This is a genomic window from Halobacillus rhizosphaerae, assembly GCF_046719735.1.
In the GTDB taxonomy this organism is placed as follows: Bacteria; Bacillota; Bacilli; order Bacillales; family Halobacillaceae; genus Halobacillus_B; species Halobacillus_B rhizosphaerae.
Genome location: NZ_JAUTWQ010000031.1, coordinates 1 through 53,400, shown reverse-complemented (window position 1 = coordinate 53,400; position 53,400 = coordinate 1). Strand labels below are relative to the sequence as shown.

At 42.4% G+C, this 53,400-nt stretch carries 68 protein-coding genes, 1 pseudogene and 2 other annotated features; of the genes and pseudogenes, 2 read left to right on the top strand and 67 right to left on the bottom strand.

The genetic code is table 11. From position 1 onward, the window contains the following. Positions 1–313 precede the first annotated feature (313 nt). On the bottom strand, positions 314–535 hold the full coding sequence (locus tag Q7A53_RS20475) for a hypothetical protein (protein WP_411791071.1): 222 nt from the start codon (positions 533–535) through the stop codon (positions 314–316). Between the two features lie 121 nt (positions 536–656). Between Q7A53_RS20475 and Q7A53_RS20470 the strand changes: the two genes are divergently transcribed. Beyond that, a complete protein-coding gene (locus tag Q7A53_RS20470; RefSeq protein ID WP_411791070.1) occupies positions 657–1,415 on the top strand; it encodes a polysaccharide deacetylase family protein in 759 nt (252 codons plus the stop codon). Between the two features lie 175 nt (positions 1,416–1,590). Here Q7A53_RS20470 and Q7A53_RS20465 read toward each other — a convergent pair whose 3' ends face one another. Next, positions 1,591–2,193 carry a KinB-signaling pathway activation protein gene (locus tag Q7A53_RS20465; protein ID WP_411791069.1) on the bottom strand — a complete coding sequence of 201 codons (603 nt, stop codon included), beginning with the start codon at positions 2,191–2,193 and terminating at the stop codon, positions 1,591–1,593. Between the two features lie 139 nt (positions 2,194–2,332). Here Q7A53_RS20465 and gerD point away from each other — a divergent pair, with 139 nt between their 5' ends. After that, a complete protein-coding gene (gene gerD / locus Q7A53_RS20460; protein WP_411791068.1) occupies positions 2,333–2,998 on the top strand; it encodes a spore germination lipoprotein GerD in 666 nt (221 codons plus the stop codon). A gap of 43 nt (positions 2,999–3,041) precedes the next feature. Here gerD and Q7A53_RS20455 read toward each other — a convergent pair whose 3' ends face one another. The 65 genes and pseudogenes from Q7A53_RS20455 to radA all read right to left on the bottom strand — a co-directional run bounded on the left by Q7A53_RS20455 (position 3,042) and on the right by radA (position 53,219). After that, complete coding sequence (locus tag Q7A53_RS20455; RefSeq protein WP_411791067.1) at positions 3,042–4,094, bottom strand: Mrp/NBP35 family ATP-binding protein; 1,053 nt, start codon at positions 4,092–4,094, stop codon at positions 3,042–3,044. Between the two features lie 94 nt (positions 4,095–4,188). After that, positions 4,189–4,908, bottom strand: a complete 720-nt coding sequence (gene cwlD / locus Q7A53_RS20450; protein WP_411791066.1) for an N-acetylmuramoyl-L-alanine amidase CwlD — start codon at positions 4,906–4,908, stop codon at positions 4,189–4,191. 160 nt (positions 4,909–5,068) lie between these two features. After that, on the bottom strand, positions 5,069–5,461 hold the full coding sequence (gene rpsI / locus Q7A53_RS20445; protein WP_411791065.1) for a 30S ribosomal protein S9: 393 nt from the start codon (positions 5,459–5,461) through the stop codon (positions 5,069–5,071). A 19-nt stretch (positions 5,462–5,480) separates the two neighbouring features. Then, on the bottom strand, positions 5,481–5,918 hold the full coding sequence (gene rplM, locus Q7A53_RS20440; RefSeq protein ID WP_411791064.1) for a 50S ribosomal protein L13: 438 nt from the start codon (positions 5,916–5,918) through the stop codon (positions 5,481–5,483). A 207-nt stretch (positions 5,919–6,125) separates the two neighbouring features. Further along, the gene (gene truA / locus Q7A53_RS20435) at positions 6,126–6,866 is read right to left on the bottom strand and encodes a tRNA pseudouridine(38-40) synthase TruA (protein ID WP_411791063.1); all 741 of its coding nucleotides are present in this window, start codon (positions 6,864–6,866) and stop codon (positions 6,126–6,128) included. 16 nt (positions 6,867–6,882) lie between these two features. Next, positions 6,883–7,680, bottom strand: a complete 798-nt coding sequence (locus tag Q7A53_RS20430; RefSeq protein ID WP_411791062.1) for an energy-coupling factor transporter transmembrane component T family protein — start codon at positions 7,678–7,680, stop codon at positions 6,883–6,885. Continuing rightward, entirely contained in the window at positions 7,673–8,545 is an 873-nt protein-coding gene (locus tag Q7A53_RS20425) for an energy-coupling factor ABC transporter ATP-binding protein (protein ID WP_411791061.1), read from the bottom strand. Before Q7A53_RS20425 ends, Q7A53_RS20430 begins: the two co-directional genes overlap by 8 nt. Next, the gene (locus Q7A53_RS20420; protein ID WP_411791060.1) at positions 8,521–9,354 is read right to left on the bottom strand and encodes an energy-coupling factor ABC transporter ATP-binding protein; all 834 of its coding nucleotides are present in this window, start codon (positions 9,352–9,354) and stop codon (positions 8,521–8,523) included. The genes Q7A53_RS20425 and Q7A53_RS20420 overlap by 25 nt, the downstream gene beginning before the upstream one ends. A 419-nt stretch (positions 9,355–9,773) precedes the next feature. Further along, positions 9,774–10,133: a 50S ribosomal protein L17 gene (gene rplQ, locus Q7A53_RS20415; protein ID WP_411791059.1), complete on the bottom strand. Its 360-nt coding sequence runs from the start codon at positions 10,131–10,133 to the stop codon at positions 9,774–9,776. A gap of 41 nt (positions 10,134–10,174) precedes the next feature. After that, positions 10,175–11,119, bottom strand: a complete 945-nt coding sequence (locus tag Q7A53_RS20410; RefSeq protein WP_411791058.1) for a DNA-directed RNA polymerase subunit alpha — start codon at positions 11,117–11,119, stop codon at positions 10,175–10,177. Positions 11,120–11,292: 173 nt separating this feature from the next. Next, a complete protein-coding gene (gene rpsK / locus Q7A53_RS20405) occupies positions 11,293–11,688 on the bottom strand; it encodes a 30S ribosomal protein S11 (RefSeq protein ID WP_411791057.1) in 396 nt (131 codons plus the stop codon). Between the two features lie 29 nt (positions 11,689–11,717). Beyond that, positions 11,718–12,083 (bottom strand): 30S ribosomal protein S13, encoded by a 366-nt coding sequence (gene rpsM / locus Q7A53_RS20400; RefSeq protein WP_411791056.1) that lies wholly within the window; start codon positions 12,081–12,083, stop codon positions 11,718–11,720. Positions 12,084–12,107: 24 nt separating this feature from the next. Then, on the bottom strand, positions 12,108–12,221 hold the full coding sequence (gene rpmJ, locus Q7A53_RS20395; protein WP_244710684.1) for a 50S ribosomal protein L36: 114 nt from the start codon (positions 12,219–12,221) through the stop codon (positions 12,108–12,110). A gap of 30 nt (positions 12,222–12,251) precedes the next feature. After that, positions 12,252–12,470: a translation initiation factor IF-1 gene (infA, locus tag Q7A53_RS20390; protein ID WP_411791055.1), complete on the bottom strand. Its 219-nt coding sequence runs from the start codon at positions 12,468–12,470 to the stop codon at positions 12,252–12,254. Continuing rightward, positions 12,448–12,783, bottom strand: a complete 336-nt coding sequence (locus Q7A53_RS20385; RefSeq protein ID WP_411791054.1) for a KOW motif-containing protein — start codon at positions 12,781–12,783, stop codon at positions 12,448–12,450. The genes infA and Q7A53_RS20385 overlap by 23 nt, the downstream gene beginning before the upstream one ends. Before the next feature lie 16 nt (positions 12,784–12,799). Beyond that, positions 12,800–13,546 (bottom strand): type I methionyl aminopeptidase, encoded by a 747-nt coding sequence (map, locus tag Q7A53_RS20380; RefSeq protein ID WP_411791053.1) that lies wholly within the window; start codon positions 13,544–13,546, stop codon positions 12,800–12,802. Continuing rightward, the gene (locus Q7A53_RS20375) at positions 13,543–14,196 is read right to left on the bottom strand and encodes an adenylate kinase (protein ID WP_411791052.1); all 654 of its coding nucleotides are present in this window, start codon (positions 14,194–14,196) and stop codon (positions 13,543–13,545) included. Before Q7A53_RS20375 ends, map begins: the two co-directional genes overlap by 4 nt. A gap of 41 nt (positions 14,197–14,237) precedes the next feature. After that, on the bottom strand, positions 14,238–15,530 hold the full coding sequence (gene secY / locus Q7A53_RS20370; RefSeq protein WP_411791051.1) for a preprotein translocase subunit SecY: 1,293 nt from the start codon (positions 15,528–15,530) through the stop codon (positions 14,238–14,240). After that, positions 15,530–15,970, bottom strand: coding sequence for a 50S ribosomal protein L15 (rplO, locus tag Q7A53_RS20365; RefSeq protein WP_411791050.1), 441 nt, complete (start codon positions 15,968–15,970; stop codon positions 15,530–15,532). The genes secY and rplO overlap by 1 nt, the downstream gene beginning before the upstream one ends. A 28-nt stretch (positions 15,971–15,998) precedes the next feature. After that, entirely contained in the window at positions 15,999–16,181 is a 183-nt protein-coding gene (rpmD, locus tag Q7A53_RS20360) for a 50S ribosomal protein L30 (protein WP_411791049.1), read from the bottom strand. Positions 16,182–16,199: 18 nt separating this feature from the next. Then, positions 16,200–16,697: a 30S ribosomal protein S5 gene (rpsE, locus tag Q7A53_RS20355; RefSeq protein WP_411791048.1), complete on the bottom strand. Its 498-nt coding sequence runs from the start codon at positions 16,695–16,697 to the stop codon at positions 16,200–16,202. A gap of 25 nt (positions 16,698–16,722) precedes the next feature. Beyond that, positions 16,723–17,085, bottom strand: coding sequence for a 50S ribosomal protein L18 (gene rplR, locus Q7A53_RS20350; protein WP_411791047.1), 363 nt, complete (start codon positions 17,083–17,085; stop codon positions 16,723–16,725). Positions 17,086–17,119: 34 nt separating this feature from the next. Beyond that, positions 17,120–17,656: a 50S ribosomal protein L6 gene (rplF, locus tag Q7A53_RS20345; RefSeq protein ID WP_411791046.1), complete on the bottom strand. Its 537-nt coding sequence runs from the start codon at positions 17,654–17,656 to the stop codon at positions 17,120–17,122. Between the two features lie 30 nt (positions 17,657–17,686). Then, positions 17,687–18,085, bottom strand: coding sequence for a 30S ribosomal protein S8 (rpsH, locus tag Q7A53_RS20340; RefSeq protein WP_411791045.1), 399 nt, complete (start codon positions 18,083–18,085; stop codon positions 17,687–17,689). A gap of 31 nt (positions 18,086–18,116) precedes the next feature. Further along, positions 18,117–18,302, bottom strand: coding sequence for a type Z 30S ribosomal protein S14 (locus Q7A53_RS20335; RefSeq protein ID WP_411791044.1), 186 nt, complete (start codon positions 18,300–18,302; stop codon positions 18,117–18,119). Positions 18,303–18,328: 26 nt separating this feature from the next. Further along, complete coding sequence (gene rplE, locus Q7A53_RS20330) at positions 18,329–18,868, bottom strand: 50S ribosomal protein L5 (RefSeq protein ID WP_411791043.1); 540 nt, start codon at positions 18,866–18,868, stop codon at positions 18,329–18,331. Between the two features lie 26 nt (positions 18,869–18,894). After that, positions 18,895–19,206: a 50S ribosomal protein L24 gene (gene rplX, locus Q7A53_RS20325; RefSeq protein ID WP_411791042.1), complete on the bottom strand. Its 312-nt coding sequence runs from the start codon at positions 19,204–19,206 to the stop codon at positions 18,895–18,897. A 43-nt stretch (positions 19,207–19,249) separates the two neighbouring features. Continuing rightward, positions 19,250–19,618 (bottom strand): 50S ribosomal protein L14, encoded by a 369-nt coding sequence (gene rplN / locus Q7A53_RS20320; RefSeq protein WP_411791041.1) that lies wholly within the window; start codon positions 19,616–19,618, stop codon positions 19,250–19,252. Positions 19,619–19,660: 42 nt separating this feature from the next. After that, a complete protein-coding gene (rpsQ, locus tag Q7A53_RS20315) occupies positions 19,661–19,924 on the bottom strand; it encodes a 30S ribosomal protein S17 (RefSeq protein WP_411791040.1) in 264 nt (87 codons plus the stop codon). 24 nt (positions 19,925–19,948) lie between these two features. Next, positions 19,949–20,149 carry a 50S ribosomal protein L29 gene (gene rpmC, locus Q7A53_RS20310; RefSeq protein WP_008636054.1) on the bottom strand — a complete coding sequence of 67 codons (201 nt, stop codon included), beginning with the start codon at positions 20,147–20,149 and terminating at the stop codon, positions 19,949–19,951. Continuing rightward, complete coding sequence (gene rplP, locus Q7A53_RS20305; RefSeq protein ID WP_411791039.1) at positions 20,139–20,573, bottom strand: 50S ribosomal protein L16; 435 nt, start codon at positions 20,571–20,573, stop codon at positions 20,139–20,141. Before rplP ends, rpmC begins: the two co-directional genes overlap by 11 nt. Then, positions 20,567–21,233 (bottom strand): annotated as a pseudogene (gene rpsC, locus Q7A53_RS20300) (30S ribosomal protein S3). Before rpsC ends, rplP begins: the two are co-directional and overlap by 7 nt. Positions 21,234–21,236: 3 nt before the next feature. Then, positions 21,237–21,578, bottom strand: a complete 342-nt coding sequence (gene rplV, locus Q7A53_RS20295) for a 50S ribosomal protein L22 (RefSeq protein ID WP_411791038.1) — start codon at positions 21,576–21,578, stop codon at positions 21,237–21,239. Between the two features lie 19 nt (positions 21,579–21,597). Then, complete coding sequence (rpsS, locus tag Q7A53_RS20290) at positions 21,598–21,876, bottom strand: 30S ribosomal protein S19 (RefSeq protein WP_411791037.1); 279 nt, start codon at positions 21,874–21,876, stop codon at positions 21,598–21,600. A gap of 58 nt (positions 21,877–21,934) precedes the next feature. Then, on the bottom strand, positions 21,935–22,768 hold the full coding sequence (gene rplB / locus Q7A53_RS20285) for a 50S ribosomal protein L2 (protein WP_411791036.1): 834 nt from the start codon (positions 22,766–22,768) through the stop codon (positions 21,935–21,937). Between the two features lie 34 nt (positions 22,769–22,802). Further along, the gene (gene rplW / locus Q7A53_RS20280) at positions 22,803–23,090 is read right to left on the bottom strand and encodes a 50S ribosomal protein L23 (protein WP_411791035.1); all 288 of its coding nucleotides are present in this window, start codon (positions 23,088–23,090) and stop codon (positions 22,803–22,805) included. Continuing rightward, entirely contained in the window at positions 23,090–23,713 is a 624-nt protein-coding gene (gene rplD / locus Q7A53_RS20275; RefSeq protein WP_411791034.1) for a 50S ribosomal protein L4, read from the bottom strand. The genes rplW and rplD overlap by 1 nt, the downstream gene beginning before the upstream one ends. A gap of 22 nt (positions 23,714–23,735) precedes the next feature. Continuing rightward, entirely contained in the window at positions 23,736–24,368 is a 633-nt protein-coding gene (gene rplC, locus Q7A53_RS20270; RefSeq protein ID WP_411791033.1) for a 50S ribosomal protein L3, read from the bottom strand. A 32-nt stretch (positions 24,369–24,400) separates the two neighbouring features. After that, complete coding sequence (gene rpsJ / locus Q7A53_RS20265; protein ID WP_079525128.1) at positions 24,401–24,709, bottom strand: 30S ribosomal protein S10; 309 nt, start codon at positions 24,707–24,709, stop codon at positions 24,401–24,403. Between the two features lie 448 nt (positions 24,710–25,157). Continuing rightward, positions 25,158–26,348, bottom strand: coding sequence for an elongation factor Tu (gene tuf, locus Q7A53_RS20260; protein WP_411791032.1), 1,191 nt, complete (start codon positions 26,346–26,348; stop codon positions 25,158–25,160). A 128-nt stretch (positions 26,349–26,476) separates the two neighbouring features. Next, positions 26,477–28,555, bottom strand: a complete 2,079-nt coding sequence (gene fusA / locus Q7A53_RS20255; protein ID WP_411791031.1) for an elongation factor G — start codon at positions 28,553–28,555, stop codon at positions 26,477–26,479. A 44-nt stretch (positions 28,556–28,599) separates the two neighbouring features. Next, on the bottom strand, positions 28,600–29,070 hold the full coding sequence (gene rpsG / locus Q7A53_RS20250) for a 30S ribosomal protein S7 (protein ID WP_411791030.1): 471 nt from the start codon (positions 29,068–29,070) through the stop codon (positions 28,600–28,602). 53 nt (positions 29,071–29,123) lie between these two features. Continuing rightward, positions 29,124–29,537, bottom strand: a complete 414-nt coding sequence (gene rpsL, locus Q7A53_RS20245; RefSeq protein ID WP_411791029.1) for a 30S ribosomal protein S12 — start codon at positions 29,535–29,537, stop codon at positions 29,124–29,126. Positions 29,538–29,636: 99 nt separating this feature from the next. Next, on the bottom strand, positions 29,637–29,888 hold the full coding sequence (locus Q7A53_RS20240) for a 50S ribosomal protein L7ae-like protein (RefSeq protein ID WP_411791028.1): 252 nt from the start codon (positions 29,886–29,888) through the stop codon (positions 29,637–29,639). Between the two features lie 141 nt (positions 29,889–30,029). Further along, on the bottom strand, positions 30,030–33,638 hold the full coding sequence (rpoC, locus tag Q7A53_RS20235; protein ID WP_411791027.1) for a DNA-directed RNA polymerase subunit beta': 3,609 nt from the start codon (positions 33,636–33,638) through the stop codon (positions 30,030–30,032). A 67-nt stretch (positions 33,639–33,705) separates the two neighbouring features. Next, entirely contained in the window at positions 33,706–37,236 is a 3,531-nt protein-coding gene (rpoB, locus tag Q7A53_RS20230) for a DNA-directed RNA polymerase subunit beta (RefSeq protein ID WP_411791026.1), read from the bottom strand. Between the two features lie 316 nt (positions 37,237–37,552). Then, entirely contained in the window at positions 37,553–38,158 is a 606-nt protein-coding gene (locus Q7A53_RS20225; RefSeq protein ID WP_411791025.1) for a class I SAM-dependent methyltransferase, read from the bottom strand. Between the two features lie 93 nt (positions 38,159–38,251). After that, entirely contained in the window at positions 38,252–38,614 is a 363-nt protein-coding gene (gene rplL, locus Q7A53_RS20220) for a 50S ribosomal protein L7/L12 (protein WP_411791024.1), read from the bottom strand. A 51-nt stretch (positions 38,615–38,665) separates the two neighbouring features. Next, positions 38,666–39,166: a 50S ribosomal protein L10 gene (gene rplJ / locus Q7A53_RS20215; protein WP_411791023.1), complete on the bottom strand. Its 501-nt coding sequence runs from the start codon at positions 39,164–39,166 to the stop codon at positions 38,666–38,668. Between the two features lie 61 nt (positions 39,167–39,227). Continuing rightward, positions 39,228–39,376 (bottom strand) — a sequence feature (ribosomal protein L10 leader region). A gap of 53 nt (positions 39,377–39,429) precedes the next feature. Then, positions 39,430–40,125, bottom strand: a complete 696-nt coding sequence (gene rplA / locus Q7A53_RS20210) for a 50S ribosomal protein L1 (RefSeq protein ID WP_411791022.1) — start codon at positions 40,123–40,125, stop codon at positions 39,430–39,432. A 115-nt stretch (positions 40,126–40,240) separates the two neighbouring features. After that, positions 40,241–40,666, bottom strand: a complete 426-nt coding sequence (rplK, locus tag Q7A53_RS20205; protein ID WP_411791021.1) for a 50S ribosomal protein L11 — start codon at positions 40,664–40,666, stop codon at positions 40,241–40,243. Between the two features lie 153 nt (positions 40,667–40,819). Beyond that, positions 40,820–41,356 carry a transcription termination/antitermination protein NusG gene (gene nusG / locus Q7A53_RS20200; protein WP_411791020.1) on the bottom strand — a complete coding sequence of 179 codons (537 nt, stop codon included), beginning with the start codon at positions 41,354–41,356 and terminating at the stop codon, positions 40,820–40,822. Between the two features lie 136 nt (positions 41,357–41,492). Beyond that, positions 41,493–41,666, bottom strand: coding sequence for a preprotein translocase subunit SecE (gene secE, locus Q7A53_RS20195; protein WP_411791019.1), 174 nt, complete (start codon positions 41,664–41,666; stop codon positions 41,493–41,495). Positions 41,667–41,706: 40 nt separating this feature from the next. Beyond that, on the bottom strand, positions 41,707–41,856 hold the full coding sequence (gene rpmG, locus Q7A53_RS20190) for a 50S ribosomal protein L33 (RefSeq protein WP_411791018.1): 150 nt from the start codon (positions 41,854–41,856) through the stop codon (positions 41,707–41,709). A 79-nt stretch (positions 41,857–41,935) separates the two neighbouring features. After that, positions 41,936–42,592, bottom strand: coding sequence for an RNA polymerase sporulation sigma factor SigH (sigH, locus tag Q7A53_RS20185; RefSeq protein ID WP_411791017.1), 657 nt, complete (start codon positions 42,590–42,592; stop codon positions 41,936–41,938). An 80-nt stretch (positions 42,593–42,672) separates the two neighbouring features. Further along, the gene (locus Q7A53_RS20180; protein ID WP_411791016.1) at positions 42,673–43,182 is read right to left on the bottom strand and encodes an NYN domain-containing protein; all 510 of its coding nucleotides are present in this window, start codon (positions 43,180–43,182) and stop codon (positions 42,673–42,675) included. Positions 43,183–43,185: 3 nt separating this feature from the next. Then, complete coding sequence (rlmB, locus tag Q7A53_RS20175) at positions 43,186–43,929, bottom strand: 23S rRNA (guanosine(2251)-2'-O)-methyltransferase RlmB (protein ID WP_411791015.1); 744 nt, start codon at positions 43,927–43,929, stop codon at positions 43,186–43,188. Beyond that, a complete protein-coding gene (locus tag Q7A53_RS20170) occupies positions 43,926–44,333 on the bottom strand; it encodes a Mini-ribonuclease 3 (RefSeq protein ID WP_411791014.1) in 408 nt (135 codons plus the stop codon). Before Q7A53_RS20170 ends, rlmB begins: the two co-directional genes overlap by 4 nt. A gap of 4 nt (positions 44,334–44,337) precedes the next feature. After that, the gene (gene cysS / locus Q7A53_RS20165; protein ID WP_411791013.1) at positions 44,338–45,738 is read right to left on the bottom strand and encodes a cysteine--tRNA ligase; all 1,401 of its coding nucleotides are present in this window, start codon (positions 45,736–45,738) and stop codon (positions 44,338–44,340) included. Beyond that, positions 45,728–46,390, bottom strand: a complete 663-nt coding sequence (gene cysE, locus Q7A53_RS20160) for a serine O-acetyltransferase (RefSeq protein WP_411791012.1) — start codon at positions 46,388–46,390, stop codon at positions 45,728–45,730. Before cysE ends, cysS begins: the two co-directional genes overlap by 11 nt. Before the next feature lie 43 nt (positions 46,391–46,433). Beyond that, positions 46,434–46,652: a binding site (T-box leader), on the bottom strand. Positions 46,653–46,696: 44 nt separating this feature from the next. After that, positions 46,697–48,166 (bottom strand): glutamate--tRNA ligase, encoded by a 1,470-nt coding sequence (gltX, locus tag Q7A53_RS20155; RefSeq protein ID WP_411791011.1) that lies wholly within the window; start codon positions 48,164–48,166, stop codon positions 46,697–46,699. Positions 48,167–48,224: 58 nt separating this feature from the next. Then, entirely contained in the window at positions 48,225–49,418 is a 1,194-nt protein-coding gene (locus tag Q7A53_RS20150; RefSeq protein WP_411791010.1) for a bifunctional 2-C-methyl-D-erythritol 4-phosphate cytidylyltransferase/2-C-methyl-D-erythritol 2,4-cyclodiphosphate synthase, read from the bottom strand. 86 nt (positions 49,419–49,504) lie between these two features. Then, on the bottom strand, positions 49,505–50,611 hold the full coding sequence (locus Q7A53_RS20145; RefSeq protein WP_411791009.1) for a PIN/TRAM domain-containing protein: 1,107 nt from the start codon (positions 50,609–50,611) through the stop codon (positions 49,505–49,507). A gap of 157 nt (positions 50,612–50,768) precedes the next feature. Further along, positions 50,769–51,842 (bottom strand): DNA integrity scanning diadenylate cyclase DisA, encoded by a 1,074-nt coding sequence (disA, locus tag Q7A53_RS20140; protein WP_411791008.1) that lies wholly within the window; start codon positions 51,840–51,842, stop codon positions 50,769–50,771. Continuing rightward, positions 51,843–53,219 carry a DNA repair protein RadA gene (gene radA, locus Q7A53_RS20135; protein ID WP_411791007.1) on the bottom strand — a complete coding sequence of 459 codons (1,377 nt, stop codon included), beginning with the start codon at positions 53,217–53,219 and terminating at the stop codon, positions 51,843–51,845. Between the last annotated feature and the right edge of the window lie 181 nt (positions 53,220–53,400).

The following is a 53,400-nucleotide window of genomic DNA, read 5'->3' as shown; positions in this document are numbered from 1 at the left end:
ACGTACTGGTTGGTTCGTTCAGTTTTCAAAGATCAAATGTTTGTCTGCCGTTTTGGCGACAAGATCTAATTTATCATGGTTTCGGTGATTAGTCAATAACTTTTCTGTAAAAAATTATTTCCCTTTAAGCGGCTTTCAAAATCACGGCTGCTTTTCCCGACAACGATTAATAATATAGCATAGAATAAAAACACTTTGCAATAACTTCTGGAAAATTTCTTTAAAAAAATCATTAATTCCTTCTTCAGAATGGAAATGCACATAAAAAGACCTAAGAATGAACTCAGGTCTTCCTCATTACATTAGTCAGAATTTAATTATGTTTTTTCTTTTTGGGCATGTATTGCAAACACTCTTCACGTGCAGCAAACCTTCTAAAAATCTGAAAAAGAACGTCATACCTTTCTTCCATTGCCTGTTTAATACCTGGATCAATTCTATGATCCCCTAGATCAAATGTGATCTCTCCCATTTCTCTCTTTAGTAAGTATTCAATTTCACGACGCTCTTGTTCATTTACCATTAACCCATGCATAACTGCGACCTCCCTAGAAAAACAGCTCTTTGTTATTTTTACCCGTTTTCGCGTATTTATAGCATAGGCTGTCCTTTTTTTCATATGTATAGAACATAATGGTGGAAGGAGATGCGTGGTCGTGACTTTCTATACTTGGAAGGCAGAGAAAATAAAAAAATATGGACTAGTCATTATTTTAGCCTTATTCTGCGCAATTTTATTATGGGTAGGTCAACGAAGCCAGCTGCCTGTATTTTCTAACAAAGGAGAACCGAGGGCACTCAGTCAAGGAAGTGAGGATACTCCTTATGTAGCGCTGACATTTGATATCAGCTGGGGGAGTGAAAAAGTTTATGATATCTTAAAAAAACTCAAGGCATATGATGCCCACGCGACTTTTTTTGTTAGTGGCGAGTGGGCAGAAAGGCATCCAGAAATCCTCGAAGCTATTCAAAAAGGGAACCATGAAGTTGGGATGCTAGGCTATAGATATGAGAGTTATTTAGAGCAAAAACCTGCAGAAGTAGACGCGGATTTACGACACGCTAAAGAGGCATTCGATAAATTAGGGTATGAAAATATAAAGTGGATCCGGCCACCGCACGGCCATTTTGATAAAACTGTCTTAAATCAAATAGAAAAAGAAGGATTACAAACAGTCCAATGGAGCATTAACCCACGAGACTGGGAAAACCCCGGAACCAACAAAATTATCAACCAAGTATTAGAGAAAAGTTCAAAAGGAGATATTATATTACTTCATGCTTCTGATTCTGTTAAACAAACTTCCAATGCATTAGATGTCATCATTCCAGGACTGAAACAAAAAGGCTTAAAATTTGTAAGTATTACGGAATTGGCAAATGGCGGCAAAGCAAAAACTACTCAAGTAAATTAACTGACATCACCCTAAAATGTTTACATAAAAGGCACTTGCTGAATTTCAGCAAGTGCCTTTTATGTTGGTTCTGGCAAAGAATAAGAGCTTATATGACTGTAGTGAGCTCTCCGGCTCAAGGATCGTGGCGTTTTCTCTATGTAAGCATAAAGACTTTCCCAGAGCCATGGTTTTTTTAAGCAGATTTTCGTTTGGCATTTGCCGTTAACCGGTGGAGAAGAAGAACCTGATAAATATTACAAGCAAGCAATGGGATGATCATTAACAGCACATAATCATGTCCCTGAGTTCTTAAAGCAGGCACCCACTCGATTGTAGTCACCACAACCATAAAGAACAATGCAGGAATAAACGCTTTTGCATTGGTTTCTTTTGCTTTTCTTTTAGCTGTGAGTAACCCAATGATTAATAGTGCAATAGCAGTTAGAAAATATTCTAATAAAGATCCATTCTCTGTCGCTTGATAACGAAAATACACAAGATCAAATAAGGCAAAAGCAATTAAAACCACTTGAATAGGAATCCATAAGGAACGAAAGACACCCAGACCAAATTGATTAACGGTTAAATACGCAAAAAACCCCATTTGGCTGATAACACTGAAAATAAATCCTAATCCAATAAAAAAAAGCAATACCCCTAATAATTCCACCAATTGAAAGGGATCAAGAACTTTTTGATAAGCATCTGCCTTAATAACAAAACTTGAGATAACAGTTAAAACCCCGCCTAATAAAAGCGTGGTCAAAAACATTCGGACCCATTTACGACTATTCACGACCGTTCCCCCTAATTGCAAAAAAGAATGTATCCTTCGTATTTTATCATGAAGCCTCTCATTTTTCCTTAAGACCGCATATTTTTTTGCGATTTACAAATAGTAAAGTAAGGAGAACTTAAGAAAGGGGACAGCTCCAATGTCCAAAAAAAGCATTTATGTATGTACCGTCCTAATTCTTGTTTTCCTGTCAGCTTGCGGTGGCAGTTCTGGAGCAAGCCAGCAGGCGGATTATGATGAAACCAAGAAAATGATGGTAGATATCTTAAAGACAGATGATGGAAAAAAAGCCATAAAAAATGTACTCTCTGATAAAGAGATGCAGCAATCCATGGCGCTTGACTCTCAAGTAGTTTCTGAAGCCGTAACTAAAACCCTGGTCTCAGAAGATGGAAAAGCGTTCTGGAGCAAACTATTTTCTGATCCGACCTTTGTTCAAGGCTTCAGCAAGGTCATCAAGGATGAACAGAAAGACTTGATGAAAGGCCTGATGAAAGATGCAGAATACCAAAAGACCTTAATTGAATTATATAAAAATCCAGAAATGATGAGTGAAATGGTCACAGCCATGCAATCCCAAAAGTTCCGCTCTTATCTTGAAGAGACGATTCAGGAAACATTAAACAGTCCTGTCTTCCAAGCCAAGATGAGTGAAACGCTGCTAAAAGCGGCGGAAAAGATGAAAAGCGGTAACTCTTCTGGACAGCAAGGCGGAAACCAGCAAGGAGGCACCACCGGCCAATCATCTGATGGTCAAGCACAAGGCCAGGGCCAAGGGCAAGGCGGACAATCTGGCGGCTCATAAAAAAATCACGCTTTCCTATAAAAAGGAAGCGTGATTTTGTATGTTAGTACCTATCAATAACCTTTGCTGCCATATTGCGATAGACCAAACCAATCGGGTGGTCTTCCTGGTACACAGAAGGCGCAAAAATATCTTTTTCTTCATAAGGCTGCTGTAAAGGAATATGGCCAAGAATATCCGTTTTCAGCTCTTCGGCAAGCTTAGCTCCACCGCCTCGTCCGAATACAAATTCTTTGTTACCTGTTTCTTTACTTTCAAAATATGCCATATTTTCCACAACACCAAGAATTTCATGTTCCGTTTTTATGGCCATTTGGCCTGCACGGGCTGCTACAAACGCGGCTGTCGGATGCGGCGTAGTGACTATGATTTCTTTTGAAGCAGGAAGCATGGCATGTACATCTAGAGCCATATCTCCTGTACCTGGAGGTAGATCAAGCAAAATGTAGTCCATGTCTCCCCACTCTACTTCCTTAAAGAAACTGGTCAGCATTTTGCCAAGCATAGGACCACGCCAGATAATCGGTGAATTATCTTCTACAAAGAATCCCATAGAAATAACTTTTACTCCAAATCGCTCAACAGGAATAATTTTTTCACCACGTACAACGGGGCGATGTTCCACTCCCATCATATCAGGTACGCTGAATCCATAAATATCAGCGTCGATAATTCCAACCTTCTTCCCTAAACGGGAAAGACCAACAGCAAGGTTAACCGTTACCGTAGATTTTCCTACTCCGCCTTTACCACTTGCAATAGAGATAAATTTAGTTTTGCTGTTTCCATCAAGCAGCGAGTTCTGGGCGGCTTCTTCTGCTGCCGGCTGAAATTTATTTACAACCTCTTCCGGTAATTGATCAAAGCGAAGACCAACTGTCGCTGCTCCTCCACTCTTCAGAGCGTTAACAATCGTCTGCTGTAATTCCATTTGTTCCGCAGTGTTGGTTTTTGCGATTAATACCTTTACACTTACGTGGTTCTTTTCTTCTTTAATTTTAATCTCTTCAATTCCACCGGTTTCTTCCAACGTTTTATGTAAAAACGGATCCTCGATTGAATGAAGGATATTCAGCACTTTTTCTTGTGTAAGCACTTCGGTTCACCATCCTTAGAAATGTTTCAACATTGCAAGTATAACATACATGAAACGCTTTCTAAGCGATATGCCTTACGAATTGATTTTTCCTTTATTTTGCAGGGTATTCACGCTCTGTTACATACCGTAAGACGCCTTGATAAACCGCCGCTGCCATTTTCCTTTGATAATCGTTGCTTGCCAGTAATTCTCTCTCCTGGCTATTCGACAGGAAACCGGCTTCAATTAAAGCACCGGGAGCTTCTGCATGTTTTAATAAGTAAATGTTGGATAAACCTAGTGATTCTCTCGTTGTATTTTCCAAATTCGTCTTTATTTCAGATTGGATGAATTTAGCCAGGTTTTCACCATCTTTATTGCCCGGATAATAAAAAGTCTGTGCCCCTCTCCATTTCGGTGATGGAATGGCATTTAAGTGAATACTTAAGTAAAAGTCCGCATCTTTCTCTTTAATATACTGAACCCTGTTCCTAATATCCTCTGATTTCCTGCGTGATAAGCTTCCCGCTTCATCCGAAGAAAGATCTTCATCATCATAACGCGTCAAATAGACCAAAGCACCTGCCTGCTGCAAATAGTCCTGGATGTATTTAGATAATTGCAAAGTAATCTGCTTCTCTTCCGTTCCATCACTACCTACTGCTCCGCCATCCGGCCCTCCGTGACCAGGGTCAATCACAATTACTTTTCCAGACAGAGGTGACGACCAAGTCATCCAGGCATCTTTCGCTTCCTGGATTGGATAAGAAACTAGACACACGAGAACAATGATCCCCGCCAGCCAACCCACCGTTTTCATCCGACGTATCATCCATCCCACACTCCCTCATTCTCTCTATTTCACTATATGGGACAAGATCTGCATTTATGAGCAAAAGGGATGGAGAAAATCCGCCAAGAAGCAGTAAGATCTGTTTCTGAACATACAAAAAAGCCCCGGCCGAAATGGCCAGGGCTGGTTTTGAAAAAAATTAACGTTTAGAGAACTGTGGAGCACGACGAGCACCTTTAAGACCGTATTTCTTACGTTCTTTCATACGTGCATCACGAGTCAGTAGTCCTGCGCGTTTAAGCGGTGTACGATATTCAGGGTCTGCTTTTAATAAAGCACGAGCGATTCCGTGACGGATAGCACCCGCTTGTCCTGTAAATCCTCCACCATCGACGTTTACATAAACATCATAATTTCCTTCATTTTCTGTAACAGCTAGAGGCTGTTTAAGAATCATTCGAAGAGTTTCATATGGGAAAAAGTCTTCGGCATCACGATTATTTACTACTACACGACCAGTTCCTGGAACAAGACGTACACGAGCTGTTGACTTTTTACGACGTCCAGTACCGGAGTATTGTACTTGTGCCACTCTTGATTACCTCCTTCTATTATCCACGAAGTTCGTAAACTTCTGGTTGTTGTGCTTCATGCTTGTGGTCAGTGCCAGCATATACATGAAGTTTCTTACCCATTTTACGTCCTAGGCTTCCTTTTGGCAGCATACCTTTAACAGCAAGTTCTAGCATTTGCTCTGGGTATTTTGTGCGCATTTCGTCAGCCGTACGGGATTTCAAACCACCTGGGTGATTTGAATGACGGTAATAAATCTTGTCATTGATCTTGTTGCCTGTTAATTGAATTTCACCTGCATTAATGATGACTACGTGATCACCAGTGTCAACATGAGGTGTGTACGTTGGTTTATTTTTACCGCGAAGGATCGCAGCAACTTCGCTTGCCAAACGGCCGAGTGTCTGCCCTGCAGCATCTACAACAAACCATTTGCGATCCACGTTGTTTTCATTCGCCATGAAAGTTGTGCGCATATCGGTTTCCCTCCTGAATTGTTAATTTCGATAAGCTTGTCAAAATTTATCTCAAATACGATTAGTTTCCGGGGCTAACCGTGGTATAGAAATAAAATGCCATAGAATATAATATAACACACCCAACACCTATGTCAAGAGAATAAACACCAGGAATCGTTGTTTTTTTGATTAAATTATAAATTCATTCATGAACTCCGTGAACGCTTAGTAATCTACCTTCCAAAGAAACAACCCTCTTGAAGGGGCGGTTTTACCTGCAGCTTCACGGTCTCTCTTCTGAATAATGCGTGGGATATCGTCGATGGATCGTTCTTCAAGACCCACTTCAAGGATAGTTCCGACAAGAATTCGTACCATATTGTACAAGAAGCCGGTTCCTTTGAAAATAAACACGAGCTCAGATCCACTTGCGGCTATCCGCGCCTCAGTAATGGTTCTGACTTTACTGCCTTTAATATTCGTTTTGGCAGAACAAAAGGAAGTAAAATCATGCTCCCCCTCTATCAAGGTACAAGCATCACGCATAGCCTCTATATTCAAAGCCCTCCGAATATGGCATGTGTAATGACGCCTGAAAAAATCAGGATCCTGAGCATTCCATACGTAATATCTGTATTCTTTCTCTCTAGCATCATATCGGGAATGGAAATCTGCGTCCACTTCATCTACTGCCGCGATTTGTATATCGTCAGGCAGCAGGGAGCTGAGCGCACTTTTCCAATTAAACTCTGCAAGCTCAAGCGGTGTATCAAAGTGAATCACTTGCCCCTTTGCATGGACACCAGCGTCCGTACGGCCTGAAGCCGAGATCTTAATAGGTTTGCCTTTGTGCAGCTTGGAGAGAGCCTTTTCTAATTCTTCTTGAACGGTTCTCCCATTGTGCTGAATTTGATAACCTGAAAACTTAGTTCCATCATACTCAATTTTGAATCTTACCCGTTTCACCGAGGACGCCTCCCAATTAACTCCTTGTTAGAATAAGCCCCACAATCAGAGCTGAAAATAACACATACAAAGAAATATCCACTTTGCTAATCTGCAATTCACGCAATTTCGTCCGTCCTTCTCCACCTTTGTAGCCTCGAGCTTCCATCGCCATAGCGAGCTCCTCAGCCCGTTTAAATGCACTCACAAACAAAGGGACTAGCAAAGGAATGATTGCTCTTATACGGTCTTTAAACGACCCTGTACGAAAATCCACACCTCGTGACGCCTGCGCTCTTGAAATTTTTTCTGTTTCCTGCATAAGGGTTGGAATAAACCGCAGAGAAATCGACATCATTAAAGCTAATTCATGAACCGGAAAGCGAACCTTCTTCAAAGGAGCTAATAATTCCTCAATCGCATCGGTAATCTCTATAGGTGTGGTTGTTAATGTTAACAATGAAGTAACCATAATAAGTAAAAAGAAACGCAGGGAAATAGCAGCCCCCTGGATTAAAGCTTCACTGTATACTTTCCAGCCCAGCACATTAAAAATGACATCTCCTTGCTTAGTAACAATTAAGTGCAGCACAAAAGTAAACAGAATTAGCAGCCATATTGGCTTAAGGCCTTTCAGAATATAATAAACAGGAATGCGAGTGATGATCGCACTGCCCACCGCGAATACCGTTAGCAGTCCGTAACTCATAACAGAATTAGCAAAGAAGACAATCACAACAAAGAAAAAGATAATGGCAATCTTGGAGCGGGGATCTAGCCGGTGCACTACCGAATTCCCTGGAATGTACTGTCCAATAATCATAGAACTACTCATGGACACGCCCCCTTTGTACCAATTGGGACAATTCCTTTGCTAATTCTGCTATCGATTGTCCTGTATAGGGAATTTCTATCCCGAATTGCTCTTTAACTCTAGTTAGGAACTCAATCACTTCTGGAACATCCAGCTGAACTTGTTTCAGCTTTTCTCTTTGAGTAAAGATCTCAAGAGGAGGTCCCTCCATATACACTTCTCCGTGATTTAGAATAATAATGTGATCTGCATAAGCCAGCGCATCTTCCATACTGTGGGTAACCAGAATGGTCGTTCCCTCTTTTTCTTTATGAAGCCGGTAAAACATATCCATGATCTCCTGCTGCCCACTGGGATCAAGTCCAGCGGTTGGCTCATCAAGTACCAGCACTTTAGGTTCCATAGCAAGCACGCCCGCAATAGCGGCCCGCCGCATTTGACCGCCACTTAAATCAAAGGGAGACCGGTCCAGCATTTCTTCAGGCAGATGAACGGCAGCCATAGATTCAGCTGTCCGCTGTTTAATTTCTTCTTCTTTGACACCAAAGTTTAAAGGACCAAATGCAATATCCTTGGCCACTGTTTCTTCAAAAAGCTGATGCTCGGGATACTGAAATACAACCCCTACTTGTTTGCGCAATTCACGAAGATGTTTATTCTTTTCCCCAGCTTTCAATCGATAATCACCAATTGTTACTTCACCTTCAGTCGGGCGGACTAAGCCATTGAGATGCTGAATCAAAGTAGACTTACCAGAACCCGTATGTCCAATCACAGCCACGAAGGAACCCGACTTAATAGAAAAGGACAGCTTATTTAAAGCCCGATGTTCAAATGGACTATTGGGCTGATAAACATAACTTACCTCATTGAATGTAATGTCCATAATTCCTCCAATAACTCCTCGTGATTGAGTGGCTCACGTTGTAAGTTAACACCTGCAGCTTTTATTTCTTCTGCCAGTTTTGTTACGAAAGGAGTATCTAAGCCAATTTCTAATAAATCTTCTTTTTTTGCGAAAATGTCTCTAGGGCTGCCTTCCAGCCATACTTCTCCTTGGTTCATGACAATTACACGTCCGGCCTGGGTCACTTCCTGAAGATCGTGAGTAATCGTGATAAGAGATAAGTTACGCTGATGCTGCAATTCGCGTATCGTCTGCATAATTTCTTTCCGTCCCTTTGGATCAAGCATAGCTGTCGCTTCATCAAGTATAATGTATTGAGGTGACACCGCCAGGACGCTTGCGATGGCTACACGCTGTTTCTGACCGCCAGAGAGCCTGTGTGGTTCCTGACTTTCGTAATCTGTCATTCCAACCGCCTGAAGACTTTCTTTTATGCGCTCAACCATTAATTCTCTGGGCATACCGTGATTCTCCATACCAAAAGCTACATCATCCCGAACAGTGGTGCCAACAAACTGATTATCGGGGTTCTGGAAGACCATTCCTACTTGTTTGCGGACCTCCCAGACAGTCTCTTCATTTACAGACTGACCATCTACAAGCACTTCACCCTTTTCAGGAAATAAAAGGCCATTCATTAATTTGGCTATCGTAGATTTCCCCGATCCATTATGACCGATAATAGCCACCCACTCATCCGATTCAATAGCGAAGCTGACATTATTCAGCACCCACGGCATATCCTCCTGATAACGAAACGAAACATTTCTAAACTCAATCCTGCTCATGAAGCTTCCTCCTCTGCTCTTAACCGACTATTTCCCGGGAAATACGACAAATATTCCCCAGCTCATATTAAATCGTATAGTAAATTCCAGCTGTATTTCCACATAAAAATCTGTGTTTAGGAAATAGTAGATACCAACATAGTCATCACAAGCGGATCCACACCCAAACGGAATACCTCGGTTAAGAGCTTTAAGGACGAAGCTCTGTACCAATGTCTAGTTAGGATCCGAGTCCGCTAGCATAGAATGGATAGTCATTATTCACATCCACATGAGACTCAGGAGTTTGATAACTAGTGCTGACTGCACCGCAAACCTCACCAACTCATTTAAACTTCCCAGGCAATAAAAAAAGGGCTGGAGTTAACCTCTGAACGAGATTTCTTCCTGCCCTTTTACACCTATCGCATATGGTGACATTAAACTAGTTCAATGATCGCCATTTTCGCTCCGTCACCCTTACGTTCACCTAGCTTAAGCACGCGAGTGTAACCACCTTGGCGGTCTTCGTAGCGTGGGCCAATATCAGAGAACAACTTTTGTAAAGCTGTTTGATCCCCTTCTTCATTAGCACCTGCTTGGTAAAGGAATGATTCAGCTTGACGACGGGCGTGAAGATCGCCTCGTTTACCTAGTGTAATCATTTTTTCTACAACTGAACGAAGCTCTTTCGCTTTAGCTTCTGTTGTTTCTAGACGTTCGTGAACGATCAAGTCTGTTGCTAAGTTACGTAGCAGCGCCATACGTTGATCTGTAGTACGACCTAGTTTTCTAGCCATTGATAATCCCTCCCTTTTCAGAAACTCTTAGATGTGATCGATTAATCTTCTTTTCTTAAGCCTAGTCCGAGCTCATCTAATTTGTGCTTCACTTCTTCAAGAGACTTGCGGCCAAGGTTACGAACCTTCATCATGTCATCTTCTGACTTATTCGCAAGTTCCTGAACTGTATTTATACCAGCCCGTTTCAAACAGTTATAAGAACGAACGGATAGATCCAATTCTTCAATCGTCATCTCAAGAACTTTTTCTTTCTGATCCTCTTCTTTTTCAACCATGATTTCAGCTTTCTGAGCTTCATCAGTAAGGCCGACAAAGATATTAAGGTGTTCCATATAGATTTTAGCACCTAGGGAAATCGCCTCTTCTGGACGAAGACTTCCGTCAGTCCATACATCCAAAGTTAACTTATCGAAGTTTGAAGTCTGACCAATTCTTGTGTTCTCTACTTGGTAAGTGACACGAGATACTGGTGTAAAGATTGAGTCAACTGGAATCACACCAATTGGTAAATCTTCGTGGTTATTACCTTCTGCAGGACGATATCCACGTCCGCGTTCAGCAGTAATCCGCATACGAAGACTTGTATTGCTATCCATTGTAGCAATGTGAAGATCTGGATTCAGAACTTCTACATCACTATCATGAGTGATATCAGCAGCCGTAACTTTTCCTTCACCCTGAACATCAATTTCTAAAGTCTTTTCATCCTCAGAATAAATCTTAAGAGCTAGTTTCTTCAGGTTCAAAATGACGGTAGTAACGTCCTCAACAACACCATCGATAGTTGAGAATTCGTGAAGAACTCCATCAATTTGAACGGATGTCACAGCAGCGCCAGGAAGTGAGGATAACAGGATACGACGCAAGGAGTTACCAAGTGTTGTACCATACCCACGTTCAAGCGGTTCGACGACGAACTTACCAAAAGTGGACTCATCGCTGATCTCAACCGTTTCAATTTTTGGCTTTTCAATTTCGATCATTACACAAAAACCTCCTTCAAAACGTCGAAACCCCGGTTAGACCCTTGTCTAACCGAAATTCCTCAGGTAAGCAGTCCCGTTTTTAAAACTGCATATTTGCTGTCTAGAGCTTGCTATTATAAATAGCTATCATAACCCATTATAGACAGTGTGACAAATTCTATTCAGAACTATTATACGCGACGACGTTTTGGCGGACGGCAACCATTGTGTGGTACTGGAGTCACGTCACGAATTGCTGTGATCTCAAGACCAGCTGCTTGCAGGGAACGGATGGCTGCTTCACGGCCAGCTCCAGGTCCTTTAACAGTTACTTCAAGAGTTTTCATTCCATTATCCATAGCATTTTTAGCTGCGGCTTCAGAAGCCATTTGTGCAGCAAATGGAGTAGATTTACGAGAACCTTTAAAACCAAGAGAACCTGCACTGCTCCAGCCAATAACATTACCTTGAACATCGGTGACAGTAACAATAGTATTGTTGAATGTAGAGCGAATGTGAGCTACACCAGTCTCAATATTCTTTTTCACGCGACGTTTACGACTGCGAGTATTTCCTTTACGTGCCATATGGTTAGTTTACCTCCTTCTGCTTTCGATTACTTACGTTTATTAGCCACTGTACGACGTGGGCCTTTACGAGTACGAGAGTTATTTTTAGTCTTTTGTCCACGAAGCGGAAGTCCGCGACGGTGACGAATACCACGGTAAGAACCAATCTCAATCAAACGTTTGATATTTAGAGAGTTCTCACGACGAAGATCACCTTCGACATTGTGGTTGTCTACTGCTGTACGGATTTTAGTTAGTTCGTCTTCTGTAAGATCACGAACACGAGTGTTTTCTGAAACACCTGCTTCGGCTAAAATCTCAGTAGCTAGTGATTTACCGATACCATAGATATAAGTTAGTGAAATCGCTACGCGTTTATCGCGAGGAATATCTACACCTGCTATACGTGCCATCTGGTACGTGCACCTCCTTCTTAATTAACCTTGTTTTTGTTTATGCTTAGGGTTATCGCAAATGACCATAACTTTACCTTTACGGCGGATAACTTTACAATTTTCGCAAATTGGTTTTACAGAAGGTCTTACCTTCATCGTCAATACCTCCTTTAAGATCGGAGTTTCTTATTTATAACGGTACGTAATCCGTCCTCTAGTTAAATCATAAGGGGAAAGTTCAACCGTCACCTTATCTCCAGGGAGAATTCGAATGAAGTGCATACGAATTTTTCCGGAAACATGAGCCAAAACGGAATGACCATTTTCAAGCTCTACCTTAAACTGTGCGTTAGGTAAGGTCTCAACGACGGTACCTTCTACTTCAATTACATCGTCTTTCGCCATCGAGTTGATCTCCCTTCTTCAAATCAGTCACTGCTTCATTAATATATTTAGATACGGCAAACCGAAGCTTGCCATTTGTGACGCGACCCGTTTCTAGAAGGCTGTTCTGGACTTCCGGAGAAATGAAATCCATTAGCTCAATATGCTGCATATTCTTTTTCTTTGGTCGATCATACTTGCGCTTATCTCCATCGGCAAGCAGCACAAAGCGGCCATCCAGTACATCGATCACAACCGCGTACTGTCCTGCCTCTCGCCCCTGCAGAATACGAACAACTTGACCTATCTGTGGACTCGACTCAGATTCGTTCAAACACGATCACCTTCACTTAGGATTTTGTTAATATTTCGTAACCCTCTTCCGTAATCGCTATGGTGTGTTCAAAATGCGCACACATTTTACCATCTTGTGTGACTACCGTCCAACGATCTGCAAGAGTTTTAACATAGCGGCCCCCTGCATTTACCATTGGTTCTATAGCCAAAACCATTCCGGGTTTTAAACGAGGACCTTTATTCGGCGGACCATAATGAGGAACCTGAGGATCCTCATGAAGCTCCCTGCCTACTCCATGACCCACGTATTCCCGGACGATAGAAAATCCATGAGCTTCTGCATGCTTTTGAATCGCATGAGATATATTTGAAAGGCGTTCACCTGGTTTTGCTTCTGCAAGTCCTTTAAACAATGAAGTTTCAGTGACTTCCAGCAACTCCTGAGTGTTTTCATCAATAGTGCCGACTGGATAAGTCCAAGCCGAGTCACCATGATAGCCTTGGTATTTCGCCCCAATATCAATGCTGATGATATCTCCTTCATTCAGAACCCGGTCTCCCGGAATTCCATGAACCAGTTCTTCATTGACTGATGCACAAATACTTCCACGAAATCCATTATAACCTTTAAAGGATGGGATTGCATCCTTACTGCGTATGAATTGGTCAGCAATTTCATCCAGTTCACCGGTTGTGACCCCTGGTTGAATGTAACGCTTCAATTCCTGGTGCGTCAAGGCAACAATTTTGCCAGCTTCACGCATAATTTCCAATTCCCGTGGAGTCTTAGTGTTAATCATTGAGATAAGTTTCCCAATTTTTGATCAATATCCTGGAACACTTCGTTGATATCTCTATCACCTTTAAAGGAAACGACATACCCTTTTTCACGATAAAAATCTAGAAGCGGCTTCGTTTGTTCTACATTAACTTCTAGACGTTTCTTAACGGTATCCGGCTGATCGTCTTCGCGCTGAATTAACTCCGAGCCATCATGGTCGCATTTCCCTTCCTCTTTAGGAGGATTGAAAATCACATGATACGTTGCTCCGCATGTCGGGCAAACGCGTCGTCCAGTCAGACGCTCGATGAGCTGATCTTTTGGAACATCGATATGAAGAACATAATCTAATGATTCTTCCATATCGTTAAGCAGACTTTCAAGGGCTTCTGCTTGAGCGATCGTTCTTGGAAATCCATCAAGTAGAAAGCCATCCTGGCAATCCGGCTTACTCAGGCGCTCACGTACAATTCCGATGGTTACTGCATCAGGTACTAGATCGCCTTTATCCATAAAAGACTTAGCTTCTTTACCAAGTTCTGTTCCTTCTTTAATAGCTAAACGGAACATATCTCCAGTTGAGATATGAGGGATGTTATATTTTTCGACTATTTTCTCTGCCTGAGTGCCTTTACCAGCACCAGGAAGACCCATCAGAATCAAATTCAACGTGTTCCCCTCGCTCTCATATTTCATTTGTGACTCACTAATTATTTAATAAAACCTTTATAGTGGCGTTTTACAAGCTGGCTTTCTAACTGCTTCATCATTTCCAGGGCAACCCCGATTACGATGAGAAGACTAGTACCTCCGATTTGAACAGATGGCGGCAGCTTTGCCACCGAGCCTAGAATAATCGGAAGAATAGCAACAGCAGCAAGGAATAATGAACCTACAACCGTTAAACGGTACATAACGCGTGTTAAATATTTCTCAGTATTTTTTCCCGGACGAATACCTGGAATATACCCTCCCTGCTTCTGCAGGTTTTCTGCCATTTGTTCTGGATTAACCTGAACAAATGTATAGAAGTAAGTGAAAGCAATAATTAACACTACGTAAATAATCATTCCCGGCCAGTTTTGATAATTAAAGATATATTGAATCACAGAGGCAACTTCATTACCTTCGAAGAATCCAGCGATGGTTCTTGGTGCGATAATGAATGAAATCGCAAAGATTACTGGAATTACCCCCGCAGCGTTAACTTTCAGTGGTAAGTGAGTCGAATGCCCGCCTACTGGTGAACGATTTACTAAACGTTTGGCATATTGGATCGGTATCTTTCTCAGCGCCTGCTGAATGAAGATAACTCCCACAACAACTGCCACAATAACCAGAAGAATTAGAGCAATAATAATTAAGTTAATGAACAGTTGATCCTGAGCTCCAGATATATATTGATCATAAAGCTGGTTAGCTCCTGTCGGAATACGCGAAACAATCCCGCCAAAGATAATAATGGAAATACCATTTCCAACTCCGTGTGAAGTAATTTGCTCACCAAGCCACATCAAGAAAGCTGTTCCACCTGTTAATACTAATGCGATCACTATAAATTTAAACACACCTGGATCAGAAATCAACTGACCGCCAGCTAAAGCGTTAAAACCGATAGACATCCCAATAGCCTGGATAAAGGCAAGAACAATCGTTCCATAGCGGGTAAACTGAGCTAATTTCCGACGGCCAACTTCACCCTGTTTCTTCCACTCAGCAAATTTAGGTACAACGTCCATCTGCAGCAGCTGCATAATAATGGAGGCTGTAATATACGGCATAATGCCCATTGCAAAAATGGAAAAGTTCTTAAGTGCTCCCCCGCCAAACGTGTTTAAAAAGCCAAAAGCATTCTGGGAATCCATGAAGTTAATGGCTTCTCTGTCGGTGAAGGGAACAGGTATGAACGTTCCTAATCGAAAAACAACAAGCATCAACAAAGTGAAAATAAGTTTCCGGCGAATATCACTCACGCGCATAAAATTGGAGATTGTCCGGAACATTAAATCACCTCAGTTTGACCGCCCGCTGCTTCAATCGCTTCTTTGGCTGAAGCAGAGAACTTATGAGCTTTCACAGTAAGTTTCTTCTCGATTGAGCCTTTTCCTAGAACTTTAATGCCAGCTTTTTGATTGCTGACTACGCCAGTTTCTAGTAGAAGGTCAGGGGTAACCTCTGCGCCCTCTTCAAAGCGGTTAAGAGCATCAAGATTAATGATCGCGAATTCCTTACGATGAATATTCGTAAAGCCGCGCTTCGGCAGGCGTTGGAATAGCGGCATTTGGCCACCTTCGAAACCTGGACGAGTTTTACTACCAGAACGCTGGCCTTGACCTTTATGGCCGCGACCGGAAGTTTTACCGTTACCAGATGCCATTCCACGACCTACACGATTACGTTCTTTACGAGAACCTTCTGCAGCTTTTAATTCATGCAGTTTCATGTGAGCACCTCCTTATTTCTTTCGTTAATTATACTTCTTTAATCGATACAAGGTGAGATACCTTATGAGCCATACCTCGGATCGCTGGGTTATCTTCAATTACGACAGATTGACGAATCTTGTTCAGACCTAGCGCTTTAACAGTTGAACGCTGATCTTGTGGTCTGCCAATAACACTGCGCGTGAGGGTAATTTCTAACTTCTTAGCCATTGTTTTTCCCTCCTTATCCTACAGTTCTTCTACGGACTTCCCACGAAGTTTTGCAACGTCTTCTGCACGTTTAAGCTCGCCAAGACCAGTTAGTGTCGCACGCACCATGTTAATTGGTGTGTTAGAACCAAGTGACTTAGATAGGATGTCTTGAACACCTGCAAGCTCGAGTACCGCACGGACAGGTCCGCCAGCGATAACTCCGGTACCTTCGGCTGCTGGTTTCATAAGAATGCTGCCTGCACCGAAACGTCCTGTAATTTCGTGAGGAATAGTCGTATCTTTGATTGGTACTGTGATTAGATTTTTCTTAGCATCATCAATAGCTTTCTTGATCGCCTCTGGTACCTCTTGGGCTTTCCCTGTACCAAAGCCGACATGACCATTTTTATCTCCAACAACAACCAATGCAGCAAAGCGGAAACGACGTCCACCTTTTACTACTTTTGCAACACGATTGATCGTAACTACGCGTTCTTCAAGATCTAGTTTACTAGGGTCAATGTTTGTTTGCATGTATGTCCCTCCTTTAACTTAACGATTAAAATTCAAGGCCGGCTTCGCGCGCGGCATCTGCTAAAGCTTTTACACGTCCATGATACAAGTAACCGCCACGGTCGAACACAACGACTTTAAATCCGTTGTCGATGGCACGTTTAGCGACTAATTCACCGACTTTTTTAGCAGCATCTTTATTTCCTGTATTATCTAAATCAAAACCATTGTCAACAGTTGAAGCGCTAGCTACTGTTACCTGGCTTTCATCATTAATTAACTGAGCATAAATGTGTTTGTTAGAACGATATACGTTTAAACGCGGACGCTCTGCTGTACCAAATACATTAGTACGAACGCGGGCGTGACGTTTTTTACGTACGATATTTTTATCAGCCTTCGTGATCATCAGGGTCACTCCTTTCTATTCATTCCATCAGAACTTATTTAGCTGTTTTACCTTCTTTTCTGCGTACACGTTCGTTTTCGTAACGAATTCCTTTACCTTTATAAGGTTCTGGAGGACGAATAGCACGAATCTTAGCTGCAACAGCTCCAACTAGTTCTTTATCAATACCTTTGATAGTTAATTTCGTGTTAGACGGCACTTCAATTTCAATACCATCACGATGTTCAACTTCTACAGGGTGAGAGTAACCAGCGTTGATAACTACTTTTTCTCCCTGCTTTTGAGCGCGGTAACCTACACCAATGATTTCAAGGCTTTTTTCGAAGCCTTTGGAAACACCTTCAACCATGCTACCGATCAGGCTGCGTGTAGTACCGTGAAGAGCGCGATGTTCTTTATGATCACTTGGACGCTCAACAGAAAGAACGTTATCTTCAATCTTCACAGTCATGTCCGGGTGGAACGTACGAGTAAGTTCCCCTTTAGGACCTTTGACTGTAATTGTATTATTATCCTGCTTGATTTCAACACCTTCAGGAATTTCTAATGTTTTTAAGCCTACGCGAGACATATTGGGCACCTCCTGTCTTATCTGTTTTTATTACCAGACATAAGCTAGAACTTCGCCGCCAATGGCTTGTTCACGTGCTTCTTTATCTGTTAGTACACCTTTTGAAGTGGATACAACTGCAACACCAAGACCATTTAGAACTTTAGGAAGTTCTTCGGCTTTAGCATATACACGTAATCCTGGTTTACTGATACGTTTCACACCAGAGATTACACGCTCGTTGTTTTGTCCGTATTTAAGGAAAATACGTAGTACACCTTGTTTGCTGTCTTCTACGAATTCATAATCACGTACAAAACCTTCACGTTTAAGAATATCAGCGATTTCTTTTTTTACGTTGGAAGCTGGAAGTTCAAGCTTCTCGTGACGCACCATATTAGCGTTACGAATACGCGTCAGCATATCAGCAATTGGATCTGTCATTGTCATAACTCATTTACCTCCTTCCCTGTCTCGGGTTCTACCAGCTGGCTTTTTTGACACCAGGGATTTGTCCTTTATATGCAAGTTCACGGAAACAAATACGGCAAAGTCTGAATTTACGTAGTACGGAGTGAGGACGTCCGCAACGTTCACAGCGTGTATATTCTTGTACTTGAAACTTTTGCTTGCGCTGTTGTTTCGCGATCATTGATTTTTTAGCCACAATTTTCCCTCCTTATGGTTAGCTCATTACTTCTGAAACGGCATACCGAATTGAGCTAATAGTTCACGGGCTTCTTCGTCAGTGTCTGCAGTTGTAACAATAACGATATCCATGCCACGTACTTTATTTACTTTGTCATAGTTAATTTCTGGGAAAATCAATTGTTCTTTTACACCTAGTGTGTAGTTGCCACGTCCGTCAAAAGCCTTCTTAGAGATCCCACGGAAGTCACGCACACGTGGTAGGGATACCGCGACTAGCTTTTGGAAGAATTCATACATACGCTCGCCGCGAAGAGTTACTTTCGCACCGATTGGCATACCTTCACGCAGACGGAATCCTGCAATTGATTTTTTAGCTTTAGTGATTACTGGTTTCTGACCGGCAATCGCAGTAAGCTCTTCTACTGCTGTATCCAATGCTTTTGCATTTTGTACAGCATCGCCAACACCCATGTTAATAACGATTTTATCAATCTTTGGTGCTTGCATAATAGAATCATATTCAAATTTATTCATTAGGGATGGAACTACTTCTTCTTTATATTGTTTCTTGAGTTCGTTCATCGTGTGGCCCTCCTTTCGTAACTGGATTATTTATCTAATGCTTCACCAGATTTTTTCGCGATACGAACTTTCTTGCCGTCTTCAACTTTGTAACCAACACGGGTTGGTTCGCCAGATTTAGGATCAATCGGCATTACGTTAGAGACGTGGATTGATGCTTCCTGAGTAAGAATACCGCCCTGAGGGTTTTCTTGAGATGGTTTAGCATGTTTCTTCACTTCATTTACACCTTCTACAAGAACACGCTCTTTCTTTGGGTAAGCTTCAAGGATTGTTCCTTGTTTGCCTTTATCCTTACCGGAAATAACCATTACTTTGTCACCTTTTTTTACGTGCATTGCTTCGCGCACCTCCTTATTGACAAGGCATATCATTAAATCATTATAGTACTTCTGGAGCTAGAGATACGATCTTCATGAATTTAGCATCACGAAGTTCACGAGCTACCGGTCCAAAGATACGAGTTCCGCGAGGCCCTTTATCATCACGAACGATTACTGCTGCGTTCTCATCGAAACGAATGTAGGAACCATCTTTACGGCGAACTCCGCTCTTAGTGCGTACAATAACAGCTTTAACTACTTCACCTTTTTTAACAACGCCCCCTGGTGTTGCTTGTTTCACAGTTGCGGTGATTACATCACCGATATTAGCAGTCTTACGGCCAGATCCTCCCAAAACTTTAATCGTTTGGATTTCACGGGCTCCTGAGTTGTCTGCAACTTTTAAACGAGACTCCTGTTGAATCATACTACTGTACCTCCCTTCGGAATAAATCCGAGCGAACTTGAATTAGATAATAACAGACTCTTCTACAACTTCTAACAGACGGAAACGTTTAGTCGCTGAAAGCGGACGAGTTTCCATAATGCTAACTACATCACCAATTTTGGCCTGATTATTTTCATCGTGAGTCTTGAATTTTTTAGAATACTTTACGCGCTTGCCGTAAAGTTTGTGGAATTTATAAGTTTCTACTAATACTGTAATGGTTTTATCCATTTTGTCAGATACAACACGACCAGTATAAACTTTACGATTATTACGTTCACTCATGTGAGGGTAACCTCCTCTCATCTATTAATTATTTACGCCTAGTTCACGTTCACGAGCAACAGTTTTCATGCGTGCGATAGACTTGCGAACCTCGCGAATGCGCGCGGTATTCTCAAGTTGACCTGTTGCCAGCTGGAAACGCAGGTTAAAAAGTTCTTCTTTTAAAGACTTAACTTTTTGTTCAATTTCGGCAGTGGTTAATTCACGGATTTCATTAGCCTTCATTGATTTCACCACCAATTTCTTCACGTTTTACAAATTTAGTACGGATCGGCAGTTTGTGTGAAGCAAGACGCAGCGCTTCGCGTGCCACTTCTTCAGGAACACCTGCGATCTCAAACATAATTTTTCCTGGTTTTACGACTGCTACAAAGCCTTCAGGAGAACCTTTACCGGAACCCATACGTACTTCTAGGGGCTTAGCAGTATAAGGTTTGTCTGGGAAGATTTTAATCCAGACTTTACCGCCACGTTTCATGTAACGAGTCATCGCGATACGCGCTGCCTCGATTTGACGGGCTGTAATCCATGCTGGATCAATAGCTTGCAAGCCATATTCACCAAATGATACGGATGTACCGCCTTTAGCACGACCTTTTAGGCTGGTACGGTGTTGACGACGATATTTAACACGTTTAGGCATTAACATAATGCTTTTCCCCCTTCCTTACTTTTTATTTTTAGTTGGAAGGACTTCTCCACGATAGATCCACACTTTAACACCAAGTTTACCGTAAGTAGTGTCTGCTTCTGCAGTTCCGTAGTCGATGTCTGCACGAAGTGTGTGTAGTGGTACTGTTCCTTCACTGTAATATTCAGCACGAGCGATATCGGCACCGCCAAGACGTCCTGATACTTGCGTACGAATACCTTTTGCTCCTCCGCGCATTGCACGTTGGATCGTTTGTTTCTGAGCACGACGGAAAGATACACGGTTTTCCAATTGACGTGCGATATTGTCAGCTACAAGAGTAGCGTTTAAGTCAGGTTTCTTCACTTCAACGATGTTGATGTGAACTCGTTTACCAGTCAGTTCATTAAGAGCTTTTCGAAGTGCTTCAACTTCAGAACCGCCCTTACCGATAACCATTCCTGGTTTAGCCGTGTGAACAGTAATATTAACACGGTTAGCTGCGCGTTCGATTTCGATCGTAGATACGGCAGCATCTTTTAGACGTTTTTCAACATATTCACGAATTTGAATGTCTTCATGCAACAAGTCAGCGTAGTCTTTACCAGCGTACCACTTGGACTCCCAGTCACGGATAACGCCAATACGAAGACCTACCGGATTAATTTTTTGACCCACTGATTATCCCTCCTTTTTTTCTGATACAACCACAGTGATGTGGCTGGTGCGTTTATTAATTTGGCTTGCACGTCCCATAGCACGAGGGCGGAAACGTTTAAGAGTTACACCTTCGTTTACAAACGCCTCGGAAACATACAAATTGTCAGTATCCATTTCATAATTGTGTTCTGCATTTGCGATCGCTGATTTGAGAACTTTCTCAATAATCGGGGATGCGCCACGTTGTTTCAAACGTAACGTTGCGATAGCTTCACCTACGTTTTTGCCTCGAATTAAATCAATAACTAAACGAGCTTTACGAGGAGCAATGCGAACGGTATTAGCAACTGCTTTAGCTTGCATTAGAGTGCCTCCTCTCTATTTAGCGTTTTGTTTTCTTGTCATCGCCAGAGTGTCCTCTGAACGTACGAGTTGGCGCGAATTCACCAAGTTTATGACCGACCATGTCTTCTGTAACGTAGACAGGGACGTGTTTGCGTCCATCATATACGGCAATTGTGTGGCCAACGAAGTTTGGGAAGATTGTAGAACGACGTGACCATGTCTTGATCACCTGATGCTTACTATCTTCATTCAATTTCTCTACCTTGCTCATCAAATGATCATCTACAAAAGGTCCCTTTTTTAGGCTGCGACCCATAGATAAACCTCCCTTCGCGATTGAAAGACGGGTTTTTTTGCCCGCCGGTCAATCCCGTTTATTTTTTACCTCTTCTGCGAACGATATATTTATCAGACGGTTTGTTACGCTGTCTTGTTTTGTATCCAAGAGTTGGTTTACCCCATGGAGATACCGGAGAAGGTCGACCGATTGGCGCACGTCCTTCACCACCACCGTGAGGGTGATCACTAGGGTTCATAACGGAACCACGAACTGTTGGACGCTTACCTTGCCAGCGAGAGCGGCCTGCTTTACCTACACTGATCAGTTCATGCTGCAGGTTACCTACTTGACCGATCGTTGCACGGCAAGTGCTTAGTACAAGACGAACTTCACCAGAAGTCAGACGTACTAGAGTGTATTTTTCTTCACGACCAAGGATTTGAGCTGAAGCACCCGCGGAACGAGCAAGCTGTCCGCCGCGTCCTGGTTTAAGTTCTACGTTGTGTACGATTGTACCAACTGGAATATCTTTTAGCTGAAGAGCGTTACCTGGTTTGATATCCGCGCCTTCACCAGAGATAATTTGTGTGTTTACCTTAACACCTTTTGGAGCTAAGATATAACGTTTTTCACCATCAACATAGTTGATTAGTGCAATATTAGCGGAACGGTTCGGATCGTATTCGATCGTAGCAACGCGTCCTGGTATGCCATCTTTATCGCGCTTAAAGTCGATAATACGGTATTGACGCTTGTGTCCTCCGCCTTGATGACGAACTGTCAGCCTACCCTGGTTATTCCGGCCACCGCGTTTGTGCAGTGGAGATAAAAGGGAGCGTTCAGGTTTGTCAGTAGTGATTTCACTAAAATCAGATACTGTCATGTGTCGACGACCGTTTGTAATTGGTCGAAACTTTTTAATCGCCATCTTTTTTCCCTCCTTCACGAATTGAGTTTATAATTTATACTTCAAAGAATTCTAGTTCTTCACTGTCTTCAGTTAAAGTAACAACAGCTTTCTTACGATCAGAACGGTATCCGCCGTAGCGGCCCATACGCTTGAATTTACCTTTAAGGTTCATAGTGTTGATAGAAGCAACACGAACACCAAAGATTTCTTCAACTGCATGTTTAATTTCAGTTTTGTTAGCTTTTGGGCTAACTTCAAACGTATATTTCTTTTCTCCCATAAGATCAGCAGACTGTTCAGTAATGACAGGGCGCTTTACGATATCACGTGGTTCTTTCATTATGAGAGCACCTCCCCTGCTTTTTCAGCTGCTTCCTTCGTTAGGATCAGCTTGTCATGCGTTAGTAAATCTAACACACTAACTTCTTCTACAGAAAGTGATTTAACTGTAGGAAGATTGTTAGAAGAAAGAGTTACATTTTCGTCTTTCTCTGCAGTAACAATCAGAGCTTTTTCGTTTACGTCCAATGCTTTAAGCATATTTACAACTTCTTTGGTTTTTGGAGCATCAAAAGAGATACTGTCAAGAACAACGAGGTTGTCTTCTTTTACTTTTGAAGAGTATGCAGATTGAAGAGCTAAACGACGCATTTTTCTAGGCATAGTATAGCTGTAGCTGCGTGGTGTTGGACCGAACACAGTACCACCGCCGACCCATTGAGGTGCACGGATTGTACCTTGTCGAGCACGGCCAGTACCTTTCTGGCGCCATGGTTTACGTCCACCGCCGCGAACTTCAGCACGGTTTTTTACTTTGTGTGTGCCTTGACGCAAAGATGCGCGCTGCATTAACACAGTTTCATGTAATACGTGAGTATTAGGTTCGATACCAAAAACGGTGTCATTCAGTTCGATGTCTCCAACGTTAGAACCGCTTTGGTTTAATAGTGCTACTTTAGGCATGACATATCCTCCCTTCAGTTAATTATTTGCTTGCCTTTACTGCACTTGTGATTTTCACATAAGATTTTTTCGGGCCAGGTACATTACCTTTGATTAGAAGTAAGTTACGCTCAGCGTCCACTCTTACTACTTCAAGGTTTTGAAGAGTAACTTTTTCATTACCCATTTGTCCAGGCAGGTTTTTGCCTTTAAATACGTGCATTGGATCGATTGGACCCATAGCACCTGGACGACGGTGATAACGGGAACCGTGGCTCATTGGTCCGCGGGATTGATTGTGACGCTTGATCGAACCTGCGAATCCTTTACCTTTTGAAGTTCCTGTTACATCAATTACATCACCAGCTTCGAAAATATCCACCTTAACCTCTTGACCAAGTTCATAGTCATCAAGGTTTGTATTACGGAATTCACGAATGTAGCGCTTAGGTGTTGTATTAGCTTTATCAGCGTGACCTTGGTCAGCCTTTTTTAAACGATTGGACTTCTGATCTGCGAAACCAAGTTGCAACGCTTCATAGCCATCGACTTCTGTTGTTTTCATTTGAAGAACAACGTTTGGCTCTGCTTGTACAACAGTTACTGGGATCAACTCTCCATCTTCTGAGAAGATTTGAGTCATACCGACCTTACGTCCTAAGATTCCTTTCGTCATCCGTTACACCTCCTAATATAATTCAATATAATTTATAGTTTAATTTCGATATCCACACCAGATGGTAGATCCAAACGCATTAATGAATCAACGGTCTGTGGTGTTGGATTAACAATGTCGATAAGACGTTTGTGCGTACGCATTTCGAACTGCTCACGAGCATCTTTATACTTGTGAGTTGCACGAAGTACTGTGTAAATTGACTTTTCAGTTGGAAGCGGGATTGGACCAGATACATTAGCACCGGAACGCTTCGCTGTGTCTACGATTTTCTCAGCAGATTGATCAAGTACACGGTGATCATACGCCTTTAAACGAATACGAATTTTCTCTTTTGCCATTATTTTCCCTCCTTCTTCGCCCATTTTTAAAATAGACTTTCTCCGCGAAAATTCACTTGACTCACTAGCCATGGCAAAGGGGCCGGGTGTGTCAACAACCTTTCGCTTCATCGCCTTTTATGACCAACATTATTCATTATATAGAAGAATGCCGATCAATGCAAGGTGTAATTCATATTTTTTTAAATATGAACACCTCAAAGAATTATACTAGCTATTCAGATGAATTTCAAGTATAACTTTGAATCTTCGCACATGCTCTTATCCCAACAAAAAAGCCCGCTGATCCAGCTGACTTCCGTGAACTCTATATGGAATAATTACGACTGTTTTCTATTAAAACAAACTTTAAAGTCAGTTGCAACCAAAGCCTATATTTAGCTTGAATTACAATAAAAAAGAGGCAGCACTTAAGCTGCCTCTTTTAATTATTCAGCTGATCCTGAAATTATTTAGTAATTTCGGAAACTACGCCAGAACCTACTGTACGTCCACCTTCACGAATAGAGAAACGAGTTCCGTCTTCGATCGCGATTGGAGAAATAAGTTCAACAGTCATTTCAACGTTATCTCCAGGCATAACCATTTCTACGCCTTCTGGAAGTTGAATAACGCCAGTTACGTCCGTAGTACGGAAGTAGAACTGTGGACGGTAGTTAGAGAAGAATGGAGTATGACGTCCACCTTCGTCTTTAGATAGTACATAAACTTCAGATTTGAAGTTTGTGTGCGGAGTGATAGAACCAGGCTTAGCTAGTACTTGTCCACGTCCGATATCTTCACGGTTAACCCCACGAAGAAGTGCACCAATGTTGTCGCCAGCTTCAGCATAGTCAAGAAGCTTACGGAACATTTCCACACCAGTGATTGTTGTTTTGCGCGCTTCTGGTGCAAGACCGATGATTTCAACTTCGTCACCGACTTTAACTTGACCACGTTCAACACGGCCTGTTGCTACAGTACCACGGCCAGTGATTGAGAATACGTCCTCAACTGGCATCATGAATGGTTTGTCAGTGTCACGGTCTGGAGTTGGGATGTGCTCATCCACTGCATCCATAAGATCAAAGATTCTTTGTTCATACTCGGAATCACCTTCAAGAGCTTTAAGAGCAGAACCACTGATAACTGGTACGTTGTCGCCATCGAAATCATATTCAGATAATAGATCGCGAACTTCCATTTCTACTAGTTCAAGAAGTTCTTCGTCGTCTACCATATCAGTTTTGTTCAAGAACACAACGATAGCTGGTACACCAACGTTTTTAGAAAGAAGGATGTGCTCACGAGTTTGCGGCATTGGACCGTCAGCTGCAGATACAACTAGGATCGCGCCGTCCATTTGAGCAGCACCAGTGATCATGTTTTTAACATAGTCAGCGTGACCTGGGCAGTCAACGTGTGCATAGTGGCGTTTTTCTGTTTCGTACTCAACGTGTGCTGTTGAGATTGTGATACCACGTTCACGTTCTTCAGGAGCACCATCGATCATGTCGTACGCCATAGCCGTACCGGATCCGGAACGCTTATGAAGTACTGTAGTAATTGCAGCAGTTAATGTAGTTTTACCATGGTCAACGTGTCCAATAGTACCGATGTTAACGTGGGACTTGGACCGGTCAAATTTTTCTTTACCCATTAGTATATTTCCTCCTTTAATTAAATAACAAAGTTTATGATTGATTTTTTATTTGAAGCCTAGGAGACAGTTCACTGCACTCCTAAGCTTACAATACAAGTTATACTTTAACTCGTCAAAAAAATCAATTATTCACCAGAATTTTTCTTGATGATTTCCTCAGAAATACTCTTAGGTACTTCTTCGTAGTGATCAAAATGCATAGTGTAAGTTCCGCGTCCTTGTGTATTGGAACGCAACGCTGTTGCATAGCCAAACATTTCAGATAGTGGAACAAACGCTTTAACAACCTGCGCAGTACCACGAGTTTCCATACCTTCAACACGTCCGCGACGGGAAGTTACATCACCCATGATATCACCCATATATTCTTCAGGAATGACTACTTCAACTTTCATCATTGGTTCTAGAAGAACAGGTTTACATTTGTTTTTAGCTTCTTTCAGTGCCATTGATGCAGCAACTTTAAAGGCCATTTCGTTAGAGTCGACATCGTGATAAGAACCATCATAAAGAGTGGCCTTAATGTCTACCATAGGATATCCAGCTAATACGCCGTTCTCCAAGGATTCTTTAATACCAGCCTCTACGGATGGGATGTACTCACGAGGTACAACACCACCGACGATTTTGTTTACGAATTCAAAGCCGGCACCTTCTTCGTTTGGTTCAAAAGTTACCCAAACGTGACCGAATTGTCCACGTCCGCCAGACTGGCGTACGAATTTACCTTCAACGTTAGCACTTCCACGGAAGGTTTCACGATAAGCAACTTGCGGAGCTCCGATGTTAGCTTCCACTTTAAACTCACGGCGAAGGCGGTCAACAATGATGTCCAGGTGAAGCTCACCCATACCAGCAATGATGGTTTGACCAGTTTCAACGTTTGTTTCAGTTTGGAATGTTGGATCTTCTTCAGCAAGTTTACCTAAAGCGATGGACATTTTATCCTGGTCAGCTTTTGATTTTGGTTCAATAGCTACAGAGATAACTGGTTCCGGGAATTCCATAGATTCAAGAATAACGAGACTCTTTTCATCACATAGAGTATCACCAGTACCTGTATCTTTAAGTCCTACTGCACCCGCAATGTCACCAGCATAGACAGTAGAGATTTCTTCACGAGAATTCGCATGCATTTGCAGGATACGTCCTACACGCTCACGCTTATCTTTCGTGGAGTTCTTTACGTAAGAACCGGCATTTAAAGTACCAGAGTAAACTCGGAAGAAAGTTAGTTTACCAACGTAAGGGTCGGTAGCAACTTTAAAGGCCAAAGCAGAGAATGGCTCTTTATCGTCAGCTTTACGAACAACTTCTTCTTCTGTTTGCGGTACATGTCCTTCAATTGGAGGAACATCTAATGGAGATGGAAGGTAATCAATTACCCCATCAATTAATAGCTGTACCCCTTTGTTTTTGAAAGCTGAACCACAGAACACTGGATAGAAATCAACGGTTAGAGTTGCTGCACGGATAGCCGTTTTCAGCTGTTCATTTGTGATTTCTTCTCCTTCAAGGTACTGCATCATCAAGTCTTCATCAAGCTCCGCTACGGACTCAACAAGCTTCGCACGGTACTCTTCGGCTTGATCTTTGTATTCATCAGGAATAGGGCGTGCTTCAGCACGAGTTCCTAAGTCATCCATGTAGAAGAATGCTTCCATTGTTACCAAGTCAATGATTCCTTCGAATTCATCTTCTGCACCAATAGGAAGCTGAACTGCTGCAGCATTTGCTCCAAGGCGGTCTTTCAGGGTACCTAAGGAATAAATGAAATCTGCACCAATTTTGTCCATTTTGTTAACGAACACAATACGTGGAACACCGTAAGTGGTTGCCTGACGCCATACTGTTTCAGTTTGTGGTTCTACACCAGACTGAGCATCAAGTACAGCTACAGAGCCATCAAGTACACGAAGGGAACGTTCAACCTCAACTGTGAAGTCTACGTGACCAGGCGTGTCGATGATGTTAATACGATGACCTTTCCACTGAGCAGTAGTGGCAGCGGAAGTAATGGTAATTCCGCGTTCCTGTTCCTGCTCCATCCAGTCCATTTGGGAAGCCCCTTCGTGAGTTTCACCAATTTTGTGGATACGTCCTGTGTAGAAAAGAATACGCTCTGTAGCAGTGGTCTTACCGGCATCAATGTGAGCCATAATACCAATGTTACGAGTCTTTTCTAAGGAGAACTCTCTAGGCATGAATCTTTCTCCTTCCTGATAGTAAATTTATTTTTTGCTGGTGATTACCAACGATAGTGAGCGAATGCTTTGTTAGCTTCCGCCATTTTGTGCATATCTTCACGACGCTTAACTGCAGCACCGGTATTGTTTCCTGCATCTAGAATTTCGTTAGCTAGGCGTTCTTCCATTGTTTTCTCTCCGCGAAGACGCGCATAGTTAACAATGAAACGCAAACCTAGAGCTTGACGACGCTCAGGACGTACCTCAACTGGTACTTGGTAGTTAGAACCACCGACACGGCGAGCGCGTACTTCTAGTACGGGCATTACATTTTTCATTGCTTGTTCAAAAGTTTCCATAGCGTCGTTTCCGCCGCGCTCTTGAACTAGTTCAAAAGCTTTATATAGAATCTTCTGAGCTTTACCGCGCTGACCATCAACCATAATTTGGTTAATCAAGCGAGTAACAAGCTTTGAATTGTACATTGGATCTGGTAACACATCACGTTTAGCTACTGGACCTTTACGTGGCATATGTTCCCCTCCCTTCTTGATTAATTGATTTATTAAGCGATATTAAATATCGATTATTGTTTAGGCTTTTTAGTACCGTATTTAGAACGGCCTTGTCTACGTCCATCTACGCTTGCAGTATCAAGTGCACCACGAACGATGTGATAACGCACACCAGGTAAGTCCTTAACACGTCCGCCACGGATAAGAACAACACTGTGCTCTTGAAGGTTGTGGCCGATACCAGGAATGTAGGCGTTAACCTCAAGCTGGTTAGTCAAACGAACACGTGCATACTTACGTAGTGCAGAGTTCGGTTTCTTCGGTGTCATTGTACCAACACGTGTACAAACCCCGCGTTTCTGCGGTGAAGACTGATCAGTCATACGCTTTTTATAGCTGTTAAAGCCTTTGTTCAAAGCTGGAGAGTCAGACTTTCTAGTTTTGTTCACGCGTCCTTTACGTACTAATTGATTAATAGTAGGCATTTTGGAAATCCTCCCTTCCTATTGCATTTTTTAATACCACACATCCAGGTGGTTCATAAAAAGGCAAAAAACAAAGCTTTCGCGCCAAGCGCCAAAACTTTATTGCTTTATCGCCACTGTTGCAGCTCCTACATCTATACCACAAGCATTTCCCAAATCCTTCATTGATGCGACTCTTGTATGCGGGATATTGAGCTGCTTGGCTAGCCGGGCTACTTTCTCTGTCATAGACTGATCAGCATCTTCAGCCGTAATGACTTCATTCACTTCGCCATTCTTCATAGCTTTAAGTGTTTGTTTAGTCCCAATGACTATTTCCTCTTTAGCCTTCGCCACTTTTTCATAAGACATCTGCATATCCTCCAAAGCAACTAGGATAAATGGAAGCACCTTGATTATATTATCACTACGTAAAATCCATGTCAACTGAATTTCAAATAGTTTTCAAGATGCTCCCTGAATTTTACCCTAAAATTACCTTTAACTATTTACTTAAGGCTGGGTGACTTCTTCCACTGGTGCAGTCACTTGGTCTTTATTATCGGATTGAGCTTGAATCTTGCGGTAGCGGGTCATTCCAGTACCGGCAGGAACAAGCTTACCAATAATAACATTTTCTTTAAGCCCTAGTAATTCATCGCGCTTACCTTTGATCGCTGCATCAGTCAGGACACGAGTTGTTTCCTGGAAGGATGCTGCAGACAAGAAGCTGTCGGTTTCAAGCGAAGCTTTTGTAATACCAAGGATGACAGGACGTCCGACTGCTGGCTGTCCGCCTTCCATAAGTGCTTTTTGGTTGGCGTCTTTAAATTGATGGATCTCAAGCAGAGAACCTGGAAGTACATCAGTGTCTCCGGAATCAAGTACACGGATTTTACGAAGCATTTGGCGGACCATTACTTCTACGTGCTTGTCAGAAATTTCAACACCTTGCATACGATATACTTTCTGTACTTCTTTAAGAAGGTATTCCTGAACACCGTCCAGTCCTTGAACTGTCAGCAATTCTTTTGGATCAATGGAACCTTCAGTTAGTGGTTCACCCGCTTTGACTTCATCCCCAACGGAGACTTTCATACGAGAACCGTAAGGCGCTGTATAAGAACGTGTCTCTACTGTGCCTTGAACAACAATTTCTTGTTTTTCTTTTACTTCATTGATTTCTCGTACAGTACCTTCAATTTCAGTAATGACAGCTTGACCTTTCGGGTTACGAGCCTCTACGATTTCCTGGATACGAGGAAGACCTTGCGTGATATCGTCTCCAGCTACACCGCCCGTGTGGAAGGTACGCATAGTAAGCTGTGTACCTGGCTCACCAATGGATTGTGCTGCAATGATTCCCACAGCTTCTCCCACTTCGACTTCATCTCCCGTTGCAAGGTTTCGGCCATAACATTTCTTACAAACACCGTGTTTCGTGTTACATGTGAAAGCTGAGCGAATCACAACTTGCTTGATACCGGAATCTACGATTTGCTTAGCGGCATCCTCGAAGATCACTTCGTTTCTTGTCGCAAGTATTTCGCCAGTTTCAGGGTGCTTAATTGTTTGGAAAGCCGTACGGCCAATCAGACGGTCGATTAATGGCTCAATCGTTTCGGTACCTTCCGTAAGCGAACTTACAGGAAGACCGCGATCTGTTCCACAATCATCCTCACGCACAATAACATCCTGAGCTACGTCAACAAGACGACGTGTCAAGTAACCGGAATCGGCCGTTTTCAGTGCGGTATCGGCAAGACCTTTACGTGCACCGTGAGTGGAAATAAAGTACTCAAGTACTGTCAGACCTTCACGGAAGCTTGATTTGATCGGCAGCTCAATAATTCGGCCGGCCGGGTTGGCCATGAGTCCACGCATACCTGCAAGCTGAGTGAAGTTAGACGCGTTACCACGTGCTCCTGAATCACTCATCATAAAGATAGGGTTACGAGGGTTCAATGACTGCATAAGAAGATTTTGAATCGTATCTTTAGCACCTGACCAAATTTCGATAACACGATCATATCGTTCTTCTTCCGTGATTAAACCACGGCGGAACTGTTTTAATACTTTATCTACTTTTCCTTGAGCTTCTACTAAGATTTCCTGCTTCTCTGGAAGTACCACAACGTCAGATACACCAACTGTGATACCTGCTTTCGTAGAGTAAGCAAACCCTAAGTCCTTCATACGGTCTAGCATTTTAGAGGTTTCACTGATAGAGAAGCGTTTAAACACTTCAGCAATGATATCTCCTAATATGCCTTTCTTAAATGGAGAAACTTCATCGCGCTTAGAAATTTCCTCGCGAATATTAGTACCCTTCTCCACGAAGTACATAGGAGGTGTTTTCACTTCTAAATTCTCCTGCGTCGGCTCATTAATATAAGGGAATGAGCTTGGCAGCATTTCATTGAAGATCAATTTACCCACGGAAGTTAACAACAGCTGGTTATTCTGTTCTTCTGTAAAGGTATCGTTGTTAAGCGAACTTGCTTGCACTGCCACACGAGTGTGCAGATGAACATAGCCGTTCTGATAAGCCATTATAGCTTCATTCAAATCTTTAAATGACATTCCTTCTCCAATTGCTCCCGGACGTTCCAGGGTTAGATAATAGTTACCTAGTACCATATCCTGAGAAGGAGTAACAACTGGTTTGCCATCTTTAGGGTTCAGAATGTTTTGTGCCGCAAGCATTAAAATACGAGCTTCTGCCTGAGCTTCAGAAGATAATGGAACGTGAACGGCCATTTGGTCTCCGTCAAAGTCAGCGTTGTAAGCTGTACATACCAGCGGGTGCAGACGAATCGCACGACCTTCAACAAGCGTCGGTTCGAATGCCTGAATACCTAAACGGTGCAATGTAGGTGCACGGTTTAATAGAACCGGATGCTCCTTGATTACATCTTCGAGTACATCCCAGACTTCCGGGTGCACACGTTCGATTTTCCGTTTAGCAGATTTAATATTATGCGCTAATCCACGGGATACAAGTTCTTTCATAACAAATGGCTTGAATAGCTCGAGTGCCATTTCTTTCGGAAGTCCGCACTGATACATTTTCAATGATGGACCTACGACAATTACAGAACGCCCTGAATAGTCAACACGTTTACCTAATAAGTTTTGACGGAAACGTCCTTGTTTCCCTTTCAGCATATGAGAAAGAGATTTAAGCGGACGATTTCCTGGTCCCGTTACAGGACGGCCGCGGCGGCCATTATCAATAAGAGCGTCAACAGCTTCTTGGAGCATACGCTTCTCATTTTGAACAATGATCGTAGGAGCTCCAAGGTCTAACAACCTCTTCAAACGATTGTTACGGTTAATGACACGGCGGTACAGATCGTTTAAGTCTGATGTTGCAAAACGCCCTCCATCCAATTGAACCATTGGACGAAGTTCCGGCGGGATGACCGGCAGTACATCAAGAATCATCCATGATGGGTCATTTCCTGAATTACGGAAAGACTCTAACACTTCCAGACGTTTGATAGCACGCGTACGGCGCTGCCCTTGGGCAACTTTCAATTCTTCTTTAAGCGTCTCCACTTCTCCATCAAGATCGATGTCAAAAAGAAGCTTACGAATAGCTTCCGCACCCATTGCCGCCTGAAAACCTTGACCAAACTTTTCACGATAGGCACGGTACTCTTTTTCTGAAAGCAGCTGTTTCCGTTCTAACGCTGTTTCACCAGGATCAGTTACGATATACGCCGCAAAATAAATCACTTCCTCCAAAGCACGCGGGGACATGTCAAGAACAAGTCCCATACGGCTTGGAATGCCTTTGAAGTACCAGATGTGAGAAACCGGGGCAGCTAATTCCAGGTGCCCCATACGCTCACGACGGACTTTTGCTTTCGTTACTTCAACCCCGCAGCGGTCACAAACGACACCCTTGTAACGGACACGTTTGTATTTACCACAATGACATTCCCAGTCTTTCTGCGGGCCGAAGATTCTTTCACAGAACAAGCCGTCTTTCTCTGGCTTTAAAGTACGATAGTTGATCGTTTCTGGCTTTTTAACCTCACCATAAGACCAAGAACGAATTTTATCAGGTGAAGCCAAGCCTATTTTCATATATTCAAAATTATTTACATCTAGCAAGGGGCCTACCTCCCTTTTAGTATCCAAGTTTCACCCTAAGCTTAGAACAAAGATCTGGGGTTTAGTCTTATTGGTCGTCTAAGTTCAGATTCTCGGATTCTTTGGTTTGCTCTTCTTCTATATCACGCATTTCTATTTCTTGTTCGTCACCAGAAAGGATTTTCACATCCATCCCAAGACTTTGAAGCTCTTTAATTAGAACTTTAAAGGATTCAGGAACTCCTGGTTCAGGAACATTATCGCCTTTAACTATGGCTTCATACGTTTTCACACGACCTACGACGTCATCCGATTTCACAGTAAGAATTTCTTGCAGAGTATATGCAGCACCATATGCTTCAAGTGCCCATACCTCCATCTCACCAAAACGCTGTCCACCGAACTGTGCTTTACCACCCAGCGGCTGCTGAGTAACCAGGGAGTACGGTCCAGTCGAACGGGCGTGCAATTTATCATCAACCATGTGGGCTAGTTTAATCATATACATAACCCCAACAGAAACACGATTATCAAATGGTTCACCTGAACGTCCATCATAAAGGATGGTCTTCGCATCACGTGCCATACCTGCTTCCTGAAGTGTCTCCCAGACATCTTCCTCGCGAGCACCGTCAAATACCGGAGTCGCTACTCGGATGCCCATCAAACGAGCCGCCATTCCTAAGTGCAGTTCAAGTACCTGTCCGATATTCATACGTGATGGAACCCCAAGAGGGTTTAACATAACATCAACTGGTGTGCCGTCTGGAAGGAATGGCATATCTTCTTCTGGAAGAATCTTAGATATAACACCCTTGTTTCCGTGACGCCCGGCCATTTTATCTCCTTCAGAGATCTTACGTTTCTGAACAATATAAGCACGAATTAACTGATTAACTCCTGGCGGCAGCTCGTCGCCATCTTCACGGTTGAAGATTTTAACATCGAGCACAATACCACCCGCACCGTGTGGCACACGTAAGGAAGTATCGCGCACTTCCCGAGCTTTTTCACCGAAAATAGCATGAAGTAAACGTTCTTCTGCAGATAGTTCTGTAACACCTTTAGGAGTTACTTTACCTACTAACAGATCGCCATCACTAACTTCAGCACCAACGCGGATAATCCCTCGTTCATCTAAGTCACGAAGAGCATCTTCTCCTACGTTTGGAATATCACGAGTAATTTCTTCTGGTCCAAGCTTGGTGTCACGGGCTTCTGATTCATATTCTTCAATGTGAATAGAAGTATAGACATCATCTTTGACTAGACGCTCACTCATAATGATCGCATCCTCGTAGTTGTAACCATCCCATGTCATAAAGGCAACAAGAGGGTTTTGACCTAGTGCCAATTCACCCATATCCATGGATGGTCCATCAGCAAGGATTTCACCTTTAGTAACGCGGTCCCCTTTAGAGACAATTGGACGCTGGTTATAGCAGCTTCCCTGATTGGAACGGATAAACTTCTGCAAACGATAACGATCAAGGTCGCCTTCAACTTCTCTGCCATCCACTTCAGAAACTCGGCGGACAAGCACTTCTTTCGCTTCTACGCGTTCAACAATTCCTTCATGGTGGCATATAACAGCAGCCCCTGAATCCTTACCGGATACATATTCCATGCCTGTTCCTACTAAAGGTGCATCTGGTTTCAGCAATGGTACAGCTTGTCGCTGCATGTTGGCTCCCATAAGAGAACGGTTGGAGTCATCGTTTTCTAAGAAAGGAATACATGCCGTCGCTGCGGATACAACCTGCTTCGGTGATACATCCATGTAGTCTAGACGGTCACGGGGAACTACTGTGTTCTCACCGCGGAAACGCGCGATAACTTCTTCATCAAGGAAGGAACCATCGTCACCAAGCTTCGCGTTCGCCTGAGCTACTACATAATTATCTTCTTCATCTGCAGTCAAATAATCAATTTGTGCAGTTACTTTATTGGAATCCGGATCAACCCGGCGATATGGTGTTTCAATAAACCCAAACTCATTTACTTTCGCATAAGAGGAAAGCGAGTTGATCAACCCGATATTCGGTCCCTCAGGAGTCTCGATCGGACACATACGGCCGTAGTGGGAGTAGTGAACATCTCGAACTTCAAAGCCTGCACGTTCACGAGTTAAACCACCGGGTCCAAGTGCAGATAAACGACGTTTATGCGTCAATTCTGCAAGTGGATTTGTTTGGTCCATAAACTGAGAAAGCTGGGAACTTCCAAAGAATTCTTTAATGGAAGCGATAACCGGCCTTATATTGATTAACTGCTGTGGTGTAATGGAGGATGTGTCTTGAATAGACATACGCTCGCGAACCACACGCTCCATACGAGACAAACCAATTCGGAATTGGTTTTGAAGCAGTTCACCAACAGAACGCAGACGACGGTTTCCTAGGTGGTCGATATCGTCGGTTCCGCCTACATTGTGAAGCAAGTTAAAGAAGTAGCTGATCGCTGAAAGAATATCAGCAGGCATAATATTTTTTACGCCTCGGTCGATATTGGCGTTACCAATTACATTAATAGAACGTTCTCCTTCAGGATCGGTAGGGTCCACAATTTTCACGGACTGAACTCTAATTGGTTCTTCCAGTACACCATCTACAGGATCCAGAGATTGTTCACTTAAATTGGCATCTTCATTATCGAAATGAGGAATCAATTTATTTAACAAACGGCGGTCAATCTTATCGCCTTTTTCACCAAGTACTTCACCTGTTTCCTCATCCACAAGCGTTTCTGCCAGTGTCTGGTTAAACAGTCGGTCTTTTATATGAAGCTTCTTATTAATCTTATAACGACCCACACGCGCTAAATCATAGCGTTTTGGATCGAAGAATCGGGAAACTAGTAAACTTTTCGCATTTTCTACGGTTGGCGGTTCACCAGGGCGCAGACGTTCATAAATTTCCAGCAATGCTTTTTCACTGTTTTCCGTATTATCTTTTTCCAGTGTGTTCTTCAGGTATTCGTTCTCACCAATAAGATCAAGGATCTCCTGGTCTGTTCCGAAACCTAAAGCACGTAATAAAACGGTGATTGGTAATTTACGAGTACGGTCAATACGAACATGTACTACATCTTTCGCATCGGTTTCGAACTCAAGCCATGCACCGCGGTTTGGTATAACCGTTGCAGTATGGCCTTTCTTACCGTTTTTATCAATTTTCTTATTGAAATAAACACTCGGAGAACGAACAAGCTGAGAAACAATAACACGTTCGGCGCCATTAATAACAAAGGTGCCGGTGTCGGTCATGAGTGGAAAATCACCCATAAACACTTCTTGCTCTTTCACTTCCCCTGTCTCATTATTTAATAGACGAACCTTCACACGAAGTGGTGCATTATAGGTTACGTCCCGGTCCTTTGACTCATCGACTGGATACTTTGGTTCGCCAAGGCTGTAGTCTACAAACTCAAGTGATAAGTTGCCTGTGAAATCCTCGATTGGAGAAATATCCTGAAACATTTCTTTCAAACCTTCTTCTAAAAACCATTGGTAAGAAGCAGTTTGAATTTCAATCAAATTCGGCAATTCTAATACTTCACTGATACGTGCATAACTTCTGCGCTGGCGGTGTCGTCCATATTGAACTAGTTGACCTGTCAACTGATTCACCCCTCAAATCAAGCAATTTAATAACGAAAAAAGGGTTCGGCAAAGGCATGCCGAACAGGCTTGGGGTTGATCTTACCACAAGCACTATTTAAACATTCGCCTCCATTGCGAATGGTGATTCTTCATTTCTCTCTAACGTTAGACAAAAAAGAAAAAGGGTTTTCATATATTAAAAACCTCATTCACTATATTGTGTTCGATTTTACCATTCTGCCCCTCTATCAAATTTTTATACATAAAATAAGAAAAAGGACTTGACATACTATGGTCATATTGGCATTTTTCAATACTAGCACAATTAAAAGTGCTAGTCAACACTTATTGCTTTCAGAATATAGTAGCCTTTTTGCTTTGCCACCACTTCACAGTTTCCGAACAAACTTTCAAGCTTCTTCTTTGCAGAAGGTGCTCCCTGTTTCTTCTGAATGACCACCCATAACTCACCGTGATTGAGTAAAGAATTCTTTGATTCCTCAAACATTGCGTGAACAACATCTTTACCTGCACGAATGGGGGGGTTGGTAATAATGGCCGCGAATTGTCGGCCTTCCAACGCTTTCAACCGGTCACTTTCTTTAATGGCTGCGTTAGAAATATGATTATTCTCAGCATTCTTCTTCGCAAGAGCAAGCGCTCTTTCATTTACATCTACCATAATCATCCGACGATCAGGAAACTCTCGAGCAAGCGCTAAACCTATTGGCCCGTACCCGCACCCAAGATCCAGTAAATCACCTAGAATATCTGGTTCTCTAAATACATCTATCATTAATCGAGAACCAAAATCTACTTCTCGTTTAGAAAATACGGCATGATCTGTTGTGAAATTAAAAGAGTGCCCTCTTAAAGTGAACGTCCACTGGATCTCTTCACTTTTAGCTGTAGTCTTCTTTGAATAATAATGTTCTGACATGCGACCACCTTCTTCTCAAAGTCATGAACCGCACTGATTAAGAAAAAGAAAGCCCGCCGATGATCAGCGAGCTTTACTTTGGAAAAGATGAAATTACTTAACTTCTACAGAAGCGCCTGCTTCTTCAAGTTTAGCTTTCATTTCTTCAGCTTCTTCTTTAGAAATACCTTCTTTGATAGCGCCAGGTGCGTTATCAACTAGATCTTTTGCGTCTTTAAGACCAAGACCAGTGATTTCACGAACTGCTTTAACCACTTTAATTTTAGAGCTTCCAGCAGATTCAAGAACTACGTCAAATTCAGTTTGCTCTTCTGCCGCTTCTTCAGCAGCACCGCCACCAGCAGCTACAGGAGCTGCAGCAGATACACCAAATTCTTCTTCAATTGCTTTAACTAGGTCATTAAGTTCAAGAACAGACATTTCTTTGATCGCTTCGATAATTTGTTCGTTAGACATTAGAAATTTCCTCCTTCAAATATTTGTATTTTAGATTATACGAGCGCTGACTTACGCGCTTTCTTCTTCTTTTTGGTCCGCAATTGCTTTTGTCGCATAAGCGAAGTTGCGAATTGGCGCTTGTAGTACGCTTAGGAACATAGATACAAGACCTTCGTAGTTTGGAAGGTTGGCAAGCTCTTTGATTTGTTCAAGAGTAGCAACTTGTCCTTCAACCACTCCGCCTTTAATTTCAAGGTTATCATGATCTTTAGCGAAGTTATTAAGAACCTTCGCAGGAGCTACAGCATCTTCTTCATGAAATGCTAATGCAGTCGGTCCTACTAGAACTTCATGCAGCTCAGAAAGTTCAGCTTCTTCTGTTGCTCGGCGAGTCATTGTGTTTTTATACACTTTGAAATCAACGCCTGCTTCACGAAGCTGCTTACGCAATTCAGTCACTTCAGCAACATTAAGACCGCGGTAATCTACAAGCATTGCAGATTTACTGTTACGGAACTTATTTGCAATTTCTGAAACAACTTCTTTTTTCTGATCAATAATTTTGCTCATCGTTCCACCTCCTATTGACTATTTTAAATCATACCGTCCGGTGTCATGGGCCATGAAAGATCGACACAAAAGAAAAGTACCTCCATGCAGACATGGAGGTACGTATGTCAGAACAGGGCTGATTGATCGCTGCTCTGTCTATTCACACACCTCGGCAGGAATTTAAGCGCTATCGGCCCCTGCTGTCTACGGTATAACGTATTCATTTATACAACGTTTCTAATTATAATGAATTAAAAACGGAAAGTCAACAATCAATTAAATTATTTTACGTAGCTTGAAACGTCAACTTTGATTCCAGGTCCCATTGTTGATGAAACCGCAGCGTTTCTCATGTAAACGCCTTTAGCAGCTTGTGGCTTCGCTTTAACCAGTGTATCAGTAATCGCTTCAAAGTTTGCAATCAGTTTCTCTTTATCAAAAGAAGTTTTACCGATTGGAACATGAATGTTAGCAGCTTTATCAACACGGTATTCTACTTTACCTGCTTTGATTTCATTTACTGCTTTTTCTACTTCAAAAGTTACTGTCCCTGTTTTAGGGTTTGGCATTAGACCTTTTGGTCCAAGCACACGGCCAAGTTTACCAACTTCAGCCATCATATCTGGAGTGGCAACCACTACATCAAAGTCAAACCAGCCTTGGTTGATTTTAGCGATAAGATCTTGTTCGCCAACGAAGTCCGCTCCCGCTTCTTCCGCTTCTTTCGCTTTTTCACCTTTAGCAAAAACCAGTACACGCTGAGTTTTACCTGTACCGTGAGGAAGCACCATTGCTCCACGGATCTGCTGGTCTGCTTTCTTAGGGTCTACCCCAAGACGGAAAGCTGCTTCTACTGTTTCGTCAAAGTTTGCTTTCGCTGTTTCTTGTACAAGATTAATTGCCTCTTGTACATCGTAAGATTTTGTACGATCAACTAATTTTAGTAATTCTTGCTGCTTCTTGCTTTTTTTAGCCATTTTATTTTCCTCCTTTGTGGTTTTAACGGATTTACCTCCCACGAATAAAGGTTGCGAAAAAGAAGGATAGCTCCTATCTCGCAACCTTTAACTCCTTTAGAGTGACGCTGTGGGATTAGTCTTCAACTGTGATTCCCATACTGCGCGCTGTACCTTCAACCATGCGCATTGCAGCTTCAACGTCAGCAGCGTTTAAGTCAGGCATCTTAGTTTCTGCAATTTCGCGTACTTGATCGCGTTTTACAGAAGCAACCTTGTTACGGTTAGGTTCCCCTGAACCTGATTCAACACCTGCCGCTTTCTTAAGAAGAACAGCAGCTGGCGGAGTTTTCGTCACAAATGTAAATGAACGGTCTTCAAATACCGTAATTTCAACCGGAATAATCATACCCGCTTGATCTTGCGTACGAGCGTTAAACTCCTTACAGAAGCCCATGATGTTAATACCAGCTTGACCTAGTGCAGGTCCTACCGGCGGTGCTGGGTTAGCTTTACCTGCAGGAATCTGAAGCTTAACTAATTTTATAACTTTTTTAGCCACGAGACACACCTCCTTAAAGTCCGTGATGTGGTAATAGGGTTTGAACCCTCCCACTCATCGCAATCTGCCTCAATAGTTGTACTTTGAGGCACATAAAGAACATAAGAATTCTATCATCTTTATTTGCATAATGCAAGGGGAGCGTTCATTTTATTATAATTTTTCTATCTGTGAAAAATCCAGTTCTACTGGTGTTTCACGTCCGAACATATTCACATGAACCTTAACTTTCTGTTTGTCCAAATCAATATGCTCGATCATACCTGTAAAGTTCGCGAAAGGTCCCTCTGTTACTTTAACACTTTCCTTCACTTCGAAGTCAACCTCAGTTTTCGGTTGGTCATTCATACCCATCCGTTTAAGAACGGTATCCACTTCTTCAGGTAAGAGAGGGATTGGTTTCGAACCAGAACCGGTCGAACCAACAAATCCTGTAACTCCCGGGGTATTACGAACTACATACCAGGAATCATCCGTCATAACCATTTCAGCTAGTACATAGCCTGGGAATACTTTCTTTTTCGCTACTTTACGCTTTCCGTTCTTAATCTCGGTTTCTTCGTCTTCAGGGACTAATACGCGGAAGATCTTATCTTCCATTCCCATGGATTCTACACGCTTTTCTAAATTAGCCCTTACTTTGTTTTCATAACCTGAATAGGTGTGAACAACGTACCATCTTTTTTCCATTTATACAGGACAAGTGGCTTGCCCTTCCCTCCCTTATTTTAAATTTAAATAAAAAATCAGCCCAACATGAAAAAACCCGCTTGACGGGTTTTTTTGTAAGTCTATTTAACAGTATAGCACAAATCCAACTCTACTATTACTTAGAAATGAGTTCAAGTACTTGTGTAATCCCTAAATCTATAACCGCAAAGAACACAGCCACAAATGCTACCGTCGCTATAACCGTGACGGTATAACGCATCAATTCCTGCCCTTTTGGCCAACTTACTTTCCGCATTTCACGAGCTACATTCTTAAAGAACTTAAACATTCTTACCTACCCCCAAACTTGCGCCTGCCGGCTTCATGCTCTATTTCGTTTCACGATGTAAAGCATGGGCCCCACATCTCTTACAATATTTACGAACTTCTAAGCGTTCTGATTGGCTGGATCGATTGGTGTACGTACTATAATTTCTGCTATGACATTCTATACAGGCTAAAATAACTTTCTTCCGCATATGCTCGTCTCCTCAATAAACGAGGTTTAATCACTTTCATAAATGTAGCACGGTTCAAAGTACCTGTCAATCTGCCTAATTACAAGGTAATTTCACTCACTTCCAGGTACTTCTCAAGCTTTCTTTTCACCCGCTGAAGAGCATTGTCTATGGATTTCACATGCCGCTTCAGTTCTACAGAAATTTCCTGATAGGATTGGCCATCAAGATATAAAGTTAACACTTGCTTTTCTAAATCACTTAATAATTCAGAAATTTTCTCTTCCATATCTCCGAACTTTTCTTTATTAACAATTAATTCTTGCGGGTCAATCGCTTTCGAACCGGCAATAACATCTAATAGTGTTCGATCTGATTCTTCATCATAAATAGGCTTGTCCAGCGAAACGTAGGAATTTAACGGAATGTGTTTCTGTCTAGTGGCAGTTTTGATAGCGGTAATAATTTGACGGGTGACACATAATTCTGCGAAGGCTTTAAAGGAAGACAGCTTGTCCTCCTGATAATCGCGTATAGCTTTATAAAGACCGATCATCCCTTCCTGCACAATATCTTCTCGATCTGCACCAATAAGAAAGTACGTTCTGGCTTTTGCGCGAACGAAATTCTTGTACTTATTGATCAAATAATCCAGCGCCTGAACCTGTCCATCATTAATCCGTTCAATGATAACCTCATCATCAAGCTTGCTAAGATCCAACTCATTGATGTTCTTCTCAGTTTGACCGATGCTCACTCAGGATCCCCCCGACCGTGCTTGCTAAATATAGCAATATTATACAGTAAGCGTTTCAAAAGCGTCAACACGGGGGTGAGCTATTTATCTCCACGCCTCCACTTCTCGAAAAGCTCTCTTACCTCTTTATTCATCGGGATCTTAGGCTGATATTGCACCTCACTTCTTGCTTCTACATCTTTTTTTATTTGATTTTCAATATTTTTAACTTCGATATATAGTTCTCGGGCAGATTTTCGAAATGCGCCCTGACCAAAAATAGTTCTTTGCTCCGCATAATCAGAAGTTGCTACGTATACCTGGGTACGGACATCATTCAATTGGCCGGCTAATTTCTCAATTCGTTCATCTGCCGTCTCACTTTCTTTGGTGAAAATAACTTCGACCTTATGGTTTAATTGCTTCTTTTCCAATCCCCTGACATGGTAGGCATCAAATACGATGATAATTCTGTCCCCGGTATAAGATTGGTATTCTGCCATCATTTCTATTAACAAGTCACGTGCTTGTGAGAGATCTCTCTCTTTTAGCTGCTTTAACTCCGGCCAGGCTCCAATCATATTGTATCCATCGACCAATAAAACTATCATCTGTTATTCCCCGAGGGGGTGACGCTTTCTATGGACTTCATACATAAGCAGAGAAGCAGCAACAGAGGCATTAAGAGACGTCACATGACCTGTCATGGGCAAGCTGACCATCCAATCGCACTTCTTCTTTGTCAGCTGGCTGATCCCCCTGCCTTCACTCCCAATTACTAATGCAATCGCCATCTTTCCATCTAGCTGACGATAATCTTCTGCCCCTTCGGCATCTGTTCCAACCACCCAGACGAATCGTTCCTTTAATTCATCTATGGTTTGGTTTAAGTTAGTGACGCGCACGACGGGTACATACTCCACGGCCCCTGTCGATGTTTTCGCCACCGTAGCCGTAAGTGAAACAGACCTCCGCTTTGGAATAATCACTCCGTGGGCTCCACTCGCATCCGCTGTACGCAAAATAGATCCCAGGTTATGAGGGTCCTCAATTTCATCACAAATGATAAAAAACGGCGCCTCTCCTTTGGCTTCTGCCTTGGCAAACAAATCCTCCAGTTCACTATACTCATATGCCGCGACAGATGCTGCTACGCCCTGGTGGTTTCCATCGACCAATTGATCGATTTTCTTCTTTGGAACCTTTTGGACCATCACGCCGTTTTCTTTCGCAAGCTGCTCAAGTTTTTTAAACGCCTGGTGCTGTAACTGATCCGAGACAAATACCTTGTTAATAGCTCGTCCTGCCCGTAACGCTTCTTGGACAGGGTTTTTTCCAATAATCCATTCATCCTTCACTCTTCTCCACTCCTTTCTTCCACAAACTGAATCGCTGAGGCAGTTAACTCTTCTAATCGCTCGATTTGTTCGGATAAATAAAGAAATCCAAGCACCGCTTCAAATCCTGTAGAGTATCGATAAGTTTGAACAGGTGTATTCTTTGGAACTGACCCAGACTTGGCATTTCGGCCTCGTCTGAGCACAGCTTCCTCCTCATCCGTGAGCAATCCTGCATCCTGCCAATGCTTCACTACCTTTGCCTGGGAAATGGCAGAAACAAATTGCACCGCAGATTGATGTAAATGCTGCGGGCGTACTTTACCCGACTCAATCAAATGTTGTCGAACATAGATTTCATATACCGAATCCCCCATATATGCAAGGGCAAGGCTCTTTAATTGTTTTACATTTCCAGCCTCCATCGAATTACCCTCTTTTCCAGCGTATGCCCTGGGACGTATCTTCTAAAATGATATTCCGATCTTTTAATTCATCACGAATTTGATCGGCACGTTCAAAGTTACGGTCTTTTCTGGCCTGGATTCGTTCTTCTATTAGTGATTCAATTTCCTCGTCTAATAGCTCTGTTTGACGTTCCAGCTTAATTCCAAGCACTTGAGTCAATTCCTTTAAGGTCTGTTCGTATGCCTCAAGCACAGCCGTAACCGTTTGTTCAGACTGCAGATATAAATTCGCTGACTTGGTAAGATCAAATAGCACAGAAATGGCATTTGCCGTGTTGAAATCATCATCCATTTCTTTAATGAATTGCTGTTTATGCTGTTCAATTTCCTGAAGCCATTTCTCCCCATCCTCTTTAAGGTTCATACTGGCTTGTTTTCTATGCTTAATATTTTCGAACGCATTCTGAATCCGCTCAAAGCTGCTCTTAGCGCCTTTTAATAATTCATCGCTAAAATTAATAGGATGACGATATTGCACACTTAACATGAAAAATCGAATTACTTGAGGATCATGCTTTTTCACAAGATCATGGGCTAAAACAAAATTACCAAGTGATTTAGACATTTTTTCATTTTCAATATTAATATAGCCGTTATGCATCCAATAACGAGCAAAAGATGTCTCGTTGTGTGCTTCAGACTGGGCGATTTCATTTTCGTGGTGAGGGAAGGTTAAGTCCTGTCCTCCCGCATGGATATCGATTGTCTCTCCCAAATATTTCTTCGCCATTGCAGAACATTCAATATGCCAGCCTGGGCGTCCTTCTCCCCATGGGCTTTCCCAAGAAATTTCTCCTGATTTAGCCTCTTTCCATAATGTGAAATCCAGAGGGTCTTCTTTCTTCTCCCCGACTTCAATACGAGCACCTGTCCTAAGCTCATCAATGGATTGATGGGATAGCTTGCCATAGGAATCAAATTTACGGGTCCGAAAGTAGACATCCCCTTCTGCTTCATAAGCAAACCCTTTCTCGATTAACCCCTTGATGAAGCTGATGATTTCTTCCATATTTTCCGTTACACGCGGATGGTGAGCCGCTTCTTTCACTCCAAGCGCCCCTACATCCTCCAGATAGGCATCGATAAAACGATTGGCAATGTCAGGGACCTCTTCTCCCAATTCATTGGCTGCTTTAATCAGTTTGTCATCCACGTCAGTAAAGTTCAGCACGTATTTGACATCATAACCCCGGTATTCAAAATAACGGCGGACCATATCAAATACAATGGCCGGACGAGCATTGCCGATATGAATATAGTTGTACACCGTAGGTCCGCATACATACATATTTACTTTACCCTCTTGTAAGGGCTGAAACGGTTCTTTTTTTCTTGTTAATGTATTAAAAACGTTAATGGCCACTTTGCTTCACTCCTCTAGATTCTGCTAATTCATGCTTCATTTGTTCTAATTGCTTTTCTAATTCATCTAATCGATCATAAACGGGATCAGGAAGTTTATGATGATCCAAATCTTTTTTACGTACTTTCTTGCCATCCTGAATTACGACATGACCGGGAATCCCAACGACCGTTGAATTGTCCGGCACATCCTTCAGCACGACCGAACCAGCTCCTACTTTTGAGTTCTCCCCAATCGTAATCGAACCTAACACCTTAGCACCGGTGGCTACAAGACTGTTATCTTTTAAAGTAGGGTGCCGCTTTCCCTTTTCTTTGCCTGTGCCGCCGAGAGTAACCCCTTGAAACAGAGTCACATTATCACCAATTTCACAGGTTTCCCCAATGACAACTCCCATGCCATGATCAATGAAAAAACGCCGGCCGATCTTAGCTCCCGGATGGATTTCAATTCCGGTAAAGAAGCGGCTGATTTGAGAGATCACACGTGCGAGAAAGAAGAATTTTCGTTTAAAGCAAGCATGGGCCACCCGATGTGCCCAAGTCGCGTGCAGTCCAGAATACGTTAATATCACTTCAAAATAGGATCTCGCCGCCGGGTCTTGGTCGAACACTACATCGACATCATCTTTAAACATTTTTAACAGCCCCATACTCTCTCCTCCTTTAAAAAAAACGCGCCCCTGTGCTGATTAGCACAGAGACGCGTTTAGCGCGGTTCCACTCTGTTTGGGATAGGAATACATCCCCTCTTAACAAATCCTCGATAACGGGAGGTTCCGCTCCGCCCTAGTGATTTCGGACGAAGACTCTGAGGTGCATTTCAAAGGGGTCCCTTAAAATCACTTGCAGCCGAGTGGTGATTCTCTCTGTGTAAGGGAATGGCCTTTTACTTCTCCTCTTCAACGCTTCGTATAGGTATCTTTACTATATGTTAATCAAATGCTTTTGTGAACTAATTAGCCTTCAAGCTGGCTTACTGCATCATCTAAACGGACTGTAACGGTTTCTAAACCTAATAAATGAATGGCATTAGGGAGTTCTGGTCCATGCATTTCACCAGTGGTTGCGACACGAATCGGCATAAACAGCTTCTTGCCTTTATGACCCGTTTCTTTCTGAACAGCTTTAATTTGAGACTTAATATTAGCGGGAGTAAATTCATCTAGTTCTGCCAGCTTCTGCTTAAAGACGGTTAATACTTCTGGCACCTGCTCTCCTTGAAGAACCTCCATAGCTTCGTCACTATATGCAATTTCTTTCTTGAAAAATAACTCCGTTAACTCTACAATTTCTTCTCCGTAATTCAGCTGCTCCTGGTAAAGTGCGATAAGTTCACGGGCCCATTTACGATCGCTGTCACTTAAGTCCTCTGACAACCTGCCTGCTTGAATTAAGTAAGGCATGGCAAGCTCCGCTACCCGGTCTAAGTCGGCAGCTTTAATGTACTGATTATTCATCCATTTCAGCTTGGCCTGATCAAATACAGCAGGAGAAGTCGTCAATCGATCCGGATCAAAAATATCAATGAGTTGATCCTGCGTAAAGATCTCTTCTTCACCGACCGGGGACCAGCCTAACAAAGTAATAAAGTTAAACAGCGCTTCTGGAAAGTAGCCGAGGTTTTTATATTGTTCAATGAATTGAAGAATATGCTCGTCACGTTTACTGAGCTTTTTACGATTCTCATTTAAAATTAACGTCATATGGCCGAATTGCGGAGGCTCCCAGCCGAATGCTTCATAAACCATCATCTGCTTCGGAGTATTAGAGATATGTTCTTCTCCTCGCAGGACGTGAGAAATCTCCATCAAATGGTCATCAATAGCAACAGCAAAGTTATAAGTTGGTGTCCCGTTCTTCTTAACGATGACCCAGTCGCCGAAATCACTGGATTCAAACGTGATGTCGCCGCGGACGATATCGTTAAAGGAATACTGATGATTTTCAGGAACCCTCAGGCGTATGCTCGGCTGACGTCCTTCCTCTTCAAATTGTTTGACTTGTTCAGGAGTTAAATCACGATGAGCTCCTGAATACTTAGGAGCTTCTCCACGAGCAAGCTGAGCCTCGCGTTCCTGTTCCAGCTCTTCTTCCGTTACGTAACATTTATACGCTAATCCTTTGTTAAGGAGTTGATCTACATAATCTTTATATAAATCAAGTCGTTCCATTTGGCGGTATGGACCATAATTGCCGCCTAGATCTGCCCCTTCATCCCATTCAATGCCCAGCCATTTTAAATAAGTAAGCTGGCTTTGTTCGCCGCCTTCAATATTTCGCTTTTCATCCGTATCCTCTATGCGAATAATGAATTTTCCACCCGCATGTTTTGCATATAGATAATTAAATAACGCCGTTCGTGCATTTCCAATGTGAAGATTCCCTGTCGGACTAGGGGCATACCTCACCCTTACTTCGTTACTCATAATAACTCTCCTTTCTTTCTACCGTTCATCATTCTTTTCTCATTTTATCATTTTTTTGCTAGGATTGTGGATTATTTTGCAGCAGAACAACGGCTTGAGCTGCGATGCCTTCTTTTCGGCCGGCAAATCCTAAGTGTTCCGTGGTTGTTGCTTTTACATTAATTCTATCTAAGTCTGCGTCCATCAAGCTTGCAATATTCGCTCTAATCTCTTCAATATAAGGAGCCATCTTTGGTGCCTGGGCAATAACAGTGCAATCCACATTCCCCAGCTCATAGCCCTTCTCCCTTACAATTGCAAATACATGCTGTAGCAGCTTACCAGAATCCGCATTTTTAAATTCAGGATCCGTATCAGGAAAATGCTTTCCGATATCGCCTTCTCCTATGGCCCCGAGACAAGCGTCTGCAATCGTATGAAGTAAAACATCGGCATCCGAATGTCCGAGCAACCCTTTTTCATAAGGTATTTCGACTCCGCCAATAATGCACTTCCGTCCTTCGGTTAGCTGGTGCACATCAAATCCCTGTCCAATCCGAAACATCGCTGATTCCTCCTTCTTCCCTTTCCGCTGATTTGCTAAATAGGATTCCGCTTTTTGCAAATCCTCTGGAGTGGTTAATTTTATATTGTCATAACTTCCTTTTACAATAGTTGCTTCTCTTCCTAACTGTTCTACCAAGGAAGCATCATCTGTACCATAGTATCCGCGATCTTGAGCTTGTTGATGCGCTTGATAAATTAAAGCAAATTCAAATCCTTGCGGGGTTTGAGCTGCCCATAAAGTCTTTCGGTCGAGTGTGGTTAAGGTGTTTCCGTCTTTCTTTTTAATTGTATCGGTGACCGGAACAGCAAGCAGGGCGGCTTGTTCGGCTTCCACGGTTTTCGCGAGCCTGTGTAATTGCTCCAGGCTGACAAAAGGACGTGCCCCATCATGTATAAATACAGGAAGGTCCGTATTCTGAATCGCATTCAAACCTGCAAACACGCTGTCCTGACGCTCTTTACCCCCATCCACAAGATGAATCCTCTCCATACCCGGGGGATAATCTTGAAGCAGCTTTTCCATTTGCTTATGTTCCTGCTCATTGGTTACAAGAACCATCTCTTTGCACCAAGAGTCCTTCGCAAAAGCAGTCAGGGTATGTATGATTAAAGGCAGTTGATCCAGCATTAGAAATTGTTTATTACGGCCGGCAAGCATGCGTTTTCCCTGCCCTGCCGCCAGCACAATTGCAGTATAATTAGTCATATTATCCATCCTAAACATATTGAAAAAACAAAAGCGATAACACTCTGGTTATCACTTTTGTTATTCTCTATTTGTTTATACCGTTTTTACAAGGCTTTTTCAAGTGATTTTGGCTTGGCAAAGATCATACGGCCTGCTGAAGTCTGCAGCACACTCGTTACTACGACTTCAATTGTTTTACCAATATAATTCTTTCCTTCTTCAACGACGATCATCGTACCATCATCTAAATAAGCTACACCTTGATTTTGTTCTTTCCCATCTTTAATGACTTGAATCGTCATTTCTTCTCCAGGAAGAACGACTGGTTTCACAGCATTTGCTAAATCATTAATGTTTAAGACTTGAACATTTTGAAACTCACAGACTTTATTTAAGTTAAAATCGTTAGTTACTACAATTCCATCCATGACCTTGGCAAGCTTTACGAGTTTACTATCCACTTCTTGAATTTCCTCAAAGTCTCCTTCGTAAATCTCGACATTCACAGGTAAATCCTTCTGAAGACGGTTTAAGATATCTAACCCGCGGCGTCCGCGATTACGTTTCAAGCCATCAGAGGAGTCAGCAATATGCTGAAGCTCTTCTAATACAAATTGAGGAATAACGACTGTACCTTCTAAGAAATGAGTTTCGCAAATATCGGCAATTCTTCCATCAATAATGACACTAGTATCCAGAATTTTCTCTTTCGGTATTAAGGAACGATCAGCCAGGATTTCTGAATCTCCTGCAGACCCTTCTGACGCTTTCTTGTCTTTCCTCGCCATCGCAAGTAAATTCAAGAATTCGTCCTTCCGTTTAAAACCAACCTGGAAACCAAAATATCCTAAAATAAATGTTAAAAAGATCGGTAAAATTTGATTCACTACCTGAATTTGAATATCTAGTAAAAGATTGTTAACGAGATAAGCGATGGTCAGCCCTACAATTAATCCTAAACTTCCAAATAAAAGGTCAGCAACCGGGGCTCGGACAAGCGTGTCTTCCACCCACCGTAGAAAATTCACAATATAATCCACTAACCAGAACGTTAATAAATATAAGATAAGTGCTCCTAAAACAGCTCCCGCTATGGCTTGGATCCACCCATGCCAGGAAAAGCCAATCATATCAAATAATTCTGGAATATAAAGATAACCAAGTGTTCCCCCAGTTATCACAATAAATAACTGAACAATTCGCTTAAGCACTTTTATTCACCTCCTCGATCACAGTATGACCAAAATACACAACCACTAACCGTAAAAAAAAGGAATGATGGTTACTAAAGTAGCACAGGTTCCAAAATTAGTCAATTTGGAAACTAAATAGTTTATCATATAACTTAAATGTAAGTCAATAGTCCTGCTAAATATGACGGTCTACAAACAATTGTTCCTGAATTCTTTCCAGCCCATCTCTGATCTTCATTGCCCGGATCTCCCCAACTCCATCAACTTCTACCAATTCCTTAGTGGAAGCTTGAATCATATCATCTAACGTACTGAAACGCTCTACGAGATGCTCGATAATGAGCGGCGGCAGTCTCGGAATCCTGCTGAGAATCCGGTAGCCTCTAGGATGAATCGCATCTGCCATTTTAGTATTGGGCGAGTATCCTAACAGCTTTAAGATCTGTTCATCGGTTAAAAGATCCGTATTTGCCGCTTCCTGCATTTTTCTTAAAATATAATAAGGCTCATAATCGGGTCTCTTGCTGTAATCTTTCATCAGCAGAGAAGCTTCTTCTTCTATATCGGAGACTAGTTCCGTTAACTGCAGTTGAATAAGTCTTCCTTCGGTTCCGAGTTCATTCACGTAATTAAGGATTTCTGTTTTGATACGCAGTACCATTTCCACCCGGTGAACAACTTGAACTACTTCTGAAAAGGAAACCATATTTTCAAACTCCATAGCTCCTAAATTAGTAATGCTTTGATCCAGGACATTTTTATACTTTTCCAGAGTTTGGATTGCCTGATTGGCTTTTGTCAAAATGACGCCAATGTCTTTTAATGAATATCGCAGCGATCCTTTATAAAGAGTGATAACATTCCGTCGCTGTGATATAGCAATGACCAGGTTCCCTGTCTGCTTCGCTACTCTTTCGGCTGTTCGGTGCCTCATTCCAGTTTCCATTGATAAAATATCAGGATCAGGCATCAATTGGGCATTCGCATATAAAATTTTTGAACCTTCATCATTCAAAATCAGCGCCCCATCCATTTTAGCCAGTTCATAAAGGTGGGCCGGGGTGAAATCTGACTGAATATTAAAGCCTCCGTCAACAAGCTCTCTGATTTGGTCTCCATAACCAACCACAATCAGTCCGCCTGTATTTGCGCGGAGAACATTATCAATCCCATTTCTAATTGGGGTCCCGGGAGCAACGAACTTCAATATTTCTCCAATACCGTTTTCTTTTATTTCATGCCCTTCCATTTATCTATCTCCCAACGTAACCTTCATGGCTTCCTGCACTGAATTCACACCAATGACTTCTATGGAATCTGGAGGGGTCCATCCCTCAAGATTCTTCTTAGGAATGATCACACGCTTGAAACCTAATTTAGCCGCTTCCTGAACACGCTGTTCTATGCGGGCGACTCTCCTGATTTCCCCCGTTAAGCCAACTTCGCCCACAACCACATCCTGCGCATTGGATGCTTGATCACGAAAACTGGAGGCAATACTAATCGCTACGGCTAAGTCTATCGCAGGTTCATCGAGCTTCACGCCTCCTGCCACCTTCACATAAGCATCCTGATTTTGAAGAAGCAGACCGGCACGTTTTTCCAGCACGGCCATAAGCAGAGGAACCCGGCTATTATCAAGTCCTGTTGCCATTCTGCGCGGGTTGCCAAACGCTGTGGGCGATATGAGTGCCTGTATCTCTACTAAAACTGGGCGTGAGCCTTCCATAGACGCTACCACAATAGATCCGGCAGCTCCTTGAGACCTTTCCTCCAGGAATATTTCTGAAGGGTTGAGGACTTCCTCAAGTCCCTTCTCCTTCATTTCGAAAATCCCCATTTCGTGCGTGCTGCCAAATCGATTCTTAACACTTCTTAAAATTCGAAACGTGTGGTGGCGCTCCCCTTCAAAATAGAGAACAGCATCTACCATATGTTCAAGTAGTCTTGGACCGGCAATAGAACCCTCTTTAGTAACATGCCCTACAATAAATATAGGAATACCTTTACTTTTGGCAATTCTCATCAGCTGGCTTGTACATTCCCTGACTTGCGAAACACTGCCGGGCGCAGAGGTTACATCCTCTTTGAAAATTGTCTGGATTGAATCTATAACGACAAATTTAGGTTCAATCGCTTCAATTTGGGTAAGTACATCCTGAAGATTGGTTTCTGATAATACATAAAGCTCATCCGATGAGATGTTTAAGCGTTCTGCACGCAGCTTCGTCTGTCTGGAGGATTCTTCTCCAGATATATAAAGAACAGGAAGATTCTTATTGGCGATCTGCGCGGAAACCTGAAGGAGTAATGTTGATTTCCCGATACCCGGATCGCCCCCAATTAAAACTAAAGAACCTGCCACAATTCCGCCTCCAAGCACCCGATTAAGCTCGGGCATATCGGTAGGTAAACGCGGCTCTTTTTCTGATTGAATCGAATTTATTTTTTCTGGTTTTGTTCTCGTTCCTGAATTCGTTTGAAAGACGTGTCTGGAAGTACCTGCAGGAGCACTTTGCTCTTCTACAAATGTATTCCATTGATGACACCCTGGGCATTTCCCCATCCATTTTGGAGTTTCATACCCACATTCCTGGCAAACAAATTTTGTTTTTCTTTTTGCCAAGTTAATCTCTCCCTCTACACTAGTTTATACGATATAGCTTGTGAAAAAGTTTCATAGTCATATCAATTATATTAAATTTATCTTACTGCTGTCTGTGGGCTTCGCCAAAATAATTATTTATATTCTACATCTTCCAGGTTACTTCACACCCTCTACTCTCATAATAAATCTTTAGAGTGCG

Coding starts and splice junctions, on each gene's coding strand:
- Q7A53_RS20475 (WP_411791071.1), bottom strand. CDS start 535: ATGCATGGGTTAATGGTAAATGAACAAGAGCGTCGTGAAATTGAATAC.
- gerD (WP_411791068.1), top strand. CDS start 2,333: ATGTCCAAAAAAAGCATTTATGTATGTACCGTCCTAATTCTTGTTTTC.
- cwlD (WP_411791066.1), bottom strand. CDS start 4,908: ATGATACGTCGGATGAAAACGGTGGGTTGGCTGGCGGGGATCATTGTT.
- rplM (WP_411791064.1), bottom strand. CDS start 5,918: ATGCGCACAACTTTCATGGCGAATGAAAACAACGTGGATCGCAAATGG.
- Q7A53_RS20430 (WP_411791062.1), bottom strand. CDS start 7,680: ATGAGTAGTTCTATGATTATTGGACAGTACATTCCAGGGAATTCGGTA.
- Q7A53_RS20425 (WP_411791061.1), bottom strand. CDS start 8,545: ATGGACATTACATTCAATGAGGTAAGTTATGTTTATCAGCCCAATAGT.
- Q7A53_RS20420 (WP_411791060.1), bottom strand. CDS start 9,354: ATGAGCAGGATTGAGTTTAGAAATGTTTCGTTTCGTTATCAGGAGGAT.
- rplQ (WP_411791059.1), bottom strand. CDS start 10,133: ATGGCTAGAAAACTAGGTCGTACTACAGATCAACGTATGGCGCTGCTA.
- Q7A53_RS20410 (WP_411791058.1), bottom strand. CDS start 11,119: ATGATCGAAATTGAAAAGCCAAAAATTGAAACGGTTGAGATCAGCGAT.
- rpsK (WP_411791057.1), bottom strand. CDS start 11,688: ATGGCACGTAAAGGAAATACTCGCAGTCGTAAACGTCGCGTGAAAAAG.
- rpsM (WP_411791056.1), bottom strand. CDS start 12,083: ATGGCACGTATAGCAGGTGTAGATATTCCTCGCGATAAACGCGTAGCG.
- rpmJ (WP_244710684.1), bottom strand. CDS start 12,221: ATGAAGGTAAGACCTTCTGTAAAACCAATTTGCGAAAATTGTAAAGTT.
- infA (WP_411791055.1), bottom strand. CDS start 12,470: ATGGCGAAAGACGATGTAATTGAAGTAGAAGGTACCGTCGTTGAGACC.
- map (WP_411791053.1), bottom strand. CDS start 13,546: ATGATTAACACTAAGACTCCACGGGAATTGGAAATTATGCGTGAAGCT.
- secY (WP_411791051.1), bottom strand. CDS start 15,530: ATGTTCCGGACAATCTCCAATTTTATGCGCGTGAGTGATATTCGCCGG.
- rplO (WP_411791050.1), bottom strand. CDS start 15,970: ATGAAACTGCATGAATTAAAAGCTGCAGAAGGTTCTCGTAAAGAACGT.
- rpmD (WP_411791049.1), bottom strand. CDS start 16,181: ATGGCTAAGAAGTTAGAAATTACCCTCACGCGCAGTGTTATTGGCAGA.
- rpsE (WP_411791048.1), bottom strand. CDS start 16,697: ATGCAAACAAACATTGACCCTAGTAAACTAGATCTTGAAGAACGCGTA.
- rplR (WP_411791047.1), bottom strand. CDS start 17,085: ATGATCACGAAGGCTGATAAAAATATCGTACGTAAAAAACGTCACGCC.
- rplF (WP_411791046.1), bottom strand. CDS start 17,656: ATGTCTCGCGTAGGCTTAAAAACATTAGAAATTCCTGAAGGTGTTGAA.
- rpsH (WP_411791045.1), bottom strand. CDS start 18,085: ATGACAATGACAGATCCAATTGCTGATATGCTGACGCGTATTCGTAAC.
- rplE (WP_411791043.1), bottom strand. CDS start 18,868: ATGAACGAACTCAAGAAACAATATAAAGAAGAAGTAGTTCCATCCCTA.
- rplX (WP_411791042.1), bottom strand. CDS start 19,206: ATGCACGTAAAAAAAGGTGACAAAGTAATGGTTATTTCCGGTAAGGAT.
- rplN (WP_411791041.1), bottom strand. CDS start 19,618: ATGATTCAACAGGAGTCTCGTTTAAAAGTTGCAGACAACTCAGGAGCC.
- rpsQ (WP_411791040.1), bottom strand. CDS start 19,924: ATGAGTGAACGTAATAATCGTAAAGTTTATACTGGTCGTGTTGTATCT.
- rpmC (WP_008636054.1), bottom strand. CDS start 20,149: ATGAAGGCTAATGAAATCCGTGAATTAACCACTGCCGAAATTGAACAA.
- rplP (WP_411791039.1), bottom strand. CDS start 20,573: ATGTTAATGCCTAAACGTGTTAAATATCGTCGTCAACACCGTACCAGC.
- rplV (WP_411791038.1), bottom strand. CDS start 21,578: ATGCAAGCTAAAGCAGTTGCTAATACCGTTCGCATTGCTCCTCGTAAA.
- rpsS (WP_411791037.1), bottom strand. CDS start 21,876: ATGGGTCGCAGCCTAAAAAAGGGACCTTTTGTAGATGATCATTTGATG.
- rplB (WP_411791036.1), bottom strand. CDS start 22,768: ATGGCGATTAAAAAGTTTCGACCAATTACAAACGGTCGTCGACACATG.
- rplW (WP_411791035.1), bottom strand. CDS start 23,090: ATGAAAGAACCACGTGATATCGTAAAGCGCCCTGTCATTACTGAACAG.
- rplD (WP_411791034.1), bottom strand. CDS start 23,713: ATGCCTAAAGTAGCACTATTAAACCAAAGCGGTTCTAACGTTGGAGAC.
- rplC (WP_411791033.1), bottom strand. CDS start 24,368: ATGACGAAAGGAATCTTAGGACGTAAGGTCGGTATGACTCAAATCTTC.
- rpsJ (WP_079525128.1), bottom strand. CDS start 24,709: ATGGCAAAAGAGAAAATTCGTATTCGTTTAAAGGCGTATGATCACCGT.
- tuf (WP_411791032.1), bottom strand. CDS start 26,348: ATGGGTAAAGAAAAATTTGACCGGTCCAAGTCCCACGTTAACATCGGT.
- fusA (WP_411791031.1), bottom strand. CDS start 28,555: ATGCCTAGAGAGTTCTCCTTAGAAAAGACTCGTAACATTGGTATTATG.
- rpsG (WP_411791030.1), bottom strand. CDS start 29,070: ATGCCACGTAAAGGTCCAGTAGCTAAACGTGATGTGTTACCAGATCCA.
- rpsL (WP_411791029.1), bottom strand. CDS start 29,537: ATGCCTACTATTAATCAATTAGTACGTAAAGGACGCGTGAACAAAACT.
- Q7A53_RS20240 (WP_411791028.1), bottom strand. CDS start 29,888: ATGTCTTATGAAAAAGTGGCGAAGGCTAAAGAGGAAATAGTCATTGGG.
- Q7A53_RS20225 (WP_411791025.1), bottom strand. CDS start 38,158: ATGTCAGAACATTATTATTCAAAGAAGACTACAGCTAAAAGTGAAGAG.
- rplL (WP_411791024.1), bottom strand. CDS start 38,614: ATGTCTAACGAACAAATTATCGAAGCGATCAAAGAAATGTCTGTTCTT.
- rplJ (WP_411791023.1), bottom strand. CDS start 39,166: ATGAGCAAAATTATTGATCAGAAAAAAGAAGTTGTTTCAGAAATTGCA.
- rplA (WP_411791022.1), bottom strand. CDS start 40,125: ATGGCTAAAAAAAGCAAGAAGCAGCAAGAATTACTAAAATTAGTTGAT.
- nusG (WP_411791020.1), bottom strand. CDS start 41,356: ATGGAAAAAAGATGGTACGTTGTTCACACCTATTCAGGTTATGAAAAC.
- secE (WP_411791019.1), bottom strand. CDS start 41,666: ATGTTTAAGTTCTTTAAGAATGTAGCTCGTGAAATGCGGAAAGTAAGT.
- rpmG (WP_411791018.1), bottom strand. CDS start 41,856: ATGCGGAAGAAAGTTATTTTAGCCTGTATAGAATGTCATAGCAGAAAT.
- Q7A53_RS20180 (WP_411791016.1), bottom strand. CDS start 43,182: ATGATAGTTTTATTGGTCGATGGATACAATATGATTGGAGCCTGGCCG.
- Q7A53_RS20170 (WP_411791014.1), bottom strand. CDS start 44,333: ATGGAGGCTGGAAATGTAAAACAATTAAAGAGCCTTGCCCTTGCATAT.
- cysE (WP_411791012.1), bottom strand. CDS start 46,390: ATGGGGCTGTTAAAAATGTTTAAAGATGATGTCGATGTAGTGTTCGAC.
- gltX (WP_411791011.1), bottom strand. CDS start 48,166: ATGAGTAACGAAGTAAGGGTGAGGTATGCCCCTAGTCCGACAGGGAAT.
- Q7A53_RS20150 (WP_411791010.1), bottom strand. CDS start 49,418: ATGACTAATTATACTGCAATTGTGCTGGCGGCAGGGCAGGGAAAACGC.
- disA (WP_411791008.1), bottom strand. CDS start 51,842: ATGGAAGGGCATGAAATAAAAGAAAACGGTATTGGAGAAATATTGAAG.